General features: G+C 56.0%; 45 protein-coding genes and 3 riboswitches (1 of these 48 running past the window's edge). Of the genes, 7 read left to right on the top strand and 38 right to left on the bottom strand.

Translation table 11 applies throughout. The features are described 5' to 3' along the window. Positions 1-182: 182 nt before the first annotated feature. The 28 genes from CZ203_RS10705 to pflB form a co-directional block, all read right to left on the bottom strand. On the bottom strand, positions 183-1,232 hold the full coding sequence (locus CZ203_RS10705; protein WP_087066087.1) for a pyridoxal phosphate-dependent aminotransferase: 1,050 nt from the start codon (positions 1,230-1,232) through the stop codon (positions 183-185). A gap of 23 nt (positions 1,233-1,255) precedes the next feature. After that, on the bottom strand, positions 1,256-2,221 hold the full coding sequence (gene cbiB / locus CZ203_RS10700; protein WP_087066086.1) for an adenosylcobinamide-phosphate synthase CbiB: 966 nt from the start codon (positions 2,219-2,221) through the stop codon (positions 1,256-1,258). Then, positions 2,218-2,553 (bottom strand): bifunctional adenosylcobinamide kinase/adenosylcobinamide-phosphate guanylyltransferase, encoded by a 336-nt coding sequence (locus tag CZ203_RS10695; RefSeq protein ID WP_087066242.1) that lies wholly within the window; start codon positions 2,551-2,553, stop codon positions 2,218-2,220. Before CZ203_RS10695 ends, cbiB begins: the two co-directional genes overlap by 4 nt. A 56-nt stretch (positions 2,554-2,609) precedes the next feature. Then, positions 2,610-3,383 carry an adenosylcobinamide-GDP ribazoletransferase gene (locus CZ203_RS10690; protein ID WP_159456476.1) on the bottom strand — a complete coding sequence of 258 codons (774 nt, stop codon included), beginning with the start codon at positions 3,381-3,383 and terminating at the stop codon, positions 2,610-2,612. Further along, complete coding sequence (locus tag CZ203_RS10685; protein ID WP_087066084.1) at positions 3,380-3,910, bottom strand: bifunctional adenosylcobinamide kinase/adenosylcobinamide-phosphate guanylyltransferase; 531 nt, start codon at positions 3,908-3,910, stop codon at positions 3,380-3,382. Before CZ203_RS10685 ends, CZ203_RS10690 begins: the two co-directional genes overlap by 4 nt. Positions 3,911-3,918: 8 nt before the next feature. Then, the gene (gene cobT, locus CZ203_RS10680) at positions 3,919-4,977 is read right to left on the bottom strand and encodes a nicotinate-nucleotide--dimethylbenzimidazole phosphoribosyltransferase (protein WP_087066083.1); all 1,059 of its coding nucleotides are present in this window, start codon (positions 4,975-4,977) and stop codon (positions 3,919-3,921) included. Then, complete coding sequence (locus tag CZ203_RS10675; RefSeq protein ID WP_087066082.1) at positions 4,974-6,350, bottom strand: cobyrinate a,c-diamide synthase; 1,377 nt, start codon at positions 6,348-6,350, stop codon at positions 4,974-4,976. Before CZ203_RS10675 ends, cobT begins: the two co-directional genes overlap by 4 nt. After that, positions 6,340-7,545 (bottom strand): precorrin-6y C5,15-methyltransferase (decarboxylating) subunit CbiE, encoded by a 1,206-nt coding sequence (gene cbiE / locus CZ203_RS10670; protein WP_087066081.1) that lies wholly within the window; start codon positions 7,543-7,545, stop codon positions 6,340-6,342. Before cbiE ends, CZ203_RS10675 begins: the two co-directional genes overlap by 11 nt. Before the next feature lie 13 nt (positions 7,546-7,558). Beyond that, positions 7,559-8,848, bottom strand: a complete 1,290-nt coding sequence (gene hemL, locus CZ203_RS10665) for a glutamate-1-semialdehyde 2,1-aminomutase (protein WP_087066080.1) — start codon at positions 8,846-8,848, stop codon at positions 7,559-7,561. Beyond that, a complete protein-coding gene (gene hemB, locus CZ203_RS10660) occupies positions 8,848-9,831 on the bottom strand; it encodes a porphobilinogen synthase (RefSeq protein WP_087066241.1) in 984 nt (327 codons plus the stop codon). The genes hemL and hemB overlap by 1 nt, the downstream gene beginning before the upstream one ends. An 8-nt stretch (positions 9,832-9,839) precedes the next feature. Next, positions 9,840-11,333, bottom strand: a complete 1,494-nt coding sequence (gene cobA / locus CZ203_RS10655) for a uroporphyrinogen-III C-methyltransferase (protein WP_087066079.1) — start codon at positions 11,331-11,333, stop codon at positions 9,840-9,842. Further along, positions 11,330-12,217 (bottom strand): hydroxymethylbilane synthase, encoded by an 888-nt coding sequence (gene hemC, locus CZ203_RS10650; RefSeq protein WP_087066078.1) that lies wholly within the window; start codon positions 12,215-12,217, stop codon positions 11,330-11,332. The genes cobA and hemC overlap by 4 nt, the downstream gene beginning before the upstream one ends. Beyond that, positions 12,204-13,421: a precorrin-6A reductase gene (gene cobK / locus CZ203_RS10645; protein ID WP_087066077.1), complete on the bottom strand. Its 1,218-nt coding sequence runs from the start codon at positions 13,419-13,421 to the stop codon at positions 12,204-12,206. Before cobK ends, hemC begins: the two co-directional genes overlap by 14 nt. Continuing rightward, positions 13,418-14,146 (bottom strand): precorrin-3B C(17)-methyltransferase, encoded by a 729-nt coding sequence (gene cobJ / locus CZ203_RS10640; RefSeq protein WP_087066076.1) that lies wholly within the window; start codon positions 14,144-14,146, stop codon positions 13,418-13,420. The genes cobK and cobJ overlap by 4 nt, the downstream gene beginning before the upstream one ends. After that, positions 14,143-15,369 carry a glutamyl-tRNA reductase gene (gene hemA / locus CZ203_RS10635; protein ID WP_087066075.1) on the bottom strand — a complete coding sequence of 409 codons (1,227 nt, stop codon included), beginning with the start codon at positions 15,367-15,369 and terminating at the stop codon, positions 14,143-14,145. The genes cobJ and hemA overlap by 4 nt, the downstream gene beginning before the upstream one ends. After that, positions 15,366-16,385 carry a cobalt-precorrin 5A hydrolase gene (locus tag CZ203_RS10630; RefSeq protein WP_087066074.1) on the bottom strand — a complete coding sequence of 340 codons (1,020 nt, stop codon included), beginning with the start codon at positions 16,383-16,385 and terminating at the stop codon, positions 15,366-15,368. The genes hemA and CZ203_RS10630 overlap by 4 nt, the downstream gene beginning before the upstream one ends. Then, the gene (gene cobM / locus CZ203_RS10625) at positions 16,382-17,140 is read right to left on the bottom strand and encodes a precorrin-4 C(11)-methyltransferase (protein ID WP_087066073.1); all 759 of its coding nucleotides are present in this window, start codon (positions 17,138-17,140) and stop codon (positions 16,382-16,384) included. The genes CZ203_RS10630 and cobM overlap by 4 nt, the downstream gene beginning before the upstream one ends. Beyond that, on the bottom strand, positions 17,137-17,829 hold the full coding sequence (cobI, locus tag CZ203_RS10620) for a precorrin-2 C(20)-methyltransferase (protein WP_087066072.1): 693 nt from the start codon (positions 17,827-17,829) through the stop codon (positions 17,137-17,139). The genes cobM and cobI overlap by 4 nt, the downstream gene beginning before the upstream one ends. Further along, a complete protein-coding gene (gene cbiD / locus CZ203_RS10615) occupies positions 17,826-18,959 on the bottom strand; it encodes a cobalt-precorrin-5B (C(1))-methyltransferase CbiD (protein ID WP_087066071.1) in 1,134 nt (377 codons plus the stop codon). The genes cobI and cbiD overlap by 4 nt, the downstream gene beginning before the upstream one ends. A 1-nt stretch (position 18,960) precedes the next feature. Beyond that, a complete protein-coding gene (locus CZ203_RS10610) occupies positions 18,961-19,800 on the bottom strand; it encodes an ATP-binding cassette domain-containing protein (protein WP_087066070.1) in 840 nt (279 codons plus the stop codon). After that, positions 19,797-20,582 carry a cobalt ECF transporter T component CbiQ gene (gene cbiQ, locus CZ203_RS10605; protein WP_087066069.1) on the bottom strand — a complete coding sequence of 262 codons (786 nt, stop codon included), beginning with the start codon at positions 20,580-20,582 and terminating at the stop codon, positions 19,797-19,799. The genes CZ203_RS10610 and cbiQ overlap by 4 nt, the downstream gene beginning before the upstream one ends. Further along, complete coding sequence (locus CZ203_RS10600; RefSeq protein ID WP_087066068.1) at positions 20,579-20,887, bottom strand: energy-coupling factor ABC transporter substrate-binding protein; 309 nt, start codon at positions 20,885-20,887, stop codon at positions 20,579-20,581. The genes cbiQ and CZ203_RS10600 overlap by 4 nt, the downstream gene beginning before the upstream one ends. A gap of 13 nt (positions 20,888-20,900) precedes the next feature. Then, a complete protein-coding gene (locus CZ203_RS10595) occupies positions 20,901-21,623 on the bottom strand; it encodes an energy-coupling factor ABC transporter permease (protein WP_087066067.1) in 723 nt (240 codons plus the stop codon). A 126-nt stretch (positions 21,624-21,749) separates the two neighbouring features. Beyond that, a riboswitch (cobalamin riboswitch) is annotated at positions 21,750-21,936 on the bottom strand. 150 nt (positions 21,937-22,086) lie between these two features. Next, positions 22,087-22,218, bottom strand: a complete 132-nt coding sequence (locus CZ203_RS15290) for a hypothetical protein (protein WP_268875370.1) — start codon at positions 22,216-22,218, stop codon at positions 22,087-22,089. Between the two features lie 428 nt (positions 22,219-22,646). After that, positions 22,647-23,960 carry an acetyl-CoA hydrolase/transferase family protein gene (locus tag CZ203_RS10585; protein WP_087066066.1) on the bottom strand — a complete coding sequence of 438 codons (1,314 nt, stop codon included), beginning with the start codon at positions 23,958-23,960 and terminating at the stop codon, positions 22,647-22,649. Positions 23,961-24,057: 97 nt separating this feature from the next. Continuing rightward, on the bottom strand, positions 24,058-25,503 hold the full coding sequence (locus CZ203_RS10580; protein ID WP_087066065.1) for a 4-hydroxyphenylacetate 3-hydroxylase family protein: 1,446 nt from the start codon (positions 25,501-25,503) through the stop codon (positions 24,058-24,060). A gap of 318 nt (positions 25,504-25,821) precedes the next feature. Further along, complete coding sequence (gene pflA / locus CZ203_RS10575; RefSeq protein WP_087066064.1) at positions 25,822-26,529, bottom strand: pyruvate formate-lyase-activating protein; 708 nt, start codon at positions 26,527-26,529, stop codon at positions 25,822-25,824. Continuing rightward, positions 26,526-28,757 (bottom strand): formate C-acetyltransferase, encoded by a 2,232-nt coding sequence (gene pflB, locus CZ203_RS10570; protein WP_087066240.1) that lies wholly within the window; start codon positions 28,755-28,757, stop codon positions 26,526-26,528. The genes pflA and pflB overlap by 4 nt, the downstream gene beginning before the upstream one ends. A gap of 68 nt (positions 28,758-28,825) precedes the next feature. Beyond that, positions 28,826-28,911: riboswitch (ZMP/ZTP riboswitch) on the bottom strand. Between the two features lie 181 nt (positions 28,912-29,092). Between pflB and CZ203_RS10565 the strand changes: the two genes are divergently transcribed. After that, the gene (locus CZ203_RS10565) at positions 29,093-29,356 is read left to right on the top strand and encodes a hypothetical protein (protein ID WP_143436191.1); all 264 of its coding nucleotides are present in this window, start codon (positions 29,093-29,095) and stop codon (positions 29,354-29,356) included. A 56-nt stretch (positions 29,357-29,412) separates the two neighbouring features. Here the strand turns inward: CZ203_RS10565 and CZ203_RS10560 are convergent, their stop codons facing one another. The 6 genes from CZ203_RS10560 to CZ203_RS10535 form a co-directional block, all read right to left on the bottom strand. Beyond that, a complete protein-coding gene (locus CZ203_RS10560; protein WP_159456475.1) occupies positions 29,413-31,680 on the bottom strand; it encodes a sensor histidine kinase in 2,268 nt (755 codons plus the stop codon). Further along, entirely contained in the window at positions 31,643-32,353 is a 711-nt protein-coding gene (locus tag CZ203_RS10555; RefSeq protein ID WP_087066061.1) for a response regulator transcription factor, read from the bottom strand. Before CZ203_RS10555 ends, CZ203_RS10560 begins: the two co-directional genes overlap by 38 nt. Positions 32,354-32,742: 389 nt before the next feature. Next, the gene (locus tag CZ203_RS10550) at positions 32,743-32,949 is read right to left on the bottom strand and encodes a DUF6514 family protein (protein WP_087066060.1); all 207 of its coding nucleotides are present in this window, start codon (positions 32,947-32,949) and stop codon (positions 32,743-32,745) included. Positions 32,950-33,162: 213 nt separating this feature from the next. After that, entirely contained in the window at positions 33,163-33,561 is a 399-nt protein-coding gene (locus CZ203_RS10545; RefSeq protein WP_087066059.1) for a cell division protein SepF, read from the bottom strand. A gap of 19 nt (positions 33,562-33,580) precedes the next feature. Further along, positions 33,581-34,402 carry a 4Fe-4S binding protein gene (locus tag CZ203_RS10540; RefSeq protein ID WP_087066058.1) on the bottom strand — a complete coding sequence of 274 codons (822 nt, stop codon included), beginning with the start codon at positions 34,400-34,402 and terminating at the stop codon, positions 33,581-33,583. Between the two features lie 217 nt (positions 34,403-34,619). Then, the gene (locus CZ203_RS10535) at positions 34,620-35,504 is read right to left on the bottom strand and encodes a helix-turn-helix transcriptional regulator (RefSeq protein ID WP_087066057.1); all 885 of its coding nucleotides are present in this window, start codon (positions 35,502-35,504) and stop codon (positions 34,620-34,622) included. A gap of 351 nt (positions 35,505-35,855) precedes the next feature. Here CZ203_RS10535 and iolG point away from each other — a divergent pair, with 351 nt between their 5' ends. From iolG to CZ203_RS10515, 4 genes are read left to right on the top strand one after another with little or no spacing between them, the layout of a single operon-like run. Next, entirely contained in the window at positions 35,856-36,875 is a 1,020-nt protein-coding gene (gene iolG / locus CZ203_RS10530) for an inositol 2-dehydrogenase (RefSeq protein WP_087066056.1), read from the top strand. Between the two features lie 23 nt (positions 36,876-36,898). Next, positions 36,899-37,729, top strand: coding sequence for a sugar phosphate isomerase/epimerase family protein (locus tag CZ203_RS10525; protein ID WP_087066055.1), 831 nt, complete (start codon positions 36,899-36,901; stop codon positions 37,727-37,729). Between the two features lie 56 nt (positions 37,730-37,785). Beyond that, positions 37,786-38,802, top strand: coding sequence for a Gfo/Idh/MocA family oxidoreductase (locus CZ203_RS10520; RefSeq protein WP_087066054.1), 1,017 nt, complete (start codon positions 37,786-37,788; stop codon positions 38,800-38,802). Between the two features lie 25 nt (positions 38,803-38,827). Next, positions 38,828-39,874, top strand: coding sequence for a substrate-binding domain-containing protein (locus CZ203_RS10515; RefSeq protein ID WP_087066053.1), 1,047 nt, complete (start codon positions 38,828-38,830; stop codon positions 39,872-39,874). A 127-nt stretch (positions 39,875-40,001) separates the two neighbouring features. Here CZ203_RS10515 and CZ203_RS10510 read toward each other — a convergent pair whose 3' ends face one another. Next, on the bottom strand, positions 40,002-40,433 hold the full coding sequence (locus CZ203_RS10510) for a CD1247 N-terminal domain-containing protein (RefSeq protein WP_087066052.1): 432 nt from the start codon (positions 40,431-40,433) through the stop codon (positions 40,002-40,004). Positions 40,434-40,492: 59 nt separating this feature from the next. After that, a complete protein-coding gene (gene efp, locus CZ203_RS10505; RefSeq protein WP_087066051.1) occupies positions 40,493-41,056 on the bottom strand; it encodes an elongation factor P in 564 nt (187 codons plus the stop codon). On the opposite strand from efp, the gene CZ203_RS14760 reads away from it, so the two are divergent. Further along, on the top strand, positions 40,976-41,587 hold the full coding sequence (locus tag CZ203_RS14760) for a hypothetical protein (protein WP_200809482.1): 612 nt from the start codon (positions 40,976-40,978) through the stop codon (positions 41,585-41,587). The genes efp and CZ203_RS14760 overlap by 81 nt on opposite strands. 26 nt (positions 41,588-41,613) lie before the next feature. Here the strand turns inward: CZ203_RS14760 and mtaB are convergent, their stop codons facing one another. Both mtaB and CZ203_RS10490 read right to left on the bottom strand, forming a co-directional pair. Then, entirely contained in the window at positions 41,614-42,897 is a 1,284-nt protein-coding gene (gene mtaB, locus CZ203_RS10495; RefSeq protein WP_159456472.1) for a tRNA (N(6)-L-threonylcarbamoyladenosine(37)-C(2))-methylthiotransferase MtaB, read from the bottom strand. Positions 42,898-43,020: 123 nt separating this feature from the next. Next, positions 43,021-43,371 carry an Hpt domain-containing protein gene (locus CZ203_RS10490; RefSeq protein ID WP_087066048.1) on the bottom strand — a complete coding sequence of 117 codons (351 nt, stop codon included), beginning with the start codon at positions 43,369-43,371 and terminating at the stop codon, positions 43,021-43,023. Positions 43,372-43,541: 170 nt separating this feature from the next. On the opposite strand from CZ203_RS10490, the gene CZ203_RS10485 reads away from it, so the two are divergent. Continuing rightward, positions 43,542-43,775 carry an HPr family phosphocarrier protein gene (locus tag CZ203_RS10485; protein ID WP_087066047.1) on the top strand — a complete coding sequence of 78 codons (234 nt, stop codon included), beginning with the start codon at positions 43,542-43,544 and terminating at the stop codon, positions 43,773-43,775. Positions 43,776-43,918: 143 nt separating this feature from the next. Next, positions 43,919-43,972: riboswitch (glycine riboswitch) on the top strand; it runs 42 nt beyond the window's last position.

Raw genomic sequence — 43,972 nt, 5'->3', positions numbered from 1 at the left:
GCCCCCCTCCCCGCGCCCCCAGCAGGCGGGGAATACAGCCTAAGCTACCCGGACCCGCGCCCGCCGGTACGGTTCGCACTGTGCCCGTCATTTTTAAATGTTGCGGCGGGAAGGAAAGCGGCTCGGGTTCCCCCTCCATGCCGTCGATGCAAAGCAAATAATCTGTCATGTATGATACCCTGTTAAAGTATGTCGTCTAATGCGCGTAAAAACCGTAAGCTGTCCTCCCGCTGTTTTACCGCAGTCCGGTAAAACCCGGGCGCTAACCCGCGGTAATTGGAGCAGTCCCGGATTAAAACGCCCTTCCCTTCCAGCTTTTGATGCAGCGCCGTGTCCTGCGCTTTCCAAAGCAGGAAATTTGCCTGGCCGTCAAAAACCGTAATCCTACGTCGGCGGAGCGCCTGTACCAGGAACCCGCGCTCTTCCGCGACCCTTTGCGCTGTCTGCTGTGCAAACCCCTGTAAACCCACAGCCGCCACCCCGCAAGCCTGCGCGATTACGGATACGTTCCAAGGCTGTCCGGCCTGCCGCAACGCTTCGATACACGCAGGGTCGGCGCACATGCAATATCCCAGCCGAACCCCGGGTATCGCGTACATTTTGGTAAACGCACGCAGAATGATGAGTTTGGGATAGCACGGCAGTAGGTGCTTGACCGTATGCACCGCTGCATCCATCAAAAAATCGTTAAAGCACTCGTCAACGACCAGATAAGCGCCTATTGACACACAGGCACCATAGATTTCGCGCAACAGCGTGGGGGACAGCGTAAGCCCTGTCGGGTTGTTGGGGTTGCAGAGATACACCGCGTCGATGCCGTGCTTGATGTCCTGTAATATCCGTGGCGTCACTGCAAACCCTTCCGCCTCGGTCAAGTAATGGTAGCAAATTTTACAGTCCGGCAACGACTGTTCATATTCTGCAAAGGTAGGGGCGGTAAGGAGCGCCTTCCTTGGCTTAATTACCGCGGACAAACGGAACAAGACGTCCGCTGCCCCGTTCCCAAAAAAGAGCCAGCTGGGTGGCACCTGTTCTACCTCGCCAACTGCCTGTGAAAGCGCGCGGCACAGCGGGTCGGGATAACGGTCGCAATGATCCAACGCATCATGCATCGCTTGACGCACCGCCTGAGGAATGCCAAACGGGTTGATATTCGCGGACAAGTCCAATGGCAGGGCACCCCCATGCCGCTCCGCATATCCGTAAATATCACCGCCATGTATCAGATGCATCGATACACTTCCCCTTTTCTTCCTCAGTAAATAAGCAATTCCATTATGAAAGCGGCTACCAGCAGCAGCAGCAGCGCGATGACGGATGCAACCGTCATGAGACGGTTCGCACGGTCAATGTCTTCCGCTTCGACCGCCCTGTCGAAATCCCCAATGGTCGGTTTTTGATACACTTTCCCAAAGTAGCTCGCATCGCCTGCAAGCTGGATATGCAGCGCGCCGGCGCAGGCAGACTCGGTCTGCGCGGAATTCGGGCTGGCATGGCGCCGCCGGTCGCGCTTCCAGATACGAAGCGCGTTTTTGCCGTCAAAACCAACGAGCCGCGCGCCGAGGATCATGCAAAATGCGGACAACCTTGCAGGAATCCAGTTAAACAGGTCGTCCATCCGGGCGGAAAAGCGGCCCAGATTGAGGTATTTCTCGTTTTTGTAGCCAACCATGGAATCCAACGTATTGACGGCCTTATAGAAAAACCCAAGCGGCGCGCCGCCGATCAACAGGAACAGCATCGGCGCGATGACGCCGTCCGACGCATTTTCCGCCACCGTCTCGACCGCGGCTTTGACCACGCCCGTTTCCGTCAATGCGGCCGTATCGCGTCCCACAATATAGGACACCGCCAGGCGCGCGCCATCCAAGTCCCCTTCTGCGAGCCGCGCGTATACCTTCAGGCTTTCGTCCCGCAAGGAACGCCGCGCAAAGATCTGATAACAAAACAGCACCTCGAGCACATACTGCAAGGCAGGATGGACCATCCCTGAGATCCATAGGATCACAAATGGCACCGCAAATGATAAGAAGCATACGACGCACCAAAGCAGGACGCCGGCGGCGTGTTCGCCTTTCGCCGTTTTGGGGAACAACCGCCGCACAATGCGTTCGGCCTTTGCAATCAGCGAGCCGATTGCGCAAATCGGATGCCAGAGCCAATGCGGGTCGCCAAAAACTGCATCCAGGATGAAACCAAGACAAACCGCGCTCGCCCTCATGGCAGCGTCCCCTTTATAAACTGTGGCAAACCGCAATGTACCCGGATCACGGTTCCGGCCACCTTTGCGATTTCACAGCACAGGCGGCCGGTCTCCTCCCGCCACTGCCGCTCAAAAGGGTCCAACGGAACGATACCACAGCCGATTTCATCACAGACGACGACCTTATCTTGCAACCAGGGCAACAATTGTGACGGTTGCTCCCCTCGTTCCAACATGCGCCGCGTCAACAGATGGAGCTGATCCAGCATTTTAGCGGTGCGCAGTTCATCGGCGCTTTGCAGCGCGCCGCCTTGCGCAACCTGAGATTCGATTAGGCTGTGCGTCGCCATCGCCAATGCGCGTTTCCCCTGTGCCGCGCCCCCAATATATAAAACGGTCAACTAGCTCACCTCAAAATCAAGCCCGCAACGACACAGGCCAAAATAACGATCGTTTCCGTCCCGGTAATTGCAAATCCCGCCAGGTCGCCGGTCACGCCGCCGAAGGTGCGGGCACAAAAATGCTTATAAGCCGGCCAAAGGACTGCAAGGACTGCAAGGATTGCGCCGCCGCAGGATGGGGACAGCAGCATCATCCCCATCAGGCAAAGTATCATCTCTGCGGCCAGGACGAAACGGACGGTCTTACGGTCGCTCGCTTCCGAAAACATGTAGGCAAGGCCGGAATCCCTTGCGCACCTTAACCATACGATCGCGCTGCCGCCCACCGTGCGTGCGAGCGCGTACCCGACGCAGAGCACGGCAATGCAGGCGGGCGCCTGATAAAGCTGGCAAAACAGGCCAAGCTGAAGCAGCAGCAAAGCTGCGAGGTACATCACGCCGAATGCGCCGACGTGCGGGTCCTTCAAAATCTCCAGGCGCTTCTTTTGGTCGCCATAGGAGCAGAGCGCATCGCTTGTATCGGTAAAGCCGTCGAGATGGATGCCGCCGGTCACGACGAGCGGTATTAGCACGCTGACCGCGCCATACAGGACGGTTTCCAGCCCGGTATGGCGCGCAAACAAAAACCATAGATATTGCAGCGCGCCCACAATCACGCCGACCAGCGGGAAAAAACAAAGCGCGTATTTCATCGTATGCTTATCCCATTCGGTTCGCGGCATCGGGATAATTGAGTAAAGCGAAAAAGCCACACAAAAGCCGGAGATCAGGTTTTTCAAAAATATTCCGCCCCTTTCACCGGCACCAAAATGCCGCATACGGATTCCGCAACGGCGTCCGCCATTTGCGCAAGCGCCGTGTTTAACCGCCCCAGCGTATCAATATAGGCAACCGTTTCCACAGGATAGGGCAGCCCGTCCGAAAAAATTTCATTCGTCACGACCACCAGGCAACTACATGCCGCTTCCAGCTTCTTGACGCCCTGCAATATGCCTGGGACTGCATCTTCCCTACACCCTTGCGGCGCGAACATTTCATTTGCAAGTAAATTTGACATGCATTCGAGTAAAATACCATGATACCGTTTGCCCAGGTTTAACGCCGGCAAGTCGCGGTACCATTCCACGGTTTCAAACCCTTTTCCCTGCCGCAGCGCATGGTGCCGCGCGATGCGGGCACGCGCTTCCGCTCCAAACGGCTCCATTGTCGCGAGATACAGCCGCGATGCCGGGGCGTAGCGGCATATCATGTCTTCGGCATGCGCGGATTTTCCGCTTGCCGAACCGCCTGTAATTACAATCAGCATTTTTCCTCTTATGTCAGGGGCTTATATGCCTCGATATTGGTTTCGTCAAAACGCACCATTTCATGGTAGACCGCCACCATGAGGTCGAGCAGGCTAATGGCCGCAATTGCGCCCGTCCCTTCGCCAAGCCGCATGCCCGCGCAAATCAGGGGCTGGAGATGGAGCGCGTCCAGCATGCATTTTCCCGCGGGTTCCGCGGATACATGGGAGGGGACGATATAATCCCACGCGGCCGGGCACAGGCGCACGGCCGCAAGCGCGGCCACGGCGGAGATAAAGCCGTCCATCACGACGGGGAGGTTACACATCGCACCGCCGAGATACAGGCCTACCATGCCTGCGATATCCAGACCGCCGACTTTTGCGATCACATCGACCGGGTCGGAAGCGGCAGGCCGATGCAGTGCGATCGACTGGCGAATTGCGTTGATTTTACGCATAAGGCCTTCCGTCGACAAGCCCGCGCCGCGGCCGGTTACGGCTTCCGGTTCCAGACCCAGCAGCACTGATGCGACCGCAGAACTCGTTGTGGTATTGCCGATCCCCATCTCCCCCGTCGCCAGGAGCTGGTATCCTTTGCTTTTACAGTCAAGGGCAATCCCGATCCCCGTTTCGACCGCCTGGATCGCTTCCTCCCGCGTCATCGCCGGGCAAACCGTCATATCCCGCGTCCCGGGCATGACCTTGCGCCGCAATATTTTGTCGCCCTCGACTGTACGCGCGACGCCGATATCAACCGGCAGCACGTCAACCCCGGCGCGGCGCGCCATAATACAGACGGTCGTATCGCCCTTCGACAGGTTTTCCGTCACCGTCGCGGTGACGTCCTGGCCGCATTGTGTGACGCCTTGCGCGACGACGCCGTTATCCGCGCAGAACACGACGACGCATCGCTTGTCGATCCGCACATCGGCGGTACCTTGCGCACCCGCAATCCGGTTTACCGTTTCTTCCAGGAGCCCCAGCCCGCCAAGCGGTTTTGCCATTGCGCTCTGCCGCCGGTGCGCTTCCTGGACAATCGCTGCATCCACCGGCTGGATCGCACGCAGGGTCTCTTCCAACGTCATGTCGTTCGCTCCTTTCGGTAGGCATCACACCGGCGTATAAAGGACGCCGCAAATTCAGGGTTGGCATAAAAATGAAAATGCGGGTAGCCCGCACACATTGACGCAGAGGCATGGATACACGGCCAGCTTTTTGCACGCATCGGCTTTTGCGCGACAAAAGCGCAGCCGTTGTCGTCTGATACGGAATAATGGAATTCATGCGCGCGGATTTGATCTCCCGCACGGCACAGCAAATTGTCCTGCATTGCCGTGAGCGTAACATATCCGAAATTTTGCAGACGCTTTTGTAGGCGCGCCACCCCTTTGATCACGCCGACCATGGGAAACGCGCAGCCGCTGGCATCGTCCAGCGCTTCATGCAAATACATGAAGCCGCCGCATTCCGCAAGCGTTGGCAGCCCGTTTGTAATCTGGCGGCGGAGATCGGCTCGAATTGAGTCGTTTTCGCTGAGCCGCCCCGCATACAGTTCCGGATATCCGCCGCCGATATATACGCCGGAAATACCGGCGGGCAACGCACGGTCCTCCAACGGGGAAAAGGGTACCAGTTCCGCGCCAAGTTCCTCCAGGAGTTCCAGGCTGTCCTGATAATAAAAGCAAAAGGCCGAATCCTGTGCGACCGCAATTCGGACAGGAGCCGTACAGGCCAGTTCGCGCAGCAGCGCTTCGTAATAGAACGGCGGCGCGGTATGTGCCAAACGGATCAGGCCGTCAAGGTCGATACACTCCTCCGCCAAATCTGCAAGAACATTAAGGCGTTCCTGCAAATCGGAGATTTCATCTGCCGTGACCAGCCCCAAGTGACGGCTTTCGATTGCCGCCCGTTTTTCCGTTGGGAGATGCCCATATACATGCAGCCCGGTGTGTTCCTCGATAATATCCCGATAAAACGGGTACATAGCTTTCGATACGCAATTCAATATCACGCCTGCAATCGTGTTTTCACGAAACGACAGGAAGCCTTGCAGCTCGGCAGCCAGTGACAAGGATTTTCCCTTTACGGATAGCACTAACACGGCAGGTGTATCTGTTTTGTTCGCCAAATCCGCCGCAGATGCCCAATCCGAGCTTCCGCCCACACCGTCATAAAAACCCATCACGCCTTCGATCAGCGCGAGCGGCGCGTTTTGGCTGTTGTGCGCCAGTAATGACCGCACGGTGCTCTCATCACACAGAAAAAGGTCTAGGTTCCGGCAGGCCGCCCCAATGACCCGCGTGTGGAACATCGGGTCGATGTAATCAGGACCGCATTTAAAAGCGGCCGGAATGAAATTGCGATTGCAGAAGGCTTGCAAAATCGCACTGGTGACAGTGGTTTTGCCGCAACCGCTCCCTACGCCGCCGATCAGGAGCCTGGGCAGTTCAGCTACCATGCTTGCCACCCCCGCTGATGATGAAAACCGGATTGTTGGCCGTCATCATCGTGTACTTCCCGACCGCATTGCCGCGCGCGGCCGCGACCTGAATGATTTCCACATTCGCAAAATCCAGGTTGTCCATAGCCGCCATCGCTTCTTGTAATGTCTCCAGCGCAATCGCGTTGACAACAACGCGCACGGCCGGGTTTTTGTGTTTCAGCAAACGAAGGATTTCATGAAGGTTGCCGCCGCTGCCGCCGATAAAGGCCGCATCCGGTGTCGGCAAGGCATCCAGCCCTTGGGGGGCGGACGCCTCTATGATTTTTACATTATAGCCGCCAAGCCTGGCACGGTTTTGTATAAGCAGTTCAACCGCTTCGGGCTTACGTTCCACGGCATAGACGATCCCGCTGTGCGCGCGCCGCGCAAGTTCAAACGCCACGGAACCGGTCCCCGCGCCGATATCATAGACGGTATCCGCTTGGCGGACGCCAAGCTTAGACACAGATACCCAACGTATTTCCTCTTTCGTCATGGGAACCTTGCCGCGGAGCAAATCGCGGTCGTATACCGGCTGCGTACAGTCTGCAGCCTGCGCGTTTTCAATCAGCAGTACGGCGAGGTCGGCGCAGGGTCTTTGGGCAAAAACCTGCGCGTCAGCGCTTGCGATATATTCCTCCGGTGCGCCCAGGTTTTCACCGAGGTGCACCCGGACCGCCCCTAACCCAGCGTCTGCCAGCTCCCGGCAAATGGTTTGCGCCGTATGCTCCCCCCCGGTAAGCGCAAACACCTTGCCATGGTAGCTAACCGGGCCAAGCAGGCTCCCCTGCCTTCCGTGAAGGCTGGCTAGTATCGCATCGTCATACGTCCTGCCTATCTTGGCACAGAAGTATTGCAGGGAGCTTTGTCCACAAAACAGCCTGACCGTGCCGTAAGGCAGCAATCGTTCCCGTAAACGGCGTGCGGCGCTAAAGAAGCCTACATCCCCGGACACCAGGACGGCGACCGGGTCTGCGGACGCGCTTCGTGCGGCCTGCGCGAGGCTGCCGATCGGCTGCACCGCAATATCCGGACGCAGGGAACGCAGGCCGTCCGCCAAGCGGGCTGTTGCAAACACGGCGCCTGCGCCGCAAATGGCCTCCCGGGCTTCCAGCGTCAGATGCGACTCGTCCCCCAGGCCGGCCCCTATGATTTGAAAACAGCGTCCCATGTGCAAAGTCTCCTTAATTGTTTGATAACCCTGCAAAAACCTTGTCCGCAGCGGCTGCTACGCGCTGTAAATCGCTTTCCGTGTGCGCAGCGCTGACAAACATCGCTTCATATTGCGACGGGGCGAGATAAATCCCCTCCCGGAGCATGCCGTTAAAATACGCTGCATACTGCTCCGTATCCGAAGTCTTGGCTGCGGCAAAACAGTCGACCGGCTGCCCTGTAAAATAGGGGCAGAGCAGCGAACCGACTTGGTTCACCACCATCGAAACACCGTGGCGCTGCGCCGCGTCCCGGAGCGCCTGCGCCAAATAGGCCGCGCCCCGCGCCATCTGGCCGTAGTATTCAGGGTGCGTTTCCAACAGCCGGAGCTGCGCAATCCCGGCCGCCATTGCAACCGGGTTGCCCGACAAGGTGCCTGCCTGATAGATCGGCCCGCACGGGGCAACCTGCTCCATCAGTTCCCTGCCGGCGGCATAAGCGCCAACCGGCATGCCGCCGCCGATAATTTTGCCATAAGTTACAATATCTGCGCGGACATGGAAGTATTCCTGCGCCCCGCCTGCCGCCAGGCGGAACCCGGTAATCACTTCATCAAAAATTAGCAGCGCGCCGGACACATCGCAAAGCTTGCGCAAACCTTGTAAAAAACCGTCTTGCGGCGGCACGACGCCCATATTGGCCGCGACCGGCTCCACGATGACCGCTGCAACCTGTCCTTTATTCGCTTCCAGCAGGGCTTCAACGGATGCAAGGCTGTTATACTGTGCGGTCAGGGTATCGGCCGCTACGCCTTCCGGCACCCCCTTGGAGTCCGGCGCGCCGCCGGTCAGGGCGCCGGAACCGGCTTTGACCAGCATGGAATCGCTGTGGCCATGATAGCAACCCTCAAACTTTATGATCTTATCCCGTCCCGTAACGCCGCGCGCCAAGCGTAACGCGCTCATAACGGCCTCAGTGCCGGAATTGACCATACGCACCATTTCAATGTGCGGCACCATGGCGACCATACGCTCCGCCATCTCAACTTCAAGCGCTGTGGGCGCGCCAAAGGATAGGCCATGCACCATTTGTTCCGATACGGCCTTTAAAATGTCCGGATGGCTGTGCCCAAGGATCATCGGCCCCCAAGAGCCTACAAAGTCGACATATTCCACACCATCCGCATCGGTGATATGGCTGCCAAGCCCTTTTTGAATAAATCGCGGTTTGCCCCCTACGGCGCGGAACGCGCGTACCGGGCTGTTTACGCCGCCGGGCAGTACTTTACAGGCGCGCTCAAACAGCTTTTCCGAAGTATCCATCAACCGATATCCCCTTTCCGGATCGCCTGCGCCAGTTCAGGCGCAAAATAGGTGATCAGGATATCCGCGCCCGCGCGGTAAATGCTGATCGCAGATTCGCACATGACGCCGTATTCGTCAATCAGCCCAGCGGCAGCGGACGCTTTCACCATCGCATATTCGCCGCTGACAGAATAGGCCGCAACCGGTACGTCAAAACGCTCGCGCGCCTGATAAATCAAATCCAGATAGCTCAGCGCAGGCTTGATCATCAGGATATCCGCGCCTTCTTCCAGGTCAAGCTCGCATTCACGCATTGCTTCGCGGCCGTTGTGCCAGTCCATCTGGTAGGAGCGGCGGTCGCCGAAGGATGGCGCGGAACCCGCGGCGTCGCGGAACGGGCCATAGAAAAAGGAAGCGTATTTTGCAGCGTAGGACATGATCGGGATATTTTCAAAACCGTTTTCGTCCAGGATATCGCGGATGGCTTCCACCCTGCCGTCCATCATGTCGCTTGGCGCAACCATATCCGCGCCGGCCTGTGCATGGCTCAGTGCCGTTTTTGCCAGCACCTCCAGGGTCTTATCGTTGTCAACGTCATGGTCGCACAGGATACCGCAATGGCCGTGGGAAGTGTACTCACACATGCAAACGTCGGTAACGACATAAAAATCCGGATATTTTTCCTTGATTGCACGGATACCCTGCTGTACGACCCCATTTTCCGCCCACGCGCCCGAGCCTATCTCGTCTTTTTCCTTCGGAAGCCCGAAGAGGATCACCTTGGATACGCCGGTTTCAAGGCAACGCTCAATCGCACGATATACCTGATCCGGGCTGTAATGGTACTGCCCGGGCAGCGTCGGGATTTCTTCGTAAATATTTTCACCCTCACGGATAAAAATCGGCCAAATCAGGCTCTCCTCCGAAACGCGGGTTTCGCGCACCAGCTTGCGCAGGCTTGGCGTGCGGCGCAGGCGGCGCGGCCGGATAATTTGCTGCATCATAGCACTTACTCTCCCTTCAAAATACAGGTGATCATATCGTCCAAAGTGGAATTTTTCGCCACTAATGTGTCCATTTTATATTTTTTCGCTTCCGCAGCGGTTTGCTCCCCAATGCACAGCGCCGTAAATTTTGAAACGTCGGCGTCCGGCACGGCCTGTACGAACCCATGCACGGTGGATGCGCTGGTAAAGGTCACATAATCAACCTCACCCGCTGCAATCTCACGGGTCAGTTCCGCGCTTTGGCCGCTCCTGCAAACCGTATGATAAACCGGCACGTCGTCGTACGGGATCGATTTTGCATCGAGCGCTGCGGTCAATTCCGGGGAACCCTGCGCAGCGCGGAGCAGAAGGACGCGTTCCCCTGCCCCAACGATGTCGCAAAGGCCCTCGCCCAGATGCTTGGCGTCAAACCGCTGCGGCATATAATCCGCGGTAATGCCGTATTCCGCAAGCGCCGCGGCCGTACCGCTGCCGATCACGGCGATTTTTTTGCCATAAAGCGCGCGGAAGTCCAGTTTACGCGTTTGAAGCGCGTGCAGCATAGACGGTACGCCGGCCGGGCTGGTCAGCACGATCCATGCGTACCCCGGCAGGCTGTCAAGCGCCGTTTCCAGCGCCGGGCTGTCCGTGATTTCCTCCGTTTCAATGCAGGGGAATTCCAGGACGCCCGCGCCCAGCGCGCGCAAACGGTCGGACAGCGTCCCCATACGCGCCTTCGGACGCGTGACGATGATGCGTTTGCCATGAAGCGGAAGCCCGGAAAACCAATCCAGACGGTCCGCCAAAGCGCAAACCTTTCCCACGAGGATGATGGCGGGGCTTTGCAGACCCATCTCCACGGCACGGGAGGCCAAGCTGGAAACGTCTGCAACCAGCTTACGCTGGTTATAACGCGTTCCGTTTTCAATGACTGCGGCGGGCATTTTCGGGTCGATCCCCGCGTGCAAAAGGCCGTTCATCAGGAATTCCAGCGCGGTTACGCCCATCAGGAATACCAGCGTGCCGTTTAGTTTTACAAGGCTTTCAAAATCGATATGCAGCTGCCCGCCCGCACGGGCATGCGCCGTCACGATATGGACGGAGGAGCAGAAATCGCGGTGTGTGGCCGGGATGCCAGCAAATGCCGGGACAGCCAGGGCTGAGGTGACGCCGGGCACTACCTCAAAGGGGATGCCATGCTCGACCAGTGCCTCGACCTCTTCCCCACCGCGGCCAAACAGGTAGCAATCGCCGCCCTTGAGGCGCACTACCCGGTTGCCCTCCAGCGCTTTCTGCACTAAGAGGCTGTTAATTTGCTCCTGGGGTACCGGATGATGGTTGCTTTCCTTCCCGACGTTTATGGTTTCGGCAGTATCGGGCATCATCGCAAGGATATCCCGCCCCACCAGGCGGTCGTACACGATCACATCCGCATGGCGGATCGCTTCCGCGCCGCGCAGCGTCAGTAGCCCTTTGCCGCCCGGGCCGGCGCCAACCAGTATTACACAACCGCTCATGCTTTTCCCCCTTCTGCCATCAGCTGTTCGGCGAGCAGGGTTCCCAATTGAACCGCCTGCCCCGGCAAGCCGGTGCGCTCCCCAAAGCACACGTTTTTTTCGTCTTCGCTGACATACATCCCACGGACATGCAGCCGCCCATTTTCCAAATGCGCATAGGCGGCAACCGGGGAAGAACAGCCGCCATCCAGCTTACGTACAAAGGCGCGTTCTGCGAGCATGCACGCCATGGCGTCCGGATCGTGATAGCCGCGAAGGCAGCCCGTATCTTCCCCTGCACGCCCTTGGACGGCGATTATCGCCTGTCCGGCGGCCGGCAGGATTTCATCCACAGAAAAGTACCGGCTGATCCGGTGTTCCAGCCCCAAGCGGTGCAACCCAGCGGCAGCCAGCACCAGCGCCCCATACTGTCCCCCATCCAGCTTACGCAGCCGCGTCTGTACGTTCCCGCGGACGGATTCGATGCGATAACCCGGGAACAGCCTTTGCAGCTGGATCCGGCGGCGGGCGCTGGAACAGCCGATCGGAAGCTCCGGGGACAAGGTATCCACGCCCTCCGGCAGCACCAAGACGTCGCGGACGTCGGCACGTGGGGAGACTGCGACAATGGGCAACCCGTCCGCCAGTTCCATCGGCATATCCTTCAGGCTGTGGACTGTAAAATCGACCTCATGGTTTGCAAGCGCCCGGTCAAGTTCTTTGACGAACAGCCCTTTCCCGCCGACCTTGTCAAGCGTGCGATCCAGGATCTTATCGCCGGTGGTTTTCATGGTGATCAGCCGTACGTCCGTTTCCGGATCCGTCCGGCGGATGGATGCGATGACCGTTTCCGATTGGATAACTGCCAGCAAGCTGTCGCGGCTCCCGATTCTAATCTCCTGCATCTGTTCCCTCCTGTAAAATAGCGCGTATTTGTGCGGCGGCGCGTGCGGTCGCAGAATGGTCGCTGCCGTCTGAGACCACACCGGCCGTCAGCTTTCCCGCTGTACAGACGGCGGGGAAAAAGAAGGTGCTTTCCGACGCGCTGTCCGCAACGCTGCACAGGATACCGGCCTCCCGGCAGTCCTGTGCAATGCGTGCGTTCACCAGCCGGTCGTTTGTCGCTGCAATTACCAAAAAAGCGCCCGAAAGATCGCTTTTTTCATAACTGCGGCCAAAATACCGTATAGTACCGCAGTCGATTTCGACCGCGCACTCCGGTGAAACCACCGTAATATCCGCCCCAAAACGTTGCAGTACGAGAATCCGCCGTGCGGCGATCCTGCCCGCGCCGGCCACCAATACCCGCCGCCCCACAAGGGATATGAACAGCGGGAAACGGCTTGCCGCGGCCAGCCGTGCCATCGGGAAACGTGCACGCAGCAGCGCTTCTACTTCTTCCAGCGTCAAGCCCTCTTCCTTGGTAGGGCGCGCGATCAGCAGGACGGTCGCGCCGGTTTCCTTTGCCGCGCTCAGCTTTTCTGCAAATCCGCCCGCTGCGCCGGAATCCTTCGCAACCAGATATTTTGCGCGTGTCTGGCGCAGCAATGCAACGTTGAGTTCGTGCGAGAACGGCCCCTGCATTGCGATGATCGAGCGGCCTGAGAAACCCAGCTCCGCACATTTTTGCAGCACCTCCGCCGTGGGCAGGACGCGCGGGTACAGCCGTTCCGCAAAGCGGTGCACCGTGGTAAACGCCTTGAGTTCCTTGCTGCCCGTTGTGAGTAGCGCTGCGCCTGTGACTGTATTTAAATACGCCGCAGCCGCTTGGGCATCCGGGACTGTCACCACCGGTTGCCCCGACGCAACCTGCGGGCGCAACAGCCGGATATATTCCGCACCGCGCGCAGAACAGGCCTGGCGGATGTTTGCCGTGACAACGTCGGCATACGGGTGCGTCGCATCGATAACCAGCACCCCCGGCGCCATACACGCCTCCATCTGTTCCGTTGTAAGGCGTCCGCGGTGTACCGTGACGGCGGGCAGCACGGGCAAGGACAGTTCCCCATATTCCGTCGCCACGTAAATATCCGCAGCCAGGCCGCCGGCAGAAAGGAATTCCGCCAGCTTGCGTCCCTCGCTGGTGCCTGCAAAAACCAGAATACTCATACTGCCCGGTACCCTCGCGGCGTAACCATTTTGCCGTTCACCATCCGCGTCTGGCTATTGCCGATGATTACGGTCGTAAACATATCCACCTGTTTGCCGCGCAATGCAGAAAGCGTGCAATACTCGCCGTGCTCCCCTTCGCGTCCGATGCTGTGCGCAGTGCCGCATGGCGTACTGCCGTCGCGGTGCTGCAAAATTAAATCGCAGGCGCGGCGTAAGTAATCGGCGCGTTTCTTGCTCGACGGGTTATAAAGGCAGATCACAAAATCCGCTTCTGCTGCGGCAAGCAGGCGCTTTTCAATTTTTTCCCACGGGGTCAACAGGTCGCTGAGCGAAATGACCGCAAAATCATGGATTAAGGGCGCGCCCAGCACCGCCGCGCCCGCGCAGGCCGCCGTCACGCCCGGGATCACCTCAATGTTTATCTGCGGGTAGTCGGCGCATACCTCATGCATGACCCCGGCCATTCCATAAACCCCGGCGTCGCCGGAGGATACCATCGCGACGGTTTTGCCCTGCAGCGCAGCGTCGCGCGCCGCAGTGCAGCGCTCCACTTCGCGCTTCATCGGGGTGGCGATCCGTTCTTTCCCGGCGATCAGGCCGTCGATTAACTCCAAATACAGCGGATACCCGGCAACACAGTCGCATTGCGCCAACGCACGCACCGCGCGCAGGGTCATCTGTTCTTCGCCCCCCGGCCCAAGGCCGATTACATAAACCTTCATACCCTGCCCCCCGCTTTCTCCACATGTGATACACTTTTCTGCATTTTTTCCAGGCACTTTTCCAGCAGGTTCGCAGAAACCGCCTCTTTCATGCCGCCGAGCAGCATATCCACCGTCTTTTCCACGGCAAGGCGTGTCATCTCCTCCTCCGCTCCGTCCTGGCTGAGTTCCAAATAAAGCGGGTCGTTGCACACGCGCTCGAGCGCCGTCTGCTTCAAGGATGCGATAACCGGCAATGCCGCCCGATAGTCCACCCATTCATAAAAACGGTCCATGTATTTTTGTACGATAGCTGCGGCTTCCCGCCGCGCCGCCTCATTTTCCGTATTTGCACGCCCAAGGTCATCCATATTGACACAATCCACCCCGGCTACCTCCGGGATATTCGGTTCAATATCCCGCGGCAGCGCAAGGTCAACCAGTAAACGGGGTTTATGCGCAAGCCCGGTAACCTGTTCCGCCGTTAAAGTATAGTGCGGGCTGGTCGTGGCGCTGATCACAAGGTCGCATCCGTCAATCACAGCCAGGCGGTCGTCATACGGCTGGGTTTTACAGCCGCGCGGCACGATCGTTTCCCCGTGCCGGTAGGAGCGCAGCGTCACAGTGACCGCGCATCCCGCCTGTATAAGCAGGTCAGACGCCAGCCGCCCCATTTCGCCGTTGCCAATCACCACGGTGCGCTTTCCATCCAGGCCGCCGAGCCACTCTGCCGCCATTGCCACGCCCTGGTGTGCCGCCGAAAGCGGGACTGCCGTCAGGCGCGTCTGCGTCTTGACCTCTTTGCCCGCGGTCACCGCACAGCGGAACAGGGTTTCGAGCACCGCATCCGAAGCGTGCGCCTGGCGCGCCAAAGCGGCCGCCTGTTTCACCTGCGTTACGATTTGGTCTTCCCCCAATATCTGCGACCGCAAGCCGCAAGCCACCTCGATCAGATGGCGCACGGCGTCTTCCCCCTCGCGCAGTACGAAGTAGGGACGTAAAAACTCATATGATGCGCCCGCCGCTAAACAGAGCAGCCGGTCAGGCTGCATCCCCGCGGCGTCCTCGCAGGATACATATAGTTCCGTGCGGTTGCAAGTTGAAATGAGGACCGCCCCAAGGACGCCGGCCGTATTACAGATACCCTGGAGGATTGCGCCGACCTGGCCGGCTACAAAGGAGACTTGTTCACGCAGGCCGATTTCGGCATGCTCGTGATCCACGCCCGCCATGCAGATACTCATGAAAAATGCACCTCTCTTTTTTCTGCCGCAAGCGCGACCGTGACGCCGTTTGCGGCAGCCTTGCTGCTAATGAGCGTCCCATCGGATGCGCATACCGCCGCACGCTCACAGACGTTATCCACACCGACCGTCTGCCGCACAAACGCGGAAGGCGTAAATGTCCCCCCTGCGCTTTGCAATTCCCCTGCGGAAAATACACGGATCGGGAGCCGGTACTTTGCCGCAAGCGCGCGCAAACCCGGTTCTTCCGCCTTAATATCTATGGTCGCCAGGCCGCACAGGGCGCTAAGCGGCACGTGTTCCCGCTCCAAAACTTCCAGCAATACCTGTTCCAGCGTGCCGGATGCAACGCCCTTGCGGCAGCCGATCCCGGCCCAGACCGCCCGCGGCGCCAGATGCAGCGTATGCGTAAACGGCTCGTCCCCGTTGCGGACGGATAGGACGATGCCCGCCCCCCCTTCCGCCTGCAGCGCCACCCCCTGCGGCAGGGGCGTGCAGACCGGGAAATCCGAACGCAGGCCGACGGTTTCGCCCCGCAAAAGTGCGGAAGATACATAGCGGATGCGATCCGTTTCACATACCTCGAACCCATGTGCCTTTGCCCAGGTGTCCACGGCGAACAGGCCGTTGACATCCGTCGCAGTGGTCAGCACAGGCGTCGCATGCATGGCTGCGGCGATTTGCACGGCCAAAGCGTTTGCACCGCCAAGATGCCCCGACAGCAGTGGTATTACATATTTTCCCTGCTCGTCAACGACCACCACGGCGGGGTCTTCCGCCTTGCCCCGTAAAAACGGCGCGACCGACCGCACAGCGATCCCCGCCGCGCCGATAAAAACAAGGCCGCCACAATCAAACATCGCCTGCTGCGTAAACCGGCGCAGTTCCGTATGGCGCAGCGACGGATCGGTGCTGCGCGCATAGCGCTGCAGCAGCATACCGGGGAGTGTTTTGCGCAGCCGGAGGCTGAGGGCATCGCCGCCGGGTGTAAACGAAACAATTTTTAGATGGGTCATGGATGGGTTGCCTCGCGGAATTCCGTTGTAAAGGACGGGTCGTATAGCTTGGAGCGTTCATACGCATCGCCTAAGAAACCGCCGACCGTAATCAACGCCGTTTTGGTGATTTGGTGGCTGCGCGCCGCCTCTGCAAGCCCAGCGACTGTCGTCCGGACGACCTTCTCATCTTCCCAAGTTGCCTTGTAAACAATCGCGGCCGGGGTTTCCGGCGCATATCCGCCTGTAACCAGACGCGTTGACAGGGTATCCAGCATCCCGGCCGACAAAAAGATCACCATGGTCGCGCCATGCGACGCAAGGAGCTCGATCTTTTCCTTTTCCGGCACCGGCGTGCGGCCTTCCATGCGGGTCAAGATCACGGTCTGGCTGACGTCAGGCAGGGTATATTCCGCCTTAAGTGCCGCCGCCGCGCCGCAGAAGGAGGAAACGCCGGGGCACACCGCATAGCTGATACCCGCCGCGTCGAGCGCGTCCATTTGTTCGCGGTGCGCGCCGTAAACACAGGGGTCCCCCGTGTGGAGGCGTACGACTTTTTCCCCGGCGCGCTCAGCGGCGACCATCACGTCGAGCACTTCTTCCAGTGTCATTTTTGCGCTGTTATAAATCCGGCATCCCGGTTTCACATCATCCAGGAGCGCGGCGTTGACAAGCGAGCCCGCGTAGACGATCACATCCGCGTCGCGCAGCAGCTTGGCGCCCCGCACGGTAATTAAATCCGGCGCGCCGGGGCCTGCCCCTACAAACTGGATCATTCCTTGCCCTCCTTCACAACGATTACGGAGAAATAGCTGGAAGCGTCACTCAAATCCCGTAGCGTGTGGTATACCTTTTCATTTTCCATGCCGCAGCATTCCACCATTGCCGCATCGTCCAATTTGCCATCCTCCGCCAGGCGGTCGCGCACCGCGCAGATGGATTTCCCGGCCTTCATCAGCACCTTGTTGCCCGGGAGGTTCAGCCCGGCCTCCGTGCTTTCATGCGAGGACGGGATGATATGTAGCAGCTCCGAGCCTTCGCAAAGCGAGGTATTGAGTCGCGCCGCAACGGCGCAGAAGGACGGCACTCCCGGAATGAGCTGCGCTTCATAACCGCGCGCAACCACGCGATGGTGGATATACATATATGTCGAATAAATAGACGGGTCGCCCAGGGTGATAAACGCGACCGTTTTTCCCTCGTCAAGCAGACGGGTGAGCGTTTCCGCCACCATATCGTAATTTTCCGCAAGCTTGCGTTTATTACGCAGCATTGGCGTCGCACATGCGAGCAGCGGCTTATCCTTCACATGGGATTCCACGATCGCAAGTGCGGTCTTGCGGCCGTCGCCGGACGCCGGTACTGCGACCACATCCGCCTCGTGCAGGATCCGCACCGCTTTGAGGGTAATCAGTTCCGGATCCCCTGGGCCAACCCCGACCCCGAATAAAACACCTTTTTTCATATACCCTTCTCCTGAAACCGTTTCAGCAGTTCCGCCGCCCCTTCCGAACGGAGCAGTTCGCCGCTTGCGTTTGTAAATATAATAAATTCGGTACGCAGCGCACCGCGCGTGCGTTTTTCGAGATGTTCTTCAATTTTATATGCGATACTTTGGAGCACAGGCTGCAAAATTGCCGCATCCCGCAAAATACCGATGCATTCGTCTACCGTAATGCTCCCCATCAGACGGCGAACCGTATCCCGGGAAGCGCCGTGCAACGCGGCGTGCGCGGCAAAAATCTCTTGGCGGCCATCCGCCATCGAGGAATGCGTCTGCATTACACCCGCTGCGAGTTTTACCAGCTTGCCCGCGTGGCCGATGAAAAGGAGGCTATGGAAGCCTTTATAAATAGCATAATCAAGGGTTTCGCCGATATAGTTGGAAGTGGTTACGGCAGCATCCAAGTTGATGCCGAGACATGAACGTGCAAAATCGCGCCCGTAGTTGCCGGGGCACGCAAGCAAATCACGCTCGCCAGCCGCCCAGCGGCTATCCAGTTCCACGTGGATGGTATCGGTCAGCGCCTGCTCGCTCATCGGCTCGACGATGCCGCTCGTGCCTAAAATGGAAATCCCGCCGACAATGCCGAGCCGTCCGTTAAACGTGGCTTTGGCGACCTCCTCCCCGTTTTTTGCACCGATCACAGCATGGAGCCCGCCTGCGTATCCATGCTTTTCCGCGGTTTCCCGAAGAAGCCGCAGAATCTGCTCGCGGGGGGCAGGGTTAATCGCGGCCGCCCCCACTTTACAGGCCAGGCCGGGGCGTGTGACGCGCCCTACGCCCGCGCCGCCCGTAATCAAAAAGCCCTCTTGTATGCAGGTAACGGAAGCCCAGATTTCGATACCGTCCGTTACATCCGGGTCGTCCCCACTGTCTTTCCGCACCGTGCATACCGCCGCGCCGTCCTGCAATCGCGCCTGGACGACCTTGATATCGGCCACAATGCCTTTGGGGGTCAAGAGGTGCACGGTTTGCGGGGCGGCGCCCGACAGCAGGAGCTGTGCGGCCGCCCCTGCCGCCGCAGCCGCACAGCTCCCTGTGGTGTATCCGCATCGAAGGCCTTTTTGATTTTTGACTAAAAATACTTCCATGTCAGCATTCCATAATCCGAAGGATTTCCCGGCGCGCCGCGCCGATCGTAGCGGCGCCCGTATCAACCGTTATGTGGTCTTTTTCTTTCAAAATTTCCATGAGATGCGCGATGCGTGGCAGCCGCAAGTGATATTGCCGGAGCAACGCCGGGTTCTGGAACAGGGATTCCGGCGCGCCTTCCGCAATCACTTGCCCTTCCGACAGAAGATAGGTGTAATCGCAATAGAGCGGCACGATGTCGATATCGTGCGTGGCAATCACCACTGAAATCCCCAGGTCTTCCCGCAGGCTCTGGCATAAATGCATGATGTCCGACACGCCCTGCGGATCCAGCCCCGCCGTTGGCTCGTCCAGGATCATGATTTCAGGGTTCATGACCAGTACGCCGGCAATAGCAACGCGTTTTTTTTGCCCGAACGAAAGCGCATGGGTGGGTTTGTCGCGCAGCATGGAGGTCCCCGTCTTTTCCATCGCGTCCTCCACCCGCCGGCGGACTTCCTCCTCGGGCAGCCCTAAGTTTACGGCGCCAAAGGATATATCACGGTAAACATCCGCGGAAAACAGTTGGTCGTCCGGATCCTGGAATACGATGCCGACCTTTTGCCGAAGCTCGAGGATGCCCTTCCTGTCATAACAAACCGGTTTTCCGCCAACGAGCACCGTACCTGCCGCAGGCTGCAAGACGCCGTTTAAATTGAGGAACAGCGTGGACTTCCCCGCGCCGTTTGCACCAAGCACACCGGTTATTTTCCCCTGTCCCGCGGAAAAATCCAGGTGGTGCAGCGCAACCGTACCATCTTCATAAACATAGTGCAGCCCTTTTGTTTCAATTGCATTCAAAACGGAACCACACTCCTTTCTATCAAAAACAGCGCCAACTGGACAGCCGTCAGCCCGGCGCACACCCAATACATACGGCGGCCGCTTTCATAAAGCGGGGCAAGCGTGCACAGTTCGCCCGTATAGCCGCGCGCTTCCAGGGACGTGTAGATTTTGTCCGATTTCCGGTACGCCTTCATAAAAACCATGGAAATCAGCATGCCCAGCGACTCGTAGCTGCGCTTCAGGCCATTATAGCCGAGACGTGAAGCCTGCGCCGTGTGGATGCGCTGCGCCGTTTCATACAGCAGGAAGATAAAACGGTAAATCAACTCCATAAGCGATAGGAATAGCTGCGGCAGATGCATCCGCCGGAACGCCAGCATCAAATCGGTGATAGGCGTGGAAAGCACGGTAAAGTATACACTGGCGACACAGCCCATGGCGCGGGCGACCAGCCGGACGCCCCGAAACAGCGAGGCGATCGACAGGCCATAAATCCAATCCCCTATTTGCATGCCTATGAGGACGCCATCCCAGTTTGGGAAACGGGAAAAGATAACGGTAACCGTACCGACGAGCAAAAAAAAGAGCGGGGCGCGCATCAATCGCAGAAAAGTGTTTACGGCCGTGCCGCCCCATAGGGCGGACACGGCACAAAAAAACACAATGGTAAAAATACTGACGGCAATCCCGTTTGTACCCAGGCACAGCACCATGCTGGACGCAGTTAATACAATTTTTGCCGTGGGGTCAACCGTTTTGAGCCTGGATTGATAAGAGTATTTGTCCGTACCAATCATTTCTTCTCAGGCTGAGCCTTGGGCTCCCCGCCGCCTTTTGTAATGCGGCCAAGGACAAAACCTACCACGCCGGCGCCGATTGCCGCCTGCAGTGCGAACAGCAGGGATTCAATCTCACCGCTCTTGGGTTCCAGCAGGGGTTCCGCCCAGCTCTGATAAGAGGGGTCGATCTCGCTGATTGCGTCCATAGCTTCCCCATCGGCGCCGCCAAACTCTGCGTCCTTGCACAGGTAGAGCGGGATTACCGCAAGGATGATAACCAGGACAATCAGCAGTACATTTTTCTTCCAAATAGATTTCGTCATTATAGCTTCCCCCTTACAGCACACGCAGGTCGCGCAGTTCTGTCGTACTGTACTTCTGCAGCACATTAAACACGACCACCGTCAGCAAGCCTTCGGCAATCGCCAGCGGAAGCTGGGTAACTGCAAAAATACCGAGGAACGTCGTCAAGCTTTCCACAAATCCGACGCTGTTATGGGCAAACGCCATTTCAAACGCGGTTGTCACATAAGTAAGCAGGTCGCCCAGGAACGCGGCCAGGAAAACGCCAACTGCTGCCGGCACGCCGAACTTTTTGCACAGGCGGTAAATGCCATAGGATACAAACGGGCCGACGATTGCCATGGAAAACACATTTGCGCCCAACGTCGTAATGCCGCCGTGCGCCAGCAGGATCGCCTGGAACAGCAAAACTACTAGGCCCAGCACCGCCATAACCAGCGGCCCAAACAGGATCGCGCCCAGGCCGACGCCGGTCGGGTGCGAGCAAGAACCAGTAACAGACGGGATTTTGAGCGCAGAAAGCACGAACGCGAATGCGCCGCACATCGCAAGCAGCGTAACCGTTTTAGGATTCGCCGAAACCCTTTTCTTGATTGCCCAGAACCCGGCGACGACAAACGGGATGCATACGGCATACCATGCAATGCACCAACCACCGGGCAAATACCCCTCTGCAATATGCATCGCAGAAGCGTTCATTACCAGCAGCCCCAGCAATGCCGCCGTAATAGAAGCCAGCCTTATCTTTCTTTTCATCTTTTTACCTCACTTTTTCTTTCTGTTGTCCACATTTCCGCGCATAAAAAAGCACGGGTGGCTGTCAACTCCCGCGCAAGGCAAAATAAATCATAATATGATCCCTCCCTATCCTTCGTAGAGCGTGAATGCCAAACCGACCAGACCGTCTTCCGGCTCAAGGATCTACACATGGCGCACGCCTTCCCAGGGTAATCCCCCAGTGGCATATGTGCGTCTGCTCCCCTAATACGGCAGCGGGACTGCGCGGGATTCTCACCCGACTTCCCCTCCCCTATTTATTGGGGAGGTTATCTGATCTCGAAAAATATTATAGCATATTGTGAAGTAAACTGTAAACAGGCTGTCCAATAGTCAGCAAATATAAATAAGGAAAAGCAATTATTGTAAACTAACCGTGTTCCCCGCCGGATATTGCGAATAAAAACGCGGGGGCTGTATCACAAGCCCCCGCGTTTGAATATCAAAATTTTACCGTCCCCGGCTCAGACGTAAATGGGCAAAACGTCGCTTCCACATCCTTTAAATACAGCACTTCCATCTTACCATCATCTGCGCTGTAGAGTTCCTTTAGTGTCGGCTTGTCATCCAGCATATGCTACCGCGCTTCCCTCCGTGGGTCAGTCACCACCATTGAGACAATCCGCAGCCAATTCTGCTGCGGATCCATTGCGCAAATTTTAATCCTGGGATTTGCTTGCATCTTTATATACCTGTTTTTTATCGTTTCTAATGAGGTATAATTTCCCTTCAAATGCCGTAACCGCACCCAAAGGCCATACACGCGGCTGCCCAAGATCGTCAGTCGCAACATAAAACATCTAGTTTTCTTTCAAAACTCCAAAACCTCTTGCATGAAAACAGCCCCCTTCATAACCAGGCATGCATCGTTATATCTGAGTTGTAGCACACACCCCTATGCTTTACAAGCTATGCCCCCCGTAATCCCGATACGTAAAGTAGTAAAAGCAAAAAGGCGGCAGGATAAACCTGCCGCCTTTCGAGTGTACAATAATTATGCGTTTATGCTTCCCACTCCATGCCGAAGCGGCGCTCCCATTCCTTGATGAGGTCGGGGCGGAAGTCCGGGTGGGCGATGTTGATCAGGCGGCGGGCACGCTCGCGCAGGGTCTTGCCCTTGAGCTCGGCGACGCCGTACTCGGTGACGATGTAGTTGACGTCGCAGCGGTCGGTCGTGACCGGCGCGCCATGGTCGAGGAACGGTACGATCTTGGAAGTCTTGCCGTCTTTCGTGGTAGACGACAGCGCCAGGATTGCCTTGCCGCCCTTAGAGCGGGATGCGCCGCGGACAAAGTCCAGCTGGCCGCCGATGCCGGAGATCTGGCGCTCGCCGATCGCCTCGGAGCAGACCTGGCCCGTCAGGTCTACCTGCACGCACGAGTTGACCGAAATGACGTTATCGTTCTGTGCAATGATATCCGGGTCGTTCGTGTAATCGACCGGCATCATCTGGATAGCCGGGTTATGGTCGATATAGTCATAGAACTTCTTGGTACCCATGAAGAATGCAGAAACAATCTTACCCTGGAAGGTCTGCTTGCGCTTGCCGTTGATGACGCCGCTCTCGATCAGCGGGATCGTGCCGTCGGAGATCATCTCGGTGTGGACGCCCAGATCCTTCTTGTCGCCCAGGAAGGACAGGATCGCGTCCGGCAACGCGCCGATGCCGAGCTGGATGCAGGCGCCGTCCGGGATCAGGTCGGCGATGTACTTGCCGATCTTCATTTCAAGCTCCCCGATTTTTGGCGGCTGGATTTCCGGCAGCGGATGACTGGATTCAAAGAACGCGTCGACTTCGGAGACATGTACAAAGGTAGAGCCGAATGTCGTCGGCATCTGGTCGTTGACTTCCAGAATAACGGTCTTTGCCTTTTCGATGGCGGCCAGCGCATAGTCGCAGGAAACGCCCAGGTTTACGTAGCCGAACTTGTCCGGCGGGGTGCACTGCGCGGCAAAGACGTCCGGCGTAATGTAACCTTCGCGGATCATCTTCGGGAATTCATGGAAGAAGCAGGGCGTGAAATCCGCACGGCACTCGGCGATTGCCTTGCGCACCGGCGCACCGACAAATTCCGAATTGTTGCGGAAATGCTTCTCCATGCCCGGTGCCAGGTACTCGCCGCCACCGAGGTAAACGAGATGGTTGACCTCGATATTCTCAAACTTCAGTTCCTCTGCCAGTTCCGCCATACGGCGGGTAAACGTAGTAGGCTCGCCGACCGCATGGCCAAGGATCAGGCGGTCGCCGCTTTTCAGCAGCTTGACGGCGTCGTCGACGCCCATCAGGCGGCTTTTGTAAATTTCCTGTGCGTTCATTGCAAATTTCCTCCTCGATTATGTACAGGCCGACCGTGATATAGGCACTCACAGCTAAACCATGAGTGCCTATATAGGTTTGTTATTCCATTAATAATTAGCCGATACGGGCAATCTTGCGGGCCAGGTCCTTCTTCATTTCCATGTTGGCCTGGCGGGAGATCATGATGCGCTGCGCCTGCGGGGAGCCTGCGCCGTGCATGGATTCCGGCAGGTAGCCGACCGCTGCGGTGCCCATGGTCATGTTCTCGATCAGGCGGAGGACACGCATACGGTCTTCCGTCGGGACGGAAGCGACACCCTTGAGGTACTTCTCGATATAGGGCTTCAGTTCCGGGTTGCGGTAGTCCGCTTCAGACGGCTGGGTAACCATGATGCCGCCCGCGAGGTCCTGCGCCAGGCGCGCGATCTCGTACGGGAAACGGGTGACGTTCTGCTTGCAGACGTTGGCCAGCAGCAGATCGATCAGGTAGTTGCCCGCCTTGGTCTTGGTGCCCTGGGAAGAGCACGCGATGCCGCAGCAGTACAGGGTCTCGTTCAGGTGGACCATCTCGATCAGCTTATCTTTGACGTGGGAAGCCTTCGCGGAGCCCGCCATGTCGCCCGCCAGCGCGGTCGCGCCGATCAGCACGTCGCCTACGCCGACCTTGCAGCCGCCGTAGGACTGGCGGTGGTAGCCTGCGAAACGCTCTACGATCATGCCGGCAAACTTGACTTCGCCGTTCAGGAAAATACGGTCGTTCGGGACGAACACGCGGTCGAAGATGACCAGCACTTCGTGGCCGCCGTATACCTTGTTGCCGACGTCGATGTCGTTATACTCCTCCAGCTTGCGGGTATCGCAGGACTGGCGGCCGTAGATCAGGGTGATGCCCTTGGAATCGGTCGGGACTGCGAAGGAGATCGCGTAGTCCTCGTCGCCCTCGCGCATGGAGATGGTCGGCATGACCAGCACTTCATGGGAGTTTACGAAGCCGGTCTGGTGCGCCTTCGCGCCGGTGACATATACGCCGTCCGCGGTGCGCTCGACAACGTGTACGAACAGGTCCGGGTCCGCCTGCTGGGACGGGGACAGGCTGCGGTCGCCCTTGACGTCCGTCATTGCGCCGTCTACCGCCAGGTCTTCGTCCTGCACGCGCTGCAGGAACTTCAGGAAGTTCTCATGGTACTTGGTGCCGCAGGCCTCGTCCGTCTCATAGGTGGAGGAGAATACCGCGTTCATTGCGTCCATGCCGACGCAGCGCTGGAAGCAGGCCGCCGTCTTCTGGCCCAGCAGGCGCTGCATCTTGACCTTCTTGATCAGGTCGTCCGTGGACTGGTGCATGTGGGTGAAACGGTTGACCTTCTTGCCCGTCAGGTGCGAGGTCGCTACCATCAGGTCTTCGTACTGCGGGTCCTCTGCCAGCTCATAGGTCGCTGCAAACGAGTTCAGCGACGGGCGGATTACCGGGTTATCTACCGGGTCCTCTACCTTCTTGCCGAACATATACAGGTTCAGGTTGAGCTTGCGCAGGGACTCGATGTACTGTTCTTTCGTCATCATAATTAAGTACTACCTCTCCTTCAGAATTATGTAATCTTTATGGCTGCAATCATTGTCTATTATTTTAGCATAGTGTATACAATTTACTAACCCATTCTTGTTTTCTCTGCACCTTGTATACAATCTCAAACGCACGAAATTTGACATATATGCATGCCCGCAGCGAATACTATATCACTTTCTTGCTTTTTCTATTATATGGATTTTAAATTTTGGCTGGGCGGTTCCGCCGGCAATATATTTTATCTTTGCGCATGATACAGCCATAAAAAAGGGCGCAGAAACGTATAAATCCCCGTTTCTGCGCCCTTTCTTTATTTAATCCTGTTGGATTTGAAGCAGTAATGCATCCAGCCGCCCCTGTTCCATCGGCGGCGTCCCCGCAAGCGGAAATATCAGTCCCATGCGTTCGTATTTTTCCAGACACAGCGTATGGAAAGGCAGCCATTCAATCTTCTGCAAATTAGGATAGCTTTGCGCCTTTTCCTGAACCGCACGTAAATGATCCAGGCTGTCGGTAACGCCCGGCACGACGACATGCCGGATCCACAGCGGCACATTAAGCTGCGCCGTGAGCGCAAGAAAACGCTCAACCGCATGGAAATCCGCACGGCAGTATTTAAGATAATTTGCCGTATCCAAGAACTTAAGGTCGGCCAATACAAGGTCGGTATGTTGCAGCACACGCGCCGCGGCGGTAGGCTCCCCGATCCCAGAAGTGTCCAGCGCGGTATGGATCCCATGCCTATGCAGCTTTGCAAATAATTCTTCCACAAACCCGGCTTGGCTGAGCGGCTCGCCGCCGGATACCGTCACGCCGCCGTTTTCCCCAAAATAGGGGCGATAGCGTAAAATTTGCGTGACCAGACGGTCTGCGTCCATCTCTTCCCCGCCGTCAAACGACCAGGTATCCGGGTTGTGGCAATACGCGCACCTTAGCGGGCATCCCTGCATGAACACCACATAGCGTAGCCCCGGCCCGTCGACCGCGCCAAGGGATTGGACGGAATGGATACGGCCGGTCATACTGCGACGTGGAAGGTGCGGGAAATGACTTCCCGCTGCTGTTCGCGGGACAGCTTATAGAAGTTCACCGCATAGCCGGAAACACGGATGGTAAGGTTCGGATATTCCTCCGGATGCTCATACGCCGCCATCAGTGTTTCCCGGTTGAGTACATTGACATTTAAATGGTGTGCCTTCTGCGCAAAATAGCCGGACAGGATGGCAACCAAGTTGTTGACCCGCTCGTCTGCGCCCTTGCCCAGCGCGGCAGGCGTAATGGAAAAGGTATTGGAAATACCGTCGCGGCAGTAATCGTAAGACAGTTTCGCAACCGAATTGAGCGAAGCCAGCGCACCGGAAGCATCGCGGCCGGACATCGGGTTTGCGCCCGGCGCCAGCGGTTCGCCGCGCTTACGGCCATCTGGCGTATTGCCGGTTTTCTTGCCATACATAACGTTGGACGTGATGGTGAGGATGGAGAGGGTGTGGACGGCATCCCTGTAAAGCGGATACTGCTTGAGCGCTTCATAGAACTTTTCAACCTGTTCGCACGCGATCCTGTCCACGCGGTCATCGTCATTGCCAAAGGCCGGATACTCCCCTGCAATCTCAAAATCCGTTACAAGGCCGGTTTCCGGATCGCGTACGCACTTGACCTTGGCATACTTGACCGCGGAAAGCGAATCGGCCATACAGCTCATGCCCGCAATGCCAAAGGCCATCAACCGGCGGACCTTAGTATCGTGCAGCGCCATCTGGCTCTTTTCATACGCGTACTTGTCGTGCATGTAGTGGATGGTGTTCATCGCGCTGATATAGGTTTTCGCCAGCCACGGGCGGTAGAAATCAATACGCTCCAGCAGCTTGTCATAGTCCAGGTATTCGCCTTCCCAAACGGGCATCTCCGGCGCAACCTGCTCGTTTTTCAGTTCGTCGCGGCCGCCGTTGATCGCCAGCATCACAAGCTTGGCCAGATTGGTGCGCGCACCAAAGAACTGCATATCCTTGCCTACGCGCATCGCGGACACACAGCAGGCAATGGCATAATCGTCTCCATAGTGCGGGCGCATAATATCGTCATTTTCATACTGCAGGGAATCGGTCTCGCAGGAGACGCGGGCGACATAGCGCTTCCAGTTCTCCGGCAGCTGCTCCGACCATAAAACCGTCAGGTTCGGCTCCGCCGCGGGATTAAGGTTGTACAGGGTATGCAGCATGCGGTAGCAATTGCGCGTTACGAGCGTGCGCCCGTCCTCACCCGTACCGCCGACCGCTTCGGTGATCCACATCGGGTCGCCGCCGAACAGTTCGTTATATTCCGGCGTGCGCAGGTGGCGCGCCATTCGCAGGTGCAAGACAAAATCATCCATCAGTTCCTGCGCCTCGGATTCGGTCAGAAGGCCCGCTGCCAGGTCGCGTTCAAAGTAGATATCCAGGAACGTAGAAACACGGCCAAGGCTCATTGCCGCGCCGTTCTGCTCCTTAATCCCGGCGAGATATGCAAAGTAAACCCACTGCACGGCTTCACGCGCATTCCCCGCCGGACGGGAAATATCATACCCGTACATCGCGGCCATTGCGACCATATCCTTGAGCGCCTTGACCTGGTCGGTAAGCTCTTCCGCGGTGCGGATCGTTTCCGCCGTGGTTACGAGGCCGCCCAACGCCTCTTTGTCCTTCTGCTTTTCCGCAATCAGCCGGTCGACGCCATAAAGCGCGACCCGGCGGTAGTCGCCGATAATTCGGCCGCGGCCATACGCGTCGGGCAGGCCGGTCAATAGCCCGACATGGCGCGCTTTGCGCACATCCTTGGTATAAGCAGAAAACACGCCGTCGTTATGCGTCTTATGCTGGCGGAACTGGGTTTCAACCTCAGGCGAAACCGTATACCCATACGCCTTGCAAGCGTCATGTACCATGCGCATACCGCCGAAGGGGTTGCAGGCGCGCTTAAGCGGTTCATCCGTCTGCAGGCCGACGATCATCTCCTGCTCCTTGTCCAAATAGCCCGGGCCGAAAGCGGTAATGGTAATTACCGTGTCCGTATCGACCTTGAGCACGCCGCCCCGCTCGCGTTCTTGCCGCAGCAACGCGTCAAACTTGTCCCGTAGCGCACGGGTACGCGCCGTTGCAGGCGTTAAAAAGCCTTCGTCCCCTTCATAAGGATGGTAGTTCTTCTGGATAAAGTCGCGCACATCGATTTGTTCTTGCCAAATACCGCTTTCGAAATTGTTCCATGCTTCATTCATAGGACAGCTCCCTTTCTTATCCATGTCACGGCAACGCACCCAATCAAAAAAGGGCAGCGCCGCAATCGCGACACTGCCCAGACGGTCGGCATACATTTAAATCCCTGCTCCCCGGTGGTTTTGCCCACCTTTCCCGTCAGTTGCAAGGATCTTGGTCTTTTCATAATATAGCACAATCCCCTGGGAAAAACAACCCACCCCGCCCTTTTTCTACACTTTACCCTGTTCCGGCCTGTTTTAACCGGGAGATTGCCGGCAATATGTCCCTGCGGCCTTTCTATGAAAGCAAATTTATGCTATACTTGGTAAACTTAATAATTGGGGGTGTCGGTTTTATGGGACGATATACTAGTACGGCAAACGGCAGTTACCAGCTAGCGGAAGGCTGCATCTTGGAAGATGCGCTTGCCCGTCTCGGCCGCTTGGAGGATCTCTACGAGTCGCTGTCCGCACAGCGGGAAGGGCTTTCGCAAGCGCTTGGGCAATTACGCGCCGCCGGGAAAACGCGTTCCTATCAGTTTAAGGAGAAAATGGCGCAAAAGCTGATTTGCAGCAATGTCCTGGATGCGCTGCAAGAAAAGGTGTGGGATAAAGCCTGATAACATTGACACCGAAACGGAGGGGCAGGATCCCAGGATCCTGCCCCTCCAGGCTGTTATTCGCTGAGCGGGAATTGCACCGTCACTACAAAGAGGTCCGCGATGGTCTCTACACGGAACTGCCCGCCGCAAGATTCTGTAAAATTGCTGGCGATCGACAGCCCCAGGCCGCTGCCGCCATCGGTACGGCTCTGATCGCCGCGCACAAAGCGTTCTGTAAAATCTACGCCGGGCGCGATTTCTGTTTTTGAAGTATTTTTCACACTGGCCACTGCGGTGCGGCCATCACGGTACAGCGTGACAAATACACGCGAGCCTTCCAGCGAATATTTCAGCGCGTTTTGCAGCAGGTTCTGGAACACCCGGTACAGGCGCTGCCCGTCCGCAACAATCATAACCGGCGCTTCAGGGATACTTTCCTTTACCGCAACCGGGCTGTCTGCGATCCGCTCCGACATATCCGCCAGCGTCTGCCGCAGGAGCTTACCCAAGTCAAGCGTTTCAAGGTTGACTGGCAGCTGCCCCGCCGCGGCCTTGCTCACTTCAAAGACATCCTGCACCATCGTCTTAAGCCGTTGCGATTTATCGTTCAGGATGCGGATGTAATCCCTGACATGCGCCGGCAAACCCTCTTCCTCGTTCAATAGCTCCACATAGCTGATAATGGAGGTGAGCGGCGTTTTAATATCGTGCGACACGTTGGTGATCAGTTCAACCTTCATGCGTTCACTCTTGGTCTGTTCCTCCAGCGCTTCCTGCATCCCCTTCTGGATATCATTCAGGCTTTGCGCCGCTTCCAAAAGGTCGGTATCAGCAGGTAGCTGCAACGGCTGCGTGAGGTTCCCATTCCGGATCGCAACGATTTGATCACAGAGCGCACCGATATCCGTTGCGGCAGCGCGGTTGTGCTTGGCGAAAACGAGCAGGGACCAGACGCCTACCCCGACGAGTACGAGCAATACCAGCGCAAGCAGCAATATAATCCATTCATCCCAATACGACTGGTACCAATACCAAAAAACCAGGCATGTGACACCTGCCAATACTGCCAGCCCTAGCTCTGAGAGCAGCAGGTTGCGGTAGCGCTGAACCATCCGCTTCTGGAACGGCAGCTTTAGCATGGAACGGTGCATGGAGACACATAAATCCCCCAGCAAATATTTACGGGAAGGCTTCGGGGTATACCGTAAATCGTTTGCCAGCAGGTATACGCACCAAAAAGCGATGAAAAGCCAAAACTGATTATAATATATTGGGCTGAGGATATCTGTAGCGATCTCAAAAAGCCCCATGCCCCATCCGTCAAAGGTATAATAAAGCGCCCGCAAAATCCCACTGCTAAGGGAAAAAACGAGTACCGCCGCCACAGTAACGAACCACTTGACGCCTTGCCAAATATGCGCCGTGCCGCGCGCAATCACGCGGTCGGCCTGCTGTTTATCACGATGCCAGTAAATATAAAGCGCAAAGAGCAGGATACCGATTGCAAGCTGTACACCGATATTCACATACCGCTCCCGGCGGTCTTTCAGCTCCTCAGAAAGCCAATATAGGCTGTTGTCTGACTGTTCCGCCCCACCCTGCGTATAATTTCCAACAATGTAACGCAAGGGTTTTTCGGCGGCAATGATTGTGACTTCCGTTTTGCCCGCTTCTTTCCCGACGGTAAAGTTGCGGTATCCCGGGACATACCAATCGCTCTCCGGACGGTAATAGCCGTCGCTATAAATGTCAATTTCCTTGCCGTCCTTTGCGGCTGTGACCTTTTCACCGTCAAAGTGCAGTAAAAAGTTATATCCCTCGGGCAATACGCCTTTTTCTGCATCCAACCGGATCCCTTCGGTGTTCGAAAACTTTATTATGCCTTCATACCGGATTTCATATAGGATATTCCTGTCCCTGCTGTAGACTTCCTGCATATGTGCAATCTGTTCCTTGTAATTTTGCCCATCTGTAGTCGTGGAAGCGGTATCGGATGCAGCAGTAGTGCTTGTATTTGTATGGTAGCCCCACCACTTCCAGGGCGTTTCATAGTCTTCGGCATAAACCATTGTCCCATACCCAGACTCATATGCATAAATGCCGTCGCCTACCGGCCCGCCGGTCGCCATTGTCAGGAAATCCTCCAGATAGCTTGACATACGCCAGCGGAATTCACTCGTATTCTGATAATCCCCCTGCATCACATCGCGCAGGCCGCTCCATCCGTTTCCGTTTATCAGCAGGCCGAACCCGCTGAGCACATTGGACAGGATCAGCGTGACGCCAAGGGCAAACGCGGCAAAACTAACGGCGGGTTTCCATTTTTTCAATCTTGTAACCAATTCCCCACACCACCTTTAAATATTCGGGTTCCTTCGGGTTGAGTTCAATTTTTTCACGAATGCGGCGGATATGTACCATGACGGTGTTTTCCGGGGCGTACACCTCGCCTTCCCAAACCCGGCGGTATATTTCTTCAGCTGGGAATATACGTCCGGGATTGCGCATGAGCAGGTCGATAATTTTCGTTTCCGTGGCGGTCAAGCGTACCGCTTCGCCGTCCACATATAACACGCGGTCGTCGGGGTTGTAACACAATCTCCCGTTTTGGATTTCATGGTTTTTCCCTTCCGCGTTCATATCGCCCAGGCTGGTGTAGCGCCTAAGCTGGCTCCGCACACGCGCCGCAAGCTCCTGGGGATGGAACGGTTTCGTCACATAGTCGTCTGCGCCCATGGACAGCCCGAGGATCTTGTCCGTATTTTCGCTTTTCGCACTTAATACGATAATCGGGAGATTGCGCCGCTCCCGGATTTTCATGACGGCAGACAAGCCGTCCAGGCGCGGCATCATCACATCAATGATAATCAGCTGTACCGACCGCTCTGCGGCAAGCTCCAACGCCTGCATCCCGTCATAGGCCTTCAGTACACGATACCCCTCCTTTTCCAGCGTGATTGCGATCGCCTGCACAATTTCCGCATCGTCATCGACGACCAAAACACATTCGTTCATTGTAACCCCTCCCCGTCAACCTGGATATATCATATTCCGAAACCCTTACAAAAAAATTGCTGTAAATCTTACAAGAATCTTGCAGTTCCCAGTATACCACAGTCGACGCGCCCCTGTCTTGCGCGATCTACATTAGGACGGCATGAAATAACTGGTGTATTATCTCAGGAGCAACGTGGGTTTCTGCAAAATAAAAAAGCCCGTCCCGATGTACCGCCACCGGGAGAGGCTTTTGAATGAAACGGCATACTCTGTATGCCCTTAAGGCGATGCGCTATAGGATGCAAGCCAGCGGCTGCGTGATAACGCTTTTGTACCAGAGCCTTAAACGATAAAAAGGACACGGCCCAATCGCGGGATGCGCGCCTAGAAAACGACGCCTACCCGTATCATAGATTGCCTTCACGGACAGGCGCGCCGAACCAATCTTCAATAATATCGAGCAGATGCGCGTCGGATACCTGGTTCCTGGTGCATTGCTCTGCCAATTGCTTCGCTTGCTCTTCTGAGACAGTAATGTCGGCTACCGTCAGATTCTCACTCTTAATTCCATAACGCTTTGTACCGTCAATGCAGTTACAAATTACGCTGAACATAAGATGCCACCTCCTAAATTTGAAATGCTACCTCATCATACCGTTCTATATGCATACTGTCATGCAAAATTTGTCGAAGTACCCTTTGCTGTAATAAAACTGTAACTTTAAACAAATTTACGCGCGCCCTTTTGTAAGTGGTACCCTTGAAGCGGTAAACACAAAAACCGCCCCCGGACTTCAAATGTCCGGGAGCGGTTATCGTATACCTGTTTACCCGTATAAAACCTCTATCCCCTGCGGGAGCAACAGGTAGGTGTCTATTGCGACATGCTCAACCCAACCGTCATATGCATATAGGCCGCCGCAGACAAAGTCCAGCAGACGGCGCGACAGCGCACGCGGCGTTCCTGCTAGTGAAAACAGGACGGCGCCCCCCTGTGCCAGCTGCTGGATCGCATAGCGCGCGTCATCCGCGCTTTCCAGCTTCATCAGGGAAATCTGCATGGATGGCGCAGGCGCCGCTGCGGGTTCCGCATAAACCTCGCGCCTACGGGCATGGCGGGATGGCTTTGCCGGGCGCGCGTCATATGTTTCATATGTGTCGTACGTATCATCCTCGTAGGGTTCATACCCTACAAAATCCCTTAATTTTTCAGCAAGGTTCATCATACATCGCTCCTATCCGGGCTTACAAGAACAGCTCAGGCTCCGCCCGTCTTGTCAGCCCCTCTTCCAGTTCGTGTTGATGGTACAAATACCCCTCATCCGCATAGTACTTCGCCTGCTGCGGGCATTTCTTGATGCATGCCCCACATTTAATGCAAATCCCGGTATATTGCCGCACGTCCCCCGGGTCAATCGACCCCATTGGGCATACCGCGGCGCACAGCTTACAGCCGTCGCACCGCTCATTGGTCAAGGGTTTCACCTTGCGGATATCCACCGGCGTGCCTTTGCGGTCGCGCGGCTGATAGTAACCCCGGTACGGGTACGGCGTCCCCTTTACATAAACCGGTTCCGGAATACCGCTTATTGCGCGGACCTTTTCCGCCACATCGCGCACAAACCGGTCCGCCACGGCAAAGTCCGCCCCATCCGGCCGGCCGGCCGCCAAGGTCTTGGAGAAGGAATGCTCGCCGATAAACGCCGCCGCGGCTACCGTATGTAAATTGCTTTTTTCCAGCAAATCGCGCAACTCGATCAAGGCGTCGTCATAATCACGGTTGCCATATACAACCACCGGTATGGCAAGCGCGCCGTTCCCAGCCGTCTGCACCAGATATTTCAACAAGACGTTTGGCACCCGGCCGGCATAGACCGGCGTACCAAAAACGATAAGCTGTCCTTCCGCGAACTCCAAGGGGGTAGTGCGCGCCTGCGGCAATGTGAAGTCCACTTCCTGATAAGAGAGCTGTAACGCCCCCGCCAGCCCCCCGGCAATCTGTTTTACAATTTTTTTTGTGGTGTCTGTTGCGCTAAAATATACGGCGCAAACTGTCCGAAGCTGCATAACCATAACGCCTCTTTTTCCCCTAATTGCCAGCCAAATTGATACCCTGCAATCTATAATTATTGTTATAATATCACATTTTAAGAAATATATCTACCTTTTTGTCAATAGAACCTCAAATTTTACAGGTTAGTACGGCGATCCCCATGCTATCGGCGATAAAAATATATAACTTCCTAATTTTGGATGGTTCACGCTACAAGACATCCGCGCCCTTCTATTCCCAGATATATTCATCAATCAGCGAACGCCGGTATTGACCAGGGGAGGTGCCGACATATTTGGTAAACATTGCGTTAAAATGGCAGTGGTTATTATATCCAATGGTCTCGGCGACCTCCGCTACCGGAAGCAAGGTCTTTTGCAGGAGGCTCTGCGCCTCCCCCATACGGCGGTGCATGACATATTGTAAAGGCGCGTACCCGGTTTCCCGTTTGAAGACATGCGAAATATAGTATGGGTTCATATGGAGCGCCTGTCCAAGCGACTGCAGGGAGATGTTCTCATTATAATGCTCGTCTAAATAGGCCTTGATATGGCTGACCAGCGCGTCCGTGGTCTTCGCTTGGCGCGGCGTACGCTCCTGATTGCGCTGCCGGATCAACTGGTGCAGCAAAAGGAGAACGGATATAGACATGCTGGTGCAGGTGCCAAGCATATGCTCCTTATCCTGCGCAAGCAAATATATAAGTTCCATCATTTGCCCGATTTTCCCGGAAAGGGAGCCGCAATGTACAATTGGGTCGTCACCCGGGAGTGTAAGCTGGTTCGGGGCAAGGCCGTGCAGATGCACGTCAGTCATCGCACAGCAATAGGACAAAAGCTGCCTGCTTGAAAAAGGGTCTTCGCCATGCAGGATCCCCGCATTGCAGATTACGAAATCCCCCGCCTGGATCTCGTATTGTTGCCCGTCAACAATATATTGGCCCGCCCCGGTATGTGCATAAAACATCTCGAGTTGATTTTTGTGCATGTGTAACATACGGGGGTAACGCTGGCTGTGCGACATGTCAATTTGGTATGTTGCGTCCAATCGGGGGAGGATTCCTGTAGAAAACGGCTCATAAAGTAAATGTTTTGTCGTATTGCCCTGCCCGGCCATTTTGACACCTCCAACGATAAAAAGCAATATCCCTAAATAAAATTACAGTAATTAGAAAATAAGTCCATATATATTAAAATAATGGACAAAAAATCGCTAACGCATGTGATAGATCTTGCCCTATAATTATTACAACGCTTAGGCAAAACCGATAAAATAAATATTTGTTACAAATATATCAATATTTTATCAGATGTTTTGCGCAAAAACTACAATTTATACTATCGTTGATTATATCACAGGTTCACGAAAACAGTATAGGTATCTTGTTTATTTTTAATAAAAATTGTTTCATCAAAAAATTATCTTAAAATCTATCTTAATTAAACAATGAATTTTGGAGGTTCATCCATGGAAACGAAAGTACGTATCGGTTTGATCGGGGCTGGCCGTATCGGTAAGCTGCACGGTGAAAATTTAGCGCATGCCGTACCGTCCGTCGACCTCGTCGCAGTCGCCGACCCGTTTATGAACGATGCCACACGCGCATGGGCTGAGGGCATGGGCATCCAGTCTTGCTACGAAGACCCAGAAAAGGTTTTTTCCGATCCCTTGATCGACGCGGTTTTTATCTGCTCCTCTACCAACACCCACGCGGAATTCATTATGCGCGCCGCGAAGGCCGGCAAGCACATCTTCTGTGAAAAGCCGATTGATACGAACCTCGATAAGATCCGCGAAGCACTGGCTGCGGTGGAACAGGCCGGCGTAAAATTGCAAGTCGGTTTCGTGCGGCGTTTTGACCACAACCATAAGATGGTGCACGACACGGTTGCCTCTGGCCGCCTGGGCAAGCCGCATATTGTAAAGGTCACCTCCCGTGATCCCGACCACCAGCCGATGGATTACATTAAGGTTTCCGGCGGCATCTTTATGGACATGACCATCCACGATTTTGACATGGTGCGTTACCTGGCTGGCAGCGAAGTGACGGAGGTCACAGCGTACGGCGCGGCGCTCTCCGGCGCGGGCTACGACCAGTATGGCGATGTCGATACCGCGATTATCATGATGAAGTTTGAGAACGGCGCGCTCGGCGTGATCGACAATAGCCGTGCCGCGCATTATGGCTACGACCAGCGTACCGAAGTACACTGCGACAAGGGCTGCGTTCAGGTTGCAAACGACCTGAACGACCAGGCGATGATCTCCACCGGCGACGGCGTTGAAATCGCCAAGCCGACCTGGTTCTTCCTCGAGCGCTATAACAACGCCTTTATCGCGGAAGCCGTCGCTTTTGCCGACGCGATCCTCAAAAACACCGATACGCCTGTTGGCGGCAAGGATGGCCTGATGCCGGTCATGATCGCAATGGCTGCTGACACATCCCTGCGTGAAGGCCGCCCTGTAAAGCTCAGCGAAATTGTCTGATATACGCAAAGGAGACTGCCAAAATGCTTAAATTAGGCTTTAACGAAGCGACATGTATGAAAAAATCCAATGTGGAAACCGATTTACGCCTGTGTGAAAAATACGGATACGATTACATAGAGCTGCGGCTGGATATGCTCAAGGATTATTTCGCCTCCCATTCCATCCAGGAACTGCAAAGCTTCTTTGCCGGTAGCCATATCAAGCCTTTCGCTTTCAATTCCATCGAAAATATTAACTTTAACACGCCGTCCGACTGGGAAAAACTGCTTGACCTCTTCAAGTTCGGCTGTGAAACAGCCCAGGCAATCGGCAACCCCTATATGATCGTCGTCCCGACCGTACGTGACGATATGGTGACCAAGAATGAAAAGGAAGTGCTCGAGGATTCGGTCAAGGTTTTAAACGAACTAGCCGACGTCGCAAAGCCTTATGGCGTAAAGCTTTCCTTTGAGCCGATTGGCAACCGCCGTTGGTGCTGCAACAGCATGCGCCAGGCCATGGAGATCATCCAGGCGGTCGGCCGCGACGACGTGGGATTGACTGTCGACTGTATCAACTTCTATTTACATGACAAGGGCGCGGATATTGGGTACCTCCGCAAAATCCCGAAGGAAAAGCTGTTTGTCTTCCACATTAACGACTGCGAAGACCTGCCGCTGGGTATCCTCGACCATTGCCACCGCGTCTTCCCTGGCGACGGCGTGATCCCCGTACAGGAAGTATGCGACGCTGTACAGGCCGTCGGTTACGACGAAATCGCATCGCTTGAGCTGTTCCGGCCGGAATATTGGGAAATGGAACCGGAAGACGTCATCCGCATCGGCGCGGAAAAGTGCCATCAATTCTTTTAATGATCGTTATAATTTGGGCGATAAATGAAGAAGGAAATTAAAGGAGGATCAGAACCATGAAGAAGCTCAAAATCGGCATTATCGGCGTTGGCCGGCTGGGTTACGAGCACGCTTGCAACATTGCGTCCCGTGTCCCTGCCGCCGAGCTCGTCGCGATCTGCGACGGCAACCTCGACCGTGCGAAGGAAGTTGCTGCAGAGCTAGGGGTTCCCGCTGTCTACAGCGACCCGAAGGAGATGTGCGCAAACCCGGAAGTCGAGGCTGTTGCAATCATCACGAACACCGCTTCCCATGTGGATATGATCCGCATCGCAATGGATGCGGGCAAGCACGTATTCTGCGAGAAGCCGCTGGCTGAGAACGTAGAGAAGTGCCTCGAGGCCGAGAAGATCATCGCCGCGCACCCGGACCTGACCTTTATGCTGGGCTTCATGCGCCGCTATGACTATTCCTACCGCCTGGCGAAGAAGAAGATCGAGAACGGCGACATTGGCAAGGTCATCCTCGTCCGCTGCTATTCGCAGGACCCGATCTCCATCATCCAGGGCACCCTGGAGTATGCGCCCCGTTCCGGCGGCCAGTTCATCGATATGTCCATCCATGACATCGACCTGCTGCGCTGGTTGACCGAGTCCGAGCCGAAGAACCTGTGGGCGATCGGCGGCTGCTTCGAGTTCAAGCAGTACAAGGACTGGGACGACGGCGACAACGTCGCCTGCATGCTGCAGTTTAAGAACGACGCGATGGCGTTTTTCTTTGCCGGCCGCGCCGCTGCGCACGGCTCGCATGTTGAGACCGAGATCGTCGGTACCCGCGGCACCCTGCGCATCGCGGCAGTCCCGACCGATTCCATGCTGGAAGTCATGAGCGAGCACGGCGTATGCCGCGAGTGCTACCAGGACTTCGTCAGCCGCTGGCACGATGCGTACATCACCGAACTGGAAGAGTTCTGCGACTGCGTACAGACCGGCCGCCCGGCTTCCCCGGACGTCGTAGACGGCACCAACAGCACCAGAATCGCATTCCGTTGCAAGGAGTCATTCCTGAAGAACGAAATGCTGCCGATGGATTAATTAAAGACTGTAAGGAGAGAGTAGTATGAAAAAGAAATTAATTGCAATGGGTTTGGCAGGTATGATGTTACTGGGTTCGCTCGCTGGCTGCGGTGGCGGCGGCGACACACCCCCTGCTGATACCAAAACACCGGACGCCGGTTCGAGCGCGGATTCTAACCCGGCAGCGGATAAGGGCAATAGCGGCGATAAGCTGAAAGTCGCGATTTCCATGGCATGCCGCGACCAGTTCCTCTCCACGCTGGAAACCGCAACCGTCGAAGCTGCCAAGGAAGCTGGCAATGTTGACCTGACAACGTTTGATGCAAACAATGATATTTCCGCACAGCTCGGCCACGTACAGACCTGCGCTGCCGGTGGCTACGACGCTGTGATTGTAAACCTCGTCAATACCGACAGCGCGCCTGAAATCGTCGACCTGGCCGGCGATATGAAGGTCGTGTTTGTAAACCGCCTCCCCTCCGATGAATCGGTCCTAAAAGACAATGTTATGTACTGCGGTTCCCGTGAAAGCGACGCTGGTACGATGCAGGGCGAATACCTTGCCAAGTATTTTAAGGATCAGGGCAAGACCGAAGCAAACGGCATCATGATCATGGGCACGCTGGGCCTGTCCCATACGGTCGCACGTACCGATTATGCCAAGAAGGCGCTGGAAGACGGCGGCATCAAAGTCAACTGGGTATTCGAGGATACCGCGGACTTTGACCGTGCAAAGGCAATGGATAAGATGACCCAGGTACTCGGCGATGCCAACAAGAAATTTGATTTCATCGTATGTAACGCAGACGATATGGCGCTTGGCTGCATCGAAGCCATTAAGGCAGCCAGCGGCGAAGTAACCGTCCCGATCGTCGGCATCGACGGCGGCGCGACCGGCTGTAAGGCAATCCAGGACGGCGACATGGCGTTTACCGTATTCCAGAACCCTGTCGGCCAGGGCGAAGGCGCGATCACCTGCATCGAAGCGATGTGCAAAGGCGAGCCTGTTGACGGCGCGGACGGCAACATCCTTTGGATCCCCTTTGAGCCGATCACCAAGGATAATGTCAGCGATTACTATAGCGGCTAATCTAATCTTACTTCTTCTCATCTTTCTTCAGCGAAGGTGCGCGGTGCAAGCCGCGCACCTTCGCTTTCCTTCCCTGCTAAAATAAAAAGAAGCCTGCGGCGTTGCCGCAGGCTTCTTTTTTACTATTTTATTCTTCTTCCTTGTCTTCAGCAGCCTCGTCCTCTTCCAGTCCGGAAAGGTCGAATTCCAATTCTTCGCCGCAAGCCGGGCATTGGATACTGCCTTCCGCCAAAGTGCCTTCGTCAATAAAAATGCTTTCTTCGCAGGTCGGGCAAATGACCTGGTAGAGGTCTTCGTCCGGGTCGAAATCCAATTCCTCCGAGTCCAAATCCTCGTCTTCGTCGATCAGTTCGTCCTCCAGGGCGGACAATTCCTCATACACCTCGTCAAGCTCGTCCAATAAATCGGCATTACGCTGTTCAAGGTCGGTAACGGATTCCGCAAGGGCTTCCATCGCTTCCAGCATTCCCTTTAAGAGCTTGCCTTCCTTTTCTTCAGTGCTAATCCCAAGGCCCTCGAAAAGCCCCTTCAAATAGGCCACACGTTCGGTAACTGTCATTTCAGTACCCTCCTCATAAAAAGTGAAGACATCGTCTTAAATATTAATCCCCGGCGGCTTTAGCCCTTCGCGCGCTCCAGGTATTCACCGGTACGGGTATCAATCTTGATCTTGTCGCCCTGCTCAATAAACAGCGGTACCTGTACGGTTGCGCCAGTCTCAACGACCGCAGGCTTCAGGGTGTTCGTCGCGGTATTACCCTTGAAGCCCGGATCAGTTTCCGTGATCTCCAGCTCGACAAACAGCGGGGGTTCTACCGCAAAAACGCTGCCCTTATAGGACAGGACCTTTACCGTCATATTCTCGGTGACAAAGCGGAAGTCGTCACCCAGCGTAGACTTGTTGATCGGCAGCTGCTCATAGGTTTCCGTATCCATAAAATAAAACAGGTCGCCGTCAGCATAGAGGTACTGCATTTCGCGGCGGTCGACATAAGCCGGCTCGTACTTATCGGTCGGGTTGAAGCTACGCTCGGTCACCGCGCCGGTAATTACGTTTTTCATCTTGACACGGACGAAAGCCGCGCCCTTGCCGGGCTTTACGTGCTGGAACTCGACAACCTGCAGAACCTGGCCGTCCATTTCAAAGGTTACACCGTTTCTGAACTCACCTGCGGATATCATATAAAATCCTCCAAAAAAATAAAGAATATTGAAAATACTGAGCACTTCACATCAATGCCTATTTATTTTACACTATTTCGCGGCCTTTGGCAAGTAGTTTTATCCATTGCTTTGTATTTGCGCCATTTTCATATAGATAGCGTCCCACATGCCCCGATTCTTTATGCGGCATCCACACAACGGGACGGCGGCGGGAGGCCATCCCCCCGCCGCCGTTCTCATGCGCTCAAATTGGGCGTATGTCTGAAGTTTGCCGCCGGATTATCTGCAGCAGCCGCCGCAGCCGTTGTTATTATTGTTGTTGCAACGGCAGTCGTCGCAGCAGCAATCGCAGCAGCGGTCGCGGCAGGTGTAATCGGGCATCGTTGCACCGCAGCCGCCAAAGAAGCCATTGCCATTACCGCAGCAGCACCAGATCAGGATGATTGCGATGATAATCCACCAGCAGTTGTCGCCCCAAGAATTTCCAGAACACATAAGATAAATCCTCCTATCAGTGATTTCAATTTATCCTATGGCTCATTGGCTTGACCTGTTCCCACATCCTGCAAAGTTTTTTAAATTTCTTTTCCGTACAACCTTTCTCCGCTTTGTCCAACAATTATTACACGCGCCATCCGGTTTTTCCCGCCCGACGGCGTTTCCACCTCTACTGTAAAATGGTACTGCGCATGCCCCGCCCATACGCCGTCGCGCACCGGATGTTCCAGCAGGACGTCCAGTTCCTGCCCCATGAACCCGCTCAGGAATGCGTGCCGCATTTCTTTGGCGAGGCCTTTCATCTGTGCCGCGCGCCGCTCCTTTTCCTGCGCCGGCACCTGCCCGTCCATCCCCGCGGCGGGCGTGCCCTCGCGGGGGGAATATGGGAAGACATGCATATCCGCAAACCTGCACTCCCGCACGAACACCGCCGTTTGGTCAAATTCCTCCTGCGATTCTCCGGGGAACCCTATGATCAGGTCGGTCGTAATAGAGCAGCCGGGGAAATAGCGCCGCAGCCTGTCAACCGCGGCCAGATACTGCGCGGCCGTATATTTCCGGTTCATCCGCGCGAGCACGGTATCGCATCCGCTCTGCAGGGACAGGTGGAAATGGTACGCCAGGTTGGGGCGCCGGGACAGCTCCCTGCAAAATGCCTCGTCCGCGGCCCGCGGCTCAAGGGATGACAGACGGATACGCACCTCCGGCGCGTGCTTGCAAACGGCAGAAATGAGATCCGCGATTCCGGGGTGCCCGGGCAAGTCCCTCCCGTACGCCGCGATCTCGATCCCGGTCAGCACGATCTCATGCACGCCCTGCCGCTTTAACCCGTCTACCTGCTGCAACACCGTGTCAAACGACATGGAGCGGACATGGCCGCGTGCGTACGGGATGATGCAGTAAGAACAGTAGTTGTCGCACCCGTCCTGCACTTTCAGGAGCGCCCTTGTCCGGCCAGCCGGCACACCGGCCGGCAGCACCTCAAACGCCCGCCCGGGCGCTTCAGGCGCTTTGGAATCCGGCCTCCCCTGCGCTGCTTCCACGCACCGCACAATGATAGACGACCGGTCCCCTGTCCCGCAAATCAAGTCGACCTCCGGCTGCGCCGCCACTTTGTCCGGATTGGTCTGCGCAAAGCACCCACAGGCCGCTATGACCGCATGCGGGTTCTCCTTACGGATTTTATGGAATGCCCGGATATTTTTATGGTCGCTTACGGACGTAACCGTACAGGTATTGATAATAAAGATGTCTGCGTCCCGCGAAACCACTTCATGCCCCTGCATGCGCGCCAACTGCTCCAGCGCCTGTGTTTCAAACCGGTTTACCTTGCAGCCCAGTGTGTAGAATCCAAATTTCAAGCCCTTTCCTCCCGCTGTCCCCAGCCAAAAAAGCCCGCGCAAACTTGGTTTGCACGGGCCTGTTTTGCTGGAACCTTGTAATTGTTAATTGCCCGGATGCCGCCTTCCCCGGCGGCATGCCCGTTACGCAAGCGCGCCAATCCAGCCAATCAGCTCGAGATACGCGCCCTTTACCGTCTCGAACCGTGAATCGGCACTGCTATAGTCCCCTTCCCGTACTGCGAGCACGAGCGCCGCGCTACAGTCGCTAAGCGCCTGAAATCCCAAATTTGCCGCAGTGCCTTTCATGGTATGCGCCGCGCGCTCAACCAACGGGTAATCTTTCCGCGCTACGCCCTCCGCCATTTCTTGAAAACTTGGGTCCTGCGGGAATTTCAGCGCAAACCGGTGCATGATTGCTTCGTTTCCTGCAAAGCGGCGCAAGGTCTGTTCGTAGTCCCCGCCCGCCCGCGTGATAAGCTCGTTTAAATCCATGATGATGCATCCCTTCCAGCCGGCCGCCGCCTGCCGCCGGCGTCCTATTATATTAATGTACGGCTTTGCGCCGCGTCCAATGCGTCAAGGCAAATAATGATTGAATTCATCCATGTTTTAAATTATAATGGAAACAGGCAAAAGATACAATACTGGAGAGGTGGAATATTATGACAAGCCGTACCATCCATCTGGCAGGCGTTGAAGATATCAAGGAGCTGTGTAATGCAGCGGTAGAGATGCCGTTTGATATTGACATCCTGTCAGGCAACTATATTATCGACGCAAAATCCATTATGGGTATATTTTCGCTGGATTTGAACCAGCCGATGACCGTCCGTATTGATGCTGACGACGCAAAAGCGCAGCTGTTCTTGCAAAAAATTGCTGGGCTCTGCAAATAAATAATTGTGCTGTAAGGGGGAGTATCCATGCTCTCCCCTTTTTTGCGGTAATTTGACCATTTGTGAAGAAATATAGCGTCTTTTTGTAAATTTTTCTTGAACTTATGCGGGCTGTATGCTATCATGATTATCAGCGGTTTATACGCCGCGACTCTGGAGAGTCTTCTTTTAAGGAAGCGCCGAAGGTGTACGGTGGG

It is taken from the genome of Intestinibacillus massiliensis (assembly GCF_900155735.1).
Lineage (GTDB): Bacteria > Bacillota > Clostridia > Oscillospirales > Butyricicoccaceae > Intestinibacillus > Intestinibacillus massiliensis.
The sequence above is the reverse complement of the archived record's forward strand: the minus strand, read 5'-3'. Positions and strand labels throughout refer to the sequence as shown.

What these genes read in the sequence shown, in the direction of transcription:
- CZ203_RS10510 (WP_087066052.1), bottom strand. Translation starts at nt 40,433, where the DNA reads ATGACAGTTACCGAACGTGTGGCCTATTTGAAGGGGCTTTTCGAGGGC.
- CZ203_RS10565 (WP_143436191.1), top strand. Translation starts at nt 29,093, where the DNA reads ATGGGACGATATACTAGTACGGCAAACGGCAGTTACCAGCTAGCGGAA.
- CZ203_RS10520 (WP_087066054.1), top strand. Translation starts at nt 37,786, where the DNA reads ATGAAGAAGCTCAAAATCGGCATTATCGGCGTTGGCCGGCTGGGTTAC.
- cobJ (WP_087066076.1), bottom strand. Translation starts at nt 14,146, where the DNA reads ATGAAGGTTTATGTAATCGGCCTTGGGCCGGGGGGCGAAGAACAGATG.
- CZ203_RS10515 (WP_087066053.1), top strand. Translation starts at nt 38,828, where the DNA reads ATGAAAAAGAAATTAATTGCAATGGGTTTGGCAGGTATGATGTTACTG.
- cobM (WP_087066073.1), bottom strand. Translation starts at nt 17,140, where the DNA reads ATGATCCAGTTTGTAGGGGCAGGCCCCGGCGCGCCGGATTTAATTACC.
- hemC (WP_087066078.1), bottom strand. Translation starts at nt 12,217, where the DNA reads ATGCAGGAGATTAGAATCGGGAGCCGCGACAGCTTGCTGGCAGTTATC.
- CZ203_RS10580 (WP_087066065.1), bottom strand. Translation starts at nt 25,503, where the DNA reads ATGATGACGAAAGAACAGTACATCGAGTCCCTGCGCAAGCTCAACCTG.
- CZ203_RS10675 (WP_087066082.1), bottom strand. Translation starts at nt 6,350, where the DNA reads ATGGTAGCTGAACTGCCCAGGCTCCTGATCGGCGGCGTAGGGAGCGGT.
- CZ203_RS10555 (WP_087066061.1), bottom strand. Translation starts at nt 32,353, where the DNA reads ATGAACGAATGTGTTTTGGTCGTCGATGACGATGCGGAAATTGTGCAG.
- cobA (WP_087066079.1), bottom strand. Translation starts at nt 11,333, where the DNA reads ATGAGCGGTTGTGTAATACTGGTTGGCGCCGGCCCGGGCGGCAAAGGG.
- CZ203_RS10630 (WP_087066074.1), bottom strand. Translation starts at nt 16,385, where the DNA reads ATGACCCATCTAAAAATTGTTTCGTTTACACCCGGCGGCGATGCCCTC.
- cobK (WP_087066077.1), bottom strand. Translation starts at nt 13,421, where the DNA reads ATGAGTATTCTGGTTTTTGCAGGCACCAGCGAGGGACGCAAGCTGGCG.
- CZ203_RS10585 (WP_087066066.1), bottom strand. Translation starts at nt 23,960, where the DNA reads ATGAACGCACAGGAAATTTACAAAAGCCGCCTGATGGGCGTCGACGAC.
- hemA (WP_087066075.1), bottom strand. Translation starts at nt 15,369, where the DNA reads ATGAGTATCTGCATGGCGGGCGTGGATCACGAGCATGCCGAAATCGGC.
- CZ203_RS10525 (WP_087066055.1), top strand. Translation starts at nt 36,899, where the DNA reads ATGCTTAAATTAGGCTTTAACGAAGCGACATGTATGAAAAAATCCAAT.
- CZ203_RS10535 (WP_087066057.1), bottom strand. Translation starts at nt 35,504, where the DNA reads ATGGCCGGGCAGGGCAATACGACAAAACATTTACTTTATGAGCCGTTT.
- CZ203_RS15290 (WP_268875370.1), bottom strand. Translation starts at nt 22,218, where the DNA reads ATGCTGGATGACAAGCCGACACTAAAGGAACTCTACAGCGCAGATGAT.
- CZ203_RS10695 (WP_087066242.1), bottom strand. Translation starts at nt 2,553, where the DNA reads ATGGCGACGCACAGCCTAATCGAATCTCAGGTTGCGCAAGGCGGCGCG.
- pflA (WP_087066064.1), bottom strand. Translation starts at nt 26,529, where the DNA reads ATGACCGGCCGTATCCATTCCGTCCAATCCCTTGGCGCGGTCGACGGG.
- cbiQ (WP_087066069.1), bottom strand. Translation starts at nt 20,582, where the DNA reads ATGATTGGTACGGACAAATACTCTTATCAATCCAGGCTCAAAACGGTT.
- cobI (WP_087066072.1), bottom strand. Translation starts at nt 17,829, where the DNA reads ATGAAAAAAGGTGTTTTATTCGGGGTCGGGGTTGGCCCAGGGGATCCG.
- iolG (WP_087066056.1), top strand. Translation starts at nt 35,856, where the DNA reads ATGGAAACGAAAGTACGTATCGGTTTGATCGGGGCTGGCCGTATCGGT.
- cbiD (WP_087066071.1), bottom strand. Translation starts at nt 18,959, where the DNA reads ATGGAAGTATTTTTAGTCAAAAATCAAAAAGGCCTTCGATGCGGATAC.
- cbiB (WP_087066086.1), bottom strand. Translation starts at nt 2,221, where the DNA reads ATGAGGGCGAGCGCGGTTTGTCTTGGTTTCATCCTGGATGCAGTTTTT.
- CZ203_RS10545 (WP_087066059.1), bottom strand. Translation starts at nt 33,561, where the DNA reads ATGATGAACCTTGCTGAAAAATTAAGGGATTTTGTAGGGTATGAACCC.
- CZ203_RS10705 (WP_087066087.1), bottom strand. Translation starts at nt 1,232, where the DNA reads ATGCATCTGATACATGGCGGTGATATTTACGGATATGCGGAGCGGCAT.
- pflB (WP_087066240.1), bottom strand. Translation starts at nt 28,757, where the DNA reads ATGAATGAAGCATGGAACAATTTCGAAAGCGGTATTTGGCAAGAACAA.
- hemL (WP_087066080.1), bottom strand. Translation starts at nt 8,848, where the DNA reads ATGGATACTTCGGAAAAGCTGTTTGAGCGCGCCTGTAAAGTACTGCCC.
- CZ203_RS10595 (WP_087066067.1), bottom strand. Translation starts at nt 21,623, where the DNA reads ATGAAAAGAAAGATAAGGCTGGCTTCTATTACGGCGGCATTGCTGGGG.
- cobT (WP_087066083.1), bottom strand. Translation starts at nt 4,977, where the DNA reads ATGACGTTGGAAGAGACCCTGCGTGCGATCCAGCCGGTGGATGCAGCG.
- CZ203_RS10490 (WP_087066048.1), bottom strand. Translation starts at nt 43,371, where the DNA reads ATGGATTTAAACGAGCTTATCACGCGGGCGGGCGGGGACTACGAACAG.
- CZ203_RS10600 (WP_087066068.1), bottom strand. Translation starts at nt 20,887, where the DNA reads ATGACGAAATCTATTTGGAAGAAAAATGTACTGCTGATTGTCCTGGTT.
- CZ203_RS10485 (WP_087066047.1), top strand. Translation starts at nt 43,542, where the DNA reads ATGACAAGCCGTACCATCCATCTGGCAGGCGTTGAAGATATCAAGGAG.
- CZ203_RS10540 (WP_087066058.1), bottom strand. Translation starts at nt 34,402, where the DNA reads ATGCAGCTTCGGACAGTTTGCGCCGTATATTTTAGCGCAACAGACACC.
- cbiE (WP_087066081.1), bottom strand. Translation starts at nt 7,545, where the DNA reads ATGGGACGCTGTTTTCAAATCATAGGGGCCGGCCTGGGGGACGAGTCG.
- CZ203_RS10685 (WP_087066084.1), bottom strand. Translation starts at nt 3,910, where the DNA reads ATGCTGATTGTAATTACAGGCGGTTCGGCAAGCGGAAAATCCGCGCAT.
- CZ203_RS10550 (WP_087066060.1), bottom strand. Translation starts at nt 32,949, where the DNA reads ATGTTCAGCGTAATTTGTAACTGCATTGACGGTACAAAGCGTTATGGA.
- efp (WP_087066051.1), bottom strand. Translation starts at nt 41,056, where the DNA reads ATGATATCCGCAGGTGAGTTCAGAAACGGTGTAACCTTTGAAATGGAC.
- hemB (WP_087066241.1), bottom strand. Translation starts at nt 9,831, where the DNA reads ATGCAGCAAATTATCCGGCCGCGCCGCCTGCGCCGCACGCCAAGCCTG.